Consider the following 57,671-nt stretch of genomic DNA (forward strand, 5'->3'; position numbering starts at 1 on the left):
AGGTACTTTTCTGTCCAATCCACCGTGTAAGTGTGAAAGTCTTGTGTGTAGTCAACGAGTGAACCACCGACTCGCGAGGTCTGCTCACCGTACACATACTGATGGGCGTAAGGTGGATTGGTGCCATAGTGAAATGCACTGCTAGTGAGCGTGGTCTGATTGCCACGATTCTCCATGATGTCGATCTCGCCACCGCTCGGCCAACGAAAGTCATCGACGTCGGGCAGTAGCCAAATCGCGGGCCAGGTGCCTTGCGTACCGGGCAACTTGGCACGAACCTCCCAACGGCCAAATTTCTGAGACTGCTTGGTAATGACCTGCCCCGATCGGTAGGGCAGACCACCGGAGGGAAGATCCTCCGAAGTGATCACAAGATTGCCACCCGACACGGTGACTTGGCTGGGCAAGTAAGCGTGCTGTGAGTTATTGGTAGGCTCGTGGCTGTTGACTACCTCCCAGCGGTTGGTGTCCAACTGATCGAAACTGTCGCTCCACGACAGCTGCCAACCGGGGCGATTTTCCTCCTCCCTGGCCGAAACGCACCACGCCGTTACGGTCATTGTCAGAAAAAGGGGGGCTAAGAACTTGGTAGTTGACTTAAGTGGGTGCACGAATACTCTCAGACTGAATCAGTTGATGCCTTAGCGACGACGCATTTGCGATTGAGATTCCAGATCGAAGTCGAATGTGTTGCTGCCCGGTTCGACTTCGACCCGGAATCCGGATTGACGGGGATCAGCGTACTTTCGGGCGGTAAGTGGCCGTCCAGTAGGAGCCTCACCAGGTTGCTTGGGAGGAATGATCTTGGTGGCAGACACGGTGACGATGTAAGCGCCAGGCTGCACGCCCGACTTTGAGCCAGTGGCTATCTCGTACCTCCCAGCGTCATCCAGCAGGCCGACTGCAGGTGCGCCCGATCCGCCCTCAGGGTAGTAATAGACGGTAGCCCGGACGGCATCGCCACCAACCAACGGCTGACCATCAAGAGTCACACTGCCACTTACAGAAGCAAGCGAGCTTCCACATCCAGAAGCGCCAGCGACTAGAAGAGCTACCCCCAAAACGGAGGCAACTCGTACTAATGCTGAAATTTGCGAATCGATCTTCATGGTTATTACTCGCCGTTACGGTCATTGCGATTGTCATTGAGATTTTCGCTGACGTCGTCGCTCGACTCCTCCTCGCTCTTGTTTTGCTCCCCCGACTCCATCTCCACATCCGATATGTCGTCGGCGTCGCCTTCGGCCACAGTAGCAGCGACACCTTCGTCCGCGGACTCTTCGTCCAGTTCAGCCTCGGGGATAGCCATCTCAATTTTCTGCGGCGGTCCCGCGCTTGAATCAAGTTTCAAATTGTGTTGGGATGTGCCAGACTTCACCGAGACAGTCAAACCAGATTTCAGTGGGTCCGCGTAGATTGCCGGGGTAATAGGGAGCCCCGAGGGTGCCGATCCTTTGGCTCCATCTTGCTGAAGCTGCACCACGCGGACTGCGACTAAATACTCACCGGGCCTAATGCCCGCGGCGCTACCAGTCTTTAGTGAGTAGCGTCCTTCGCCATCGATGAAGCCCGTTGTGGTTGGCCCACCATCCACTGGGCGAAAGACCACTAGGCCCCGCTGGTCGTCGTCCACCTGAAGTGGCTTTTCGTCCAGGAACACCTGGCCTGTGACATTTGACGATAGATCGCTGCAGCCCACGAGCACAAGGCTCGTGGCCGCCAGCACAACATTAGCCAGTTTTGGAGCATGTCTTCGCATTATCAAAAGACTCCTGGAGCTGCTAGTTGTAGACTAGAAGGACTCACTAACCACTTCCCCTCCATTTCGAGTGCAGGAAGTGCGGTAGAGCGTATTGTCTATGGTCTCGGCGATGAAGCGAACGCTGCCATCGACCAAGCAGAAATTCGCTCCCCCAGGATGCTGACTGCGGAAACCTTGTGCGTCCCACCAAGCGAGGGAGAACGAGTCGGGGTCGGGTTGATTGAGTCCAAAATTTAGAGGAATATTGCAGCTGCACCAGTCGCCGTTCGAGTAGAAGGCCGTGGAGTGGCGATTGTAGAGTGGTACGTCCTCACCGATCATGAAAGTATTGCTAGTACCATCGGTGACCTTGGATATCTTGACCGGCTGCTGGAATGACTGACGGAAGAAGATTCCACGGCACCGCGTATCGCGATGACAGTCGCGAGGGTCTGGTTTAAAGGCAGGCCCAGGCTTGTTGTATTGACCACTCGGATACTGTGATTCGTCATTGCTGAAGATTCCACCGTCTTCGCGCCCCAACCAGGTATCTCCGAGAACACCCTTGTAACTTGTGAGCGACACTTCACAACCAACCCACTGGAATTGCTGTCGGGAGTTTTGTGCAACCGACGCGTCCGACGGACATTGCAAAACAGCCAACTGCTCCCTCATCAGTTCGGGCACCGAGATTCCGTTCTTTATCGAAGCCAGACCGAAACCCTCGCGAGGTTGACGGCACACACCGATGGCGAAGTTGCCTTCAAAAGCGCCACCTTCCTTAAACCGATCGTAGAGCGCCTGCTGTTCCAGTTGCGGTAAAGTCTGCAAAATCCAACCAGCGGCAGGCTGTTGCTTTCCTGGAGCTTCTGGCGGATCGACGTACCCCATGCTTACCGGGAAGTGCCCATTGGTATCATGATGGTTTAGGATCGCCAGACCAATGTTCTTGAGCTTATTGGCGCAACTCATCCGTCGAGCTGATTCGCGGGCCGCTTGAACTGCAGGCAGCAACAGACCAACGAGGATCCCAATTATCGCGATCACCACTAGAAGTTCGACAAGCGTGAAGCCCTTGTCGGAACGAGACAAGCGTTGAGACATGAGTAAAGGCCTTTCGTGGGAGGATAAGGGCACAATCTCGATGTGGCCAATGATTTCAGACCGAGCGTACACGTCGCAGGCAGTAAGCAGTTCCAGCCGCAAACACAAGTAGCAATGCCGAGGTCGGCTCAGGCACACCTGCAGTTGCCAGCGAACTGGACAGCGCAGTTGAATCAAGACGTAGCAATGATGCCTCGTCGAAGATCACCGCACCACCTTCACTATTCAGTTGCACGAAGTAGAGGTTCCAGCGAACAAAGGAAGTTCCGGCTGGTGCGATAGCATTCACTTGATACTGAATCCACTGATCTTCGAGCATGCCGAGATTTGGATCACGACCGTCGAAGATCGGGACGTCTTGCGCGTTTTTGTTTACTAGATTGCCAGGATCGGCAAACGCCTCTTGTAATACGTCGCCATTCGCATCGTGAAAAGTCAGTACAAGTTGCGTGTAATTCTCGCTACTGGCTGTATTTCCAAAGTTCTCTTGCCAAAGCTCGTACTGAGCCGCTCCAACGGTCGCCTCACCAGTCGTGTCATTAGGCAGGCTGGTGCTGGCGCCGAAGTTATTCCGCCATACTGTGTAATCCGCGATATTCACCGCTCCATCGGCGTTAAAGTCGCCCGCTGCTGGACGCAGGATCGAGTCATTACTTGGTGAATAAGCCATAACCGAGGCCTCGAACTCCTGCCCAGGCGATGCTGCAGCGTTTTGCCACACCCCCGATGCGTCGGCCGAGCCGTTGAACGGCCCGTACAACTTGAGGGAGGAAAAACCATCGCTGGCCAGCGTATCGAACGGCGTATTGCCGAAACCGATCCAATCACCAGTTCCCTTTGCTGGGTCGACATCACCAGGAATGCCAAACCCAAAATTGTAGATTGGCTCCGTTTCGAAACTTCCATCAACCAGAAGTTCGGTCGCGGTAGTGTTCACCCGATTGACTTCCACATGGTCGACTTGCACCTGGTACTTCGTATTGTCTCCGGCGGAGGTCACCGGCTGGAGTGCAGCATCGAAGGCTTGAGAAAAGTCGCTGTCTGGCGCCCACAGGTTAAAGTGCAGCTTCATCGGGTCGTCGGGAATATTGGACGTTTCGGTTCGAACGAGCGTATTGTCGACGAACCACTGGAGTTGCCCGGGAGCCCACTCGACGCGGTAATCGTGAAACTGGGTGAGATCAAACCCGGTAACAGAGTGGAATTCAAAATCCCCACCCGAACCCGGTCCCGAGAAGGGACCGTCGTTCCAATAATTGCTCGCCGGATTCTGCGTACTGCCGGCTACCTGGTTGCCGAGCAATTCCCAATCGATTTCATCGCGCACTTGGTTGCCGGATCCAGGCGGGTCGTCGCGCTGCACATCGTACAAAAAGAAACCGCCCACGGTTCCACCCGCCGAGGTAGGCTTCAGCCGCATCCGTGCTTCAATGGTGAGCCCACCAGCTCGTGCGAAGTTTCGCTTCGTGAGAATGTCCGTACCAAGAAACTGATTGCCGGGGTCGATGGGACTGAATGTATCAAGGTCAATCTCCAGCACCTTTCCATCCGACGCCAGAGGTTCGGCGACTCCCTGCAGAGGCATGTCGGTGGATGGGTTTCCGCGATACTGGGTACGCCCCACGAAGTTACCTTCGGTATCGAAAGGAAGCCGCCACACAGCGGGATCTACGATGCCACTGCCATCAAAGTCGTCGCGAAGGATAAGCTGACCGCTGGCCGCAACGCTCAGGATGTGCATACCCAAGGCGAAACAACAGCACTTGAGTGTTGATACAAAAGAACAATTCATACTGACAACTCCAACACGCCTGCCTGACAGCAGAACAATGGATCGATTAGCTGAGTGAAATCTGGACGCAGTGACGTGGAATCCAGTCCACGCCACTGCAGTTTTAGAATCGCTACGAGACGCGACGCCGACGCGCCAGGGCGCCGAGGCCCAATGCGCCGCAAGCGGCGAGAATCACCGTCGAGGGCTCTGGCACTCGTGTCGCGAAGAATGCGTCGTCGAATTTGGGGGCGCCACCACCACCGGTCATCCCGCCTCCACCGAACTCACCAGTGATGAGAACCAAGCGGGCAAACGCTGTTCCGTCCGGCGCTGCACCACTAATGGGGCGCAATATCCACTCACCCGCCGGCGTTGTAGAGATGGTATCGCCGTTGGAGATGAAGTCGATCAGTTGGTCATTCGCATCACGCCACTCAATATTCACTGCCGCCACCTGGCCGCCAACCATAGCGTCGACTGGATCATTGAGCACGTAGGCGCCGCCATCCCAGATTTCACCAGGGGAAGCTGGGAACTGCTGAAATACCCCCGATGCCGCTCCAAACACCTTCAGGGACTGATCCCCGGAATTCGGCGTGACCACCGCGCTGTTGACGGTAAAAGCCGCATTGAATTGACTCCACCCTGTCGCCCCTGGGTATTCGACTCCCGGAGCTGTAGATGGCGTCTCAAAGCCTGGATTCACCAACAAGTTAGCGTGAGCAATGCCACACATCGCTATGCACGCCAAGACAAAAGTACCCGTCGCTAGTTGCATCTTCCTCATTGGAACATCTCCCACGAGTTGAAAAGAGTCCGCCAAGCCGCTTTCACGAACAGCTTTAGATAAGTTGCCGCGGCCGGCCGCCAAAACACGCCGCTGTTATTAGTATTAGCAAGAAGTCGCGAAATGACCTGTCATCTTCGTTTGAGGCCGACTCCTGCCCGAGCTGCGTAACAGCCCGTAACTGTTAGAAAACATTTTACACCCATAGACCCTCGGTTGTCAAACACTTTTTTCCTGCTTGCAAAAGAAAGGCCCGAAACGCCATGCGACAGCACACAAAAATCAACAAATTATGTGAATCGCTGAATCTATTGACATGCGAGGTTCGCAGCGTATACTGCCTATGTAACAGTTTCTCGCTGCGATTAATTAACCTTGCTGGAGCCCGTGAAAATGTCTTCCATTCGACAAGTCGCCAAGAAGGCTGGCGTGTCTATTGCAACGGTTTCCCGCGTTATCAACGGGTCCGATAACGTGGCGCCCCATCTGCGGCGAGATGTCCTGGAAGCAGTAGCTGCCTGCAACTACACACCATCCGTTGGTCGCAAGCAGCACCAATCCATAGCACTGATCTACACAGGGCTATTCACAATCGGATCGCCTTACGACTCGGCTTGCGTTGAGGGAATCGTCTCGGCCATGCGTGAGTCTAGCTACGACCTATCCATAATCGACTTGCATCGCGACATTGGTAAGCAGGAGACACTCGCTCAGTTCTTTGCCCGCAAAGGAATTTGCGGTGCCATCTTGCGTTGCACCTTTGAGGAACGCGATTTTGTAGACCAACTATCGCGGGAAGGTTTACCGCTTGTTGTCCTTGGCGACCACTTCGACCACCCAACTCTCACTTTTGCGTATACCGAATCGAAGCAGGCTAGCCGCGAGGCGATCGAACACCTGGTGTCGCTGGGGCACCAGCGAATCGCTTTCGTCGCCTGCGAACGGGAAGACGGCGATCACGCAGATCGACTAGACGCTTACTGTGAAGTACTCAGCGAACATGACTTACTGAGAAACGATCTGATCTATCGCGTGCCTGCATCGCGAGCCGATGGTGGCCCCATTCTGCGCCGCTTAGTCGGGATGTCATCTCGGCCGACCGCGCTGTATGTGGCCGACCCGCTCGTGGCCGCTGGTGCAATCAACGAAGCCCACGCTTTGGGTGTCCGTATTCCAGAAGATCTCTCCGTCATCGGTTTCGACGATACTGACTTGCGAAACCTAATCTACCCTCGCATGTCGGCTGTATGCCAGGATTCCGAGACGCTGGGCCGCACCGCTTTTAAACTCGTAGAGCGGTTAGCCAAGGGAGAAGAACTGACCCAGGTCTCTACTCGCGCATCGGCCTGGCTGGAGATCCACAACACGACTGCACCTCCGCCGCTCGAACTGCAGCGGATCATGCCCTCGGGCAGCCGCTTGCCTGCATAGCTGCCGTAAAGGCAAGCAAGCATCTGGCTCTAACTCGCGTTCCTTCGCGATTATTGAGATGCTCTTGGACTTAGAAAAAGTGGCGGGGGCCGGAACTATCCAGTTCCGTAACTCCGATGACGACCGTGGATGGATAGCGGAAATCGCTAATAGCAAAGTACTTACGCTCAATGCATTCTAAGCATGATCTCGGTGAGATTGCCCCCCTTTCTTGGCTGAATCACGGGATGAGGGCATTGAGTGGTCACCTACCTCCGAGTAGTCGGTTGCGCAGAAGGCAGGCAACAGGCATACTAATTCGATGAATGAACACCCCAAAAGAAGCTCTCAGGCAACACCGCTGCCGCGTCGATTATCAGAAATCACCGTGCGAGACATCGCTTGGATCGTAGCCGGCATGGCCTTGGCTTTCCTTGCGACCTCGCTCTAGCAGCAGCCTTGCACTCCTCATCGCTGGGCCATCAATTGATCGATTCTGCGGTCCAGTGCAACGCTGAATTTCGGACCGAAGAGTCGAAGTCGAGTGCGTGCTTGTCGCAATAGTGGCGTAGGTCCGTCAGGAGATCGGTTAGGACATCTTGCCTGGGTTCGGCCGCGTAGAGACTTCCGGATCGACTTAGCTCGTCCACGTATTCGCTGAGGATATATTCAATAACGTGCGATCGATGCATCGGGCTCATTGAAATTGCTCCCTTAGTGAGTGGCGGGCTTTCGCCCGCCAGTGTGTAGCTATTCGTCGTCGTCTTCGACATCGTCAGTTAGGTTGATGATATGATCGAACGCTTTATTCGCCGCGTATGCTACTTGCAAGAGGTCGTCGCGCGAGAAGCTCTCTGAGTCCTGGAAGTCGCCATCGTCGTCTTTATAGATGCGGGTGATCGTGACGTTAAACCACTCACCGTTCTTGTTGCTGTTTCTCCAAAGCTTGGCAACTACGCCGCGTCCAGCTTTGATGCGAATGGGTTTCTGCTTTTTCTGTTTTGCCATTTTCAGTTCCTCCGTTGGGAAATGTTCTGTTGTTCATTCACAACTGCTGATGGACACGGAACATTTCAGAGGAGGAACGCAGCGAGCTTGCTAGCCCAAGCAATCGACGGCAAGGGCTGCAAGCGAATGACAGCTACCGCTGGCATGAGGTTGCTTCTCGCCGGTCAATAACGGGCTAGCGCGAGCGAATCTATCCACTGGCAAAACGACTTGGCAGTAATCCATTTCGCCACATGTAGGCACAGGCGCAACAGGCGTGCATTGAGCACGACAACGAGAAGCCCCTGAAGGGAATGGTCTCCTCTGAGGAAGGCGGCAGGTTTTGCGCCTGGCATCGAGTGCTACTAGCGATGACAGGGTAGCATTGCGAACCAAAGGAAAACGTTTGCCACAACACTACGAAAGTCGGACTACGACCATGATTGGTCGCGGGCTGAGCCATGACGGGGACTTGCTGACAGGAAAATGAGCCCCGGTTGGCGTGCAGCAAACCAAGGGCTCGGATCGGAGTTTGTCAGACGGAGAGTTACCCTTCGTCTGCCAGCGGCCGATACGTCGGATACATGACCGCTCGATAAAGGTCGCGGTTCGCTCGATGTTGTTGGATGCATTGCTGCATCAGCAACCGACGTTCGGCTTTGGGAAGCTCACGAAAAGTCTTGTATCCGCGCCGAAGTTTGGAAACGACATGACGGATGACCCTGCGATACGATTCACCAACATGGCAATCTCGGTCGATGATCTGCCTGACAATTGGATTCACCTCGATTGGAACGGGATTATTCATGCCGCCAGCTCCTCCGCTTCAGAATCTAGTGAAGCGACACGCGACTTGATGCCAGCGAGAATCTCTGCTGCCGTCTTCTGAATGTATTCCATCGACTTGGCAAAGACTTCAGCGTCGCCATTGTAGAGCTGGATATAATCCGCACAGTGCTCCAAGGTGTTGAGACCAAGTGCTTGGCAGACAACGTGGGCGACCGCTTCGGCTTCCGTTTCGCGGATCGTTTTCGTCGTCTCCTTGCGACGATCGGCGTCGGCATGAAGTCGCTCGTGAGACGCCTCATGCACCAACGTCAGCAATAGCTTCGCCGGTTCCAAGTCGGGATCGATGACGATCGTGCCTTTCTTGGACAATCCATCGGCGCCGCAGGGAATCTCCTCATACACGAGTTCGATCCCCCAATCACGAATCAGCGATTCGACTGCCGGGATGTTCTCGCCCGGATCGCCCGACACTTCGGCGAATTCCGGAAGGTCATCGCCTTCGGTCTGCGAGACATCGAAGACGTGAACGACCTTGAATCCGAAGATCGATTTCTCGCCGTCTTCATTGGCCTTCGCATCTTCGTCTTTCTTCTTGCCGACCATCGGAGCAATAATGCCAATGCCTTTCTCGCCCTTCTTCACGGTGCGGCCAAGTTTCCGCCAAGCGTGGAAACCCTGAATCAACTGGGCCTCCGGAAATTGCAGCGCAATGAGCATACAGTTGTTGAAGCTGTACCGCGGAAAGCGGGCCATCACGTTGAGGTATTGCTGCAAGCGGTCACTCTTACCGGCTGCTAGCGCTTCGTTCAGCTCTCGAACGCCACGTTCCACCAGTTCTTTCACTTCTTCACGTTTCATGGGATTTCTCCTATGGATTGCTGCATCCGGCACGGCAGCAAGGAATCGAAACGAGGGTCTGCCGGCGACCCTCATGAAGTGGGGCACGGCAGGTCAAGGTGGAGTCTTTCGCCCTAGCGAAAGCAGCAGCGCACGCCAACGGCGATCGCGGACCTTGGCCGCCGTGGCACAATTAGTGAAGTCGCCGAGCAAAACTGCTCAGTAAATTACAGGTAGAGAGAAACCCCGCTCAGTTCGCAGAACTTCTTCGTCTCACCGTCAGTCAACGTGCGGACGGAATAGTCATTCCGATGCTGAATGAAGAGGCTAAACGGGCCGGTGCCCTCACCGAAGGCGAACCAGTCGCCATGCATCCAACGGGGCGGAAGTAGTTCCAAATAGCGCCAGTAGGTTGCTTCGTCGATTCGGTAGTAATTCCCAGGCTCGTGCCAAGGTGGATCGTCGTCGGTAAGCTGGCGGGCTTCGCTCGCCACCAAGCTCCGAAGAAAATCCCAGAATGCTGGTTGGTTCTCTGAGGAGATCGCCATCTTGTACCTCGTTCGCTGAAGGACAAAAACCACGAAAAAAACCGATGCACGCCACCGGTTCTCGGTTGACTTTCGCAGGTCAACCGAGAATGCAGCAGCTATTACTTCCCGAAACAGCGAAGGAAGGAGCGATGCCATTCCGATAGCACAATCCCGATAAATAAACAAAGAAATGTAGGCGCTCCTCTAGCCTCATGATGCGATACGAGCAAATGATGGGATGAAAAAACCGCCCGAGGACCGGGCGGCTTGAGTGCGGAGATGCACGCTAGGATTCGTCAGACAGCGGTTCAATGGAGAGTGCCTGCTGCTGAAGTTCCGGCGGCTGCCAGTCGAGTACTTCGGCGAAGCGACTCCAAAGCTGCTTCACTTGAGTCGGCGAGGTCGCCAGCCAAACCGTATCGAGCAGTTCCTCCTTTTCCCGCTGCAAGTGAAGAATTTTCTGACCGAGGGCCGATTGTTCGAGTAACTCACGCTCATGAACAAGGCTGCGACGCCGGACTGCCGAGGCAATCTCACTCGGCTGCGAATAGTGACGTCGACCGTCGTCAGCAGGTTCGCCACTCACAACCGCGAGCATATTCGCCCAGAGTTGCTTGCGCCGTTGGTCAAGACGTTTTTCTTCTTCCCTTATTTTCGCAACTTCGTCTTGCATTCCTTTTAGTCCGAGCGAGGCCCAAGCTTGCTGCTCAGCTTGATTGCGAACACGCTCGAAAAGGCCGGGATCTTCAACGGCCTGCAATTCTTCGATGGTGTGGTCTATTCGGCGAGCGATGCGATCACGCCAATGTTCCTTTTCACGCAATGTAAGTCCCATAGTGGTGTCTCCTTTTTCGGCGACCGGCAATTCGCCGTTATTTCAATCTGAATCAAGAGCCAGCCGGCGGCTCTCAAGACAGAGAGCCACGGCAGGTCAAGGTGGAGTCTTTCGCCCTGGCGAAAGCAGCAGGTCGCCAGCGGCGACCGGACCTTGAACGCTGTGGCAGAATTATTGAGGCCGACGGAGGAAACAATCCTAGTCCGTCTACGATTAGATTGGTCGTCGCCGGGGCAGTGTTTAACGATGGATCGTCCGGCAGCCCATTGAGACAGCCCGCTCGCTCAGCAGGCGAAATGCGAGTTCGGGTTCGGCAGCTTGCAGTACGCGCCGCACATCGGCCAAGTCAGCCGAATCGAGGACTGCCCAGATCGAAGCCGCAGCATCGACGGTGCGCTCAAAGTTCGGCTCGCCTTCGTCTTCCAAGCGAAGCGATTTGAGCCCAAGGCGATTAACGGTGGCGATGACAGATTGAAGCATATTCTGTCGTACCATGATCTGTACATGAGAGTAAAGCGAACGCGATACTAGAAGTGAACTCTACAAACGTCCTACACGCTGTTGGAGAGGCCGCCTCGTCGCATTCTTCGATTGAGCTTGGAAAATCGCAATTCTTTTGCAATAGAACCAACTTCGCTTAGCGGTTTGTTTGGAGCTGTTACAATAGCTTGATATTGTTGCGTATCCGGTGGCGAACTTCTTCCAAAGCGTCGGCTAGTCCAAGTTCGACTTCGTGGTAATTGGCCTTTGATTTCGATGACACCGTGATTCGCATCCCATTTTCGGCAAAGAACGTGAGTTGGACACCGTCCTTTGGATTTCTTTTTGACTTTCCTCGCCTTTGATTGACTTGTTTGACCGTACGGGCGTGCGGCAATTCGCCCGCGACAGCCTTCGCCGCAAGCTCCGATTGGGCTTTCCCGTCAGAAAGTTTGCTAAGCTCGTAGGCCGAAGATTTTGGAAGGGTTCCAGCATCTACCTGCTGCTGAACCTCGGGCGGCAAGTCCAGCAAGGCGAGCGATCTGCTTACTCTGGATGTTGTCACTCGGAGTGCCTCTGCGACCTGTTTGCCATTCCAGCTATTGAGGTCCATCAAGGACTGGTAAGCCTTGGCTTCCTCAAGTGGTTTGAGATCAGTGCGAAGTAGGTTCTCGACAAGCTGCTGCTCTCGCAGTTCTGCTTCCGTCACGTCCCCTTCAACGAAGAAGCAGTCGATGACCGGCAATCCAGCTGCTTTCGTCGCTCTCCAGCGGCGTTCCCCGGTGACGATGATCCATCTGCCCGCTGCTTCTTCCCAACGCACCCGAATTGGATGTAGCTGGCCGTGGGCGCGAATGCTACCAGCGAGCCGTTCGATTTCATCACTCTCAAATTCGGTCCTTGGCTGGGCGGGGTCTGGAATGATGCGATCCACTTCCACTGAACCAAAGGTGCGAAGTGGACGTCGGCCAACATCTTTCGCAGATGAGACTGGGCTCAGTTGCGGTGAACGTTCGCTGCGACGTAGTCCCATAGATTCGTCAACATTGAGGCTTACTTCTTCTAGTGCGTTTCTTGTGCTTGCCATGACTAGGCGACCTTCCGTTTACGTTCATCCAGACTGATTCGGTCAAGAATCTCACGAGCAAGAGAAAGAGTCAATTTTGCAGCCTTCGACTCGGCATCGTGAAACTGAACCGGGCGGCGACGTGTCAAAGCGACTTTGAATGCGGATGCCTCTGTGATCACGGTGTCTAACACCATTTCGCCGTACAACTCGCGTAGCTTTTGTTCGTACATGCGATGAACCAACAAGCGCTGGTCGCAGCGCGTAATCAAGTGCCCCAGGCGTCGAAGGTCTGGATTGAGCTGTCGGGCTTGCTGGACGCATTGGTGGACCGCCCGTAGACCTTGGGTGCCAAAGTCCTCTGGTGGAACGGGAATCACCACGTAGTCAGCGGCAACCATTGAGGTCCAACTACAGCGATAGAGGTTTGGTGGACAGTCGATCAAGACGACATCGTAGTCGTGCTGCTCAGTCAGGAACTCGCGAATTGCGTATTGCAACATGCCGGTCTTTTCCGGTTCTGGGGCGTTGAATGGCGCTAGAGTTTGGTTTGCCGGACAGATGGTAATTCCGTCAAACTGCGTTGGGTGCAATAGCGCGTCCCGCGACTCAAAGAAGCTGCTCTCATCAAACAGCATGGTCATAGTCTCTTTACTGCTGAGAGACTCTACAAACTCGGACCCAAGAAATCCTTGGCTCAGTGATCCCTGAGGGTCCATGTCCAATAGTAAGACATTCATGCCGAGTTCTGCAAAGGCTCCTGCGAGGTGAAAGCAGGTAGAGCTTTTGCCACAGCCGCCCTTCTGATTGATGAGGCAAAACGTCGTTGCCATGTCCCTCCATGAAAATTGCAAGTTGCAATTCCGGGCAAGTGTCCGCAATCTTTAGCGGAATCGTGACATGGTCTCAGGAAGGTCGTCAAGAACTTTTACGATGCGAACGTCACCTCTTGCTATCGACCCACTTGTATAGCGTTTGACCCTCTTTTGGACGCGATTGCAACTTGCAATCCTACGGAAGTCCCTGTCACCGTTGAAGGATTCAACGGCAACTCGCCAAAACGTATCTTCGCCAAACGACTATTCCGAATCTTAGGTGACGGAGCGTACACGCCTAAAGCGAGTTTGCTAGATCACCTTGAGACAGTTGTGCACAAGACTCATCTGATTCTTCTTGCCTGATCGAGCGTACGTCAATAGGTTGAGTCCTGGTTTAAGCAACTTAAAGTGTCAATGAAGAAACGGTCGGCTCTCAAATCAATCTCAACCTCAGTCCGCGTTGGCATGGGTGAATTGTCGTTGGTCGAACACGCCCTCTGCCCTCTCGATTCTCGACAGTCACTCAAAGAGAATCTGCTCCATTTTAATGAGTATTTTTACACGGATCGTAATCGTCATCAGAGAAAAGCGCAGGCAAGGATATCGGCTCCCTTGGGTCTTTCGTCAAAAGATGAATTCTACCTTTGGGGCCTCCTTTCGCTTACTTGTTCGCAACCAAAGCCTGAGTCAGAGCTGTACGCAACACCCCACTATTGCTTGCGTCAGTTGGGTGTCATCGACCAACGGTCAAAGCGAGGTGGTCGGCAGTATCAGCGTTTCATGGAAGCAATGGAGCGGCTAGCGCTGGTGAGCTATCGAAACGATGCGTTTTACGACCCGATTCGCGGTGAGCATCGGAAAGTCGCATTTCGCTTCTTTAGCTATAGCCTTTCCGTCGATCCCAAGTCTTCGCGTGCTTGGCGAATCTCCTGGGACCCAATCTTCTTTGAACTTTGCATGGCTGGTAGTCAGCAATTCCGATTTGACCTGGCAGTCTACCGAGACCTGGATTGCGCCTCTCGACGTTTGTTCCTATTGCTCCAGAAGATGTTCGCAAAGCGTCTTACAGAAGCTCGCTTTGAGTTGCGGCATCTTGCCGTTCATGTCCTGGGCTTCAATGAATCGCTGCCAACGAAGACGCTTCGCAAGAAGCTCCAAACGACGCTTGATCGATTGATCGCCGTGGGCGTTGTCAAACCCGCCACGACTTTCATCACTGGTAAGCGAGGTGGGTCTTATTCGGTCGCTATCGAGCGTGGTGCGTATTTTACTACCAGAGCACAATTCCGGATTGCAGCAGACCTCAGTGCTTCTCCGCTGTATGACCCGCTCAAGGCCGTCGGATTGGATGAAGCGGCGATCCGTCGCTTTGTGAGAGATTTTGAGCCGCGACTGGTGCAAGAATGGGCCGACATCACACTGGCCGCTATGGAACGTAAGGGGAAGAACTTCTTTCGTCGCAGTCCGCAAGCCTATTTTGTTGATAACGTCCAAAAGGCTGCCACGGGGAATCGAACGCCTCCGGATTGGTGGCACGAATTGAGAAGTGTTGAAAATCGCGAGCCGCGTCAAGTCGGCAAGACTTCGCTTACGCCTGTAGGCGAACTTGTTGAGCAATTGTTAAGCTCGATCTCGGATGACTCTTAGTCAAATCCCAAAAGCAGCGTCTTTTGTTTCCAATTATTTTTGTACTCAGTACTTTGGCGCACCGGCGTTTTATTTAGAAATCCAATGATTTTAGGATGTTGTGCGTCTTGAAGCGCCTTCTTGGGTGACGGCAGCGACACGTTGGGAGGTGAATAGAGTGACGCAAGCGACACGTCTAGGGGCCGATATCGGGTGACGCAAGCGACACCTTGGGGACAGCTCACTTTGGTGAGTTATCCACAAGCCACCTTTGACGGCTCAGTCATCTTTTTACGATGTTGCGAGATTGCTCGCAATACTCCGAGAGCAGCCCTCGTATCCGCCAGCGCCTCATGGGCTTCATTGGGATGCAATGGAACACCAAAGTACTCACAAAGCGTTGCTAATCGAAAGTCGTCTGGAGGAACCAAATCGGGATGTTCCTGGAAATGCCAATAAGCTCGCTGGAGCGTGCAGAAGACGCGATAGGAAGCGGGCAAGAAAATACCCAGTCGGTCATACCAAGTAGTCAGGAATGGGCCGTCGAAGCTGCTGTTGTGGGAAGCAAGTTGTGCGACTCGAAAACTGGTCATGTCTCGCCGCAACACTTCGACCGATGCGTGCTTTCGCAGAAACCGCGAGAAGGCCCAGGCCGCCTTCTTCGGTGAGACGGCCGACCGCTTCCATTCAGCTCGGCGATAGTGGATTCGGCGTAATGCATCAGGGCATGCCTCGCTTTCATCAAACTGGATTTTGACCTCGAACACTTCGCACTCGCTGAGCTGTCGATCGACGGCAATCGCCGCGATCTGGATGATTGGCCGCGATGGTTCGAGCCCACCGGTCTCCAGGTCGAATAGGACCAGTTGCGTATCGGTCGTTGCCGTTTCGACTGTTGCTGTCGTGTTGTTTACAGTTTTCATTTTCCGACTAAACGCCTACCACAATTAGGGCATAACCGCAAACCGTGGTATTGAGACTTTTGTGGTCGAGAATCGGACTCTCAGACCACGGCTGTTGTTTTCGTCGAACGCGTTGCTGCGAGTGAGTCGCTAATTCGGCTCACCAGTGGTGACACGCATGACAGACGTTAGCAGGCAATCGCACCCGGTAAACTTCGGCTCACCACCGAAGCTAAGGGCGTTGGGCTAACCTCCAACGACGCGATTGGCCCGTAGAGCTGGATGCATCGAGAGGTGCTTGTCCAGTTCGACGGAGGCTTCGTCGAGTAATCCGGCCTCGACTGCTGACATTTGTACGTCAGCAAACGCGATGGCTGAGTAATCCGACGATTCGATCCGATAGTTCGTTCGGGATGACGGCGTGAAGCGAAGATGGCTTCCTCGGGGTCTTGAACTAGCGGGGGCGATGCGGAAATACCTTGGGACGTTCCCAAGGCCGCTACTTTTCAAAGCAGGTGAGGTATTCTGTGATGAAAGAATTTCTGACATCTATGATGCGTAATCCTGCACAGGGGGTCCGAGGTCACCGACCTCGTTCAACCTGTCCGGCGTGGGGAGTTTCGAGTCTGGCGACAGACCGAACCGCAGAAGACTTTCTGCGGCGATCGTTGGCAAATCCAACGACGGCGAATAGCTCAACCATGAAAGGCCCGCGAGGGCTTGCCGGTGAGTTTTGCGGAAGACGCTGCCGAGCAGCGAACGGCTTTGGCTGGTGGGTAAGGGGGTGCTTCTACGTTCGGCCCCCAGAAATGATGGCAAAATTGCAAGTTGTAATTCGCCATCGAAACTATGACGGTTCTGGCGAACTGGACATACAGCCAAATCCCCTCCCGGTCACACGGGATAGCGACGTGATCTGCAAGACGAAGGAAGTAGCTAACGCAGGAAGCTCTATGGCAGCCGGTGTGGTTACCGGTGCTTGGCTTGGTCAGTCAAGTGCTTCAAACGCCGTAGAGTGGGAGTGTGGCCTGAATAGAAGTCGAGTTCTTAGCAAGCGGGAGCTTGCCAGAGAACTTGAGCGATGGCTGTGCAAGGCAGTGCAGTCTCGTTGGCGTTGTCGGGTGGTGCCGACAACTGGCCTCGACGAAAGGGCTGACGGGCAGTTTTTCTGCTAACGATTTGTGCTGTCAACCGGAGTAATTTTGGTTGACAGTTCTTGGAAGGACGCAAGCGGTCACAGAAGACTTGTGCGGGAGCACTGGCCTTCTGTGGCGATGACTCGACGGCGGTACCCCGAAGTGCGTCTGCACTCTGGGGCTACCGTCGGAAGGTTGTTTGCGTGAAGGGTAGTATGCATTGGCGTGGCACAATACATGAATGTAGTGCCGCGACAGCGTGCGACTCTGCTGTGGCGTTTCTGCCCTCTGTGCGTTGACCTGGATGGTTTTCGCACAGAGCAGGCGCTGCCAGCATTCCGCCAGCGTTTTTCCATAGAGCGGCTTTTTGGAACCTGTGCCGCATCGAAACAGGTTCCACCTTTTTGCTTGCTTGTAACTTTAGGAGCATGGAGGCTTAGGTGAAGTACCGAGCTGTAACCACATCAGTTGAAGGATTCGTGCAACAGATTGCTTGCTGTTACTTGCGCCACGGATACTGGTTTTACGTGATAGGACGTGTTCCTCTCGGCAAGCTGCCCGAGTCCATCGACGACAAACTCATCAAGAAGTATCGCATCGGTGTCAGCGAATCGACGCGGGCACGCCGCAAGAAAGCTGGCCGCGCAAACTTACAATACATCCGCCACGAACGAACGTTCGTTCTCCTGGCTACGAAAGGAGAGCACCGCTTCTTCGAGGAAGAAGCCAACCTCATTCGCGACATTCGCCGTGTGCCGATCCGCTACGCCGGATACTCGATCAGTTACAAGCCCGGTGGTCGGAAGAAGGACGGCAGTAACGACGACAAATGGCACGCCCATGTGGAGATCGACCGGCCGCAATACCTGGACTTACGAGCCTGGTTTTCTGAGCGGGCTTTGCGGGATTCGCCGGACCAACTCACGAAGGCGTTTCACAATCTTCCAATCGCCCCGTACGCTCCCGTACGTCGGCAGTTGCTGATGATGCTTCGTGAGGTCAATCGCGTCAGGAAGGTGGCCGGCCGCAAACAACTGTCCGATGAAATACTGCCTCTACGACGACGGGTTGTCCGGCCGTTCGAGGAATTGGCGCAGCATAGCGTTGCAGCTCCGTTGGACGACGGTCGTGCCGCTAGTGACGGTGGGCATGGCCGTCCGAGTGACCATGATCCGCTGGAGAATCTGAGTCGTGATCCGATTGACCGTGTTCATGACCCGATCCTAAGGCTTCGATGAGCTGCGTCGTTTGTTCTTCGCTGAGCGTTGGCAGAGTCCGGACGAAGCTGACAACCTTCCAAATATCGTCGTCAGTATGTGTCGGACCGAGAGCTGGCATCCCCGTCATGCGAAGGCCGTTCTTGACGATCCAGAACAGCTCAGCGTCGCTGCGATTGTTGAGTGATTTAATCAAATTGGGCGCTGGCGGATTCAAGCCCTTGGCGAACTCCTTGGGTGGAACTCCAGGCGCTCCATGACAGGCGAGACAGGTATCCGCGTAATGATCAATGCCCGCCGCTTCTGCTTGCTGGGTCTGGCGTAGGGGTTTGTCGCTTCCGGGACACGCCAAGCCATGGAACGTCTGACGGCAAACCTGGCGAACGCGACTTCAGCCGCGCTAGGGCCAGCAGTCGCTGCCACGTTGACGACGCCACTTGCGACAACGAGCAGTGGAACAACTATCGAAATGAGAATACCCAGGACTAATCCAGTCCAGAATCGTTTCATGGTGGTGAACCTCCGAGGCTATTATCTGCAACTCGAGTGTAACATGGACTCGCGCACCTCAGCCAAAAGACCGAAAGTATCTTGATCTATCCACCAGTCAACTTTTGACGAAGCTATCGAGACGCCGTACGCACTGCCTCGCGGCAGCGCGTACTAGCGTCGCGGGCAGTAAGGCCTTTCGAGCTACGCCGCCATAGAGGCGCAGGACTCAGCGCACGCTCGGCAAGCTTTGACGCACTTATCCATCCCGCCGACTTTCTCGCAACTGTCGGCACAGGCACGGCAGACTTCTGCACAAGCTTTGCAGTAGAGGGCGTGTTGGTCCGAGTTCCGCGACATGAAATCCACGCAGGCGGCACAGGCTGCAATGCAGTCCAGCATCGCCTTGACGTGATCCTGCCGGGTGTGATCACCGCCTTTTTGTAGGCAGTGTTCCGTAAGCATCTGAGCACACGTCACCTGACACTCGTGGCAGTTCTGGATGCAGGTGTCTTGGGAAGTTGCTGTCTGAGGCATCGTTGTTCTCCTTCAGTTATTCAGTTCTTCTGAGCAAACCGTTCGCTCAGCCCTTGGCTTTTCCCAGCAAACGGCATACCGTATAGGGGTATCGGCGCAAAGCTAGCAGACGACCAGAAGCAGGGCCATGCGACAGATCATAAGGGGATAAAATGAGCAAACTGGACATCAAAGCAATCGATCCCGTCTGCGGTATGACGGTTGATTCTGAATCAGCGCGGTCGTCGAACTACCAAGGCAGCGTCTACTTCTTTTGCAGCGAGTCCTGCCAGCGGAGATTTGAGGACGACCCGGCTGCGGCGCTGGCGAAAGCCGCTCAGCAAGAAGCCGATAAGAGGGAGAGGACACGCGACGATCATAGTTGCTGTTCCCACGGTGGAGATTTACGCGTTAGAAGAGAGGCGGCTGCTGCTTCGTCGGCAGCAGACCCCGATGCGATTTACACCTGTCCGATGCATCCAGAGGTTGAGCAAGTTGGGCCGGGCGATTGCCCCATCTGCGGAATGGACCTTGAGCCGAAGTACGTCAATATGGCGGAACACGGTGACGAAGAGTCGTACCGAGATATGCTACGGCGGTTCTGGGTGGGGGTCGTATTATCGGCGCCGCTCTTGGTGCTGGCGATGGGACCGATGGTCGGCTGGAATCTAGCTGAACAGATGTCGGATCGCGTGTTCGGTTGGCTGCAACTCGCTTTCGCCGCGCCGGTCGTGTTTTGGTGCGGCTGGCCACTCCTGGTTCGTGGAGTGAAATCGTTTCGCACGTTGAATCTCAATATGTTCTCGCTGATCGCCGTGGGAACGCTTGCCGCGTTTCTCTTTAGCCTATTTGTTGTGCTGTTTCCCACGATGATCCCCGAGGCGTTTTTTGAAAATGGAAAGCCGCCGCTTTATTTTGAGGCGGCGGCGGTGATCATCACACTGGTCTTGCTGGGCCAAGTATTGGAGCTACGCGCCCGACAGCAAACCAGCGGCGCGATTCGAGAATTGATGCAGCTTGCTCCCGAGACTGCCCATCGAATCACCGACGACGGCGAAGAAGAAGTCGCGCTGGGCGACGTACATCAAGGTGACCGGTTGCGTGTGCGACCGGGTGAAAAAGTTCCCGTCGATGGAAAAGTTATCAGCGGCAGCAGTAGCGTGGATGAGTCGATGCTCACAGGGGAACCGATTCCAGTCAAGAAAAGCGAAGGGGATGAAATCACTGGCGGCACACTCAATCAAACCGGTGCGTTAGTGATGGAGGCATTGGGTGTTGGCGGAGATACAGTGCTCCATCGCATCGTGCAGATGGTTGCTGAAGCACAGCGAAGTCGGGCACCCATTCAAAAACTGGTTGATGTTGTTTCACGCTATTTTGTTCCGGCGGTCATCGTCTGTTCGATTCTTGCGTTCATCGGCTGGGCAGTGTTCGGGCCGGAGCCTCGTTTGGCTCACGCATTTGTGGCGGCCGTGGCCGTGTTGATCATTGCGTGCCCGTGCGCGTTAGGGCTGGCTACGCCGATGTCGGTGATGGTTGGAGTGGGTCGCGGTGCGAAGGAAGGCGTTCTCATTAAGGACGCAGAAGTCTTGGAAGTGATGGAGAGCGTCGACACCGTAGTCGTGGACAAAACCGGTACACTGACTCAAGGCCGTCCAGAGGTGACAGCGATTGAAACCTTTGGAGACTGGAGTGAAACGGAAGTGGTGAAGTTGGCTGCCGCTGTGGAAGCCCAGAGCGAACATCCCTTGGCTCAGGCAGTGGTTCGGCGAGCTAAAGCCGACGAGGTTTCTGTGCCTGATGCCGCAGAGTTCGACAGCATTACCGGCGGTGGAGTTCGTGCAAGTGTCGATGGTCGCGATGTGCTGATCGGAAAAGCCGACTTGCTCGATCAGCAGTCAATCTCGGGCGTCGAAGCAGGACGCGAGCGGGCAACGCAGCATCAATCAGAAGGAGCCACGGTGATATTCATTGCCATCGACGGCGAGCTTGCCGCCAGCATGGCCATCACCGACCCGATCAAAGAAAGCACGCCAGCGGCACTCAAAACGCTTCATGAACTTGGGCTAAAAGTCGTCATGCTGACGGGCGATGCACAGCCGACCGCAAAGGCCGTGGCAGAAAAACTCGGCATCGACGAATTTCACGCAGGTGTTTCACCCCAGGACAAACACGATTTCGTCAAACGACTCAAGGAGGAAGGCAAGACCGTGGCGATGGCGGGCGACGGAATCAACGATGCACCGGCTCTGGCGGAATCCAATGTGGGGATCGCCATGGGAACCGGCACCGGCGTTGCGATCGAGTCGGCGGGAGTGACGCTTGTCGGTGGCGATCTGCGGGGAGTTGCGGCGGCAAACAATCTCAGCCGCAAAACAATGAGCAATATTCGGCAGAATCTATTTTTCGCATTCATCTACAACGCGCTGGGATTGCCGGTTGCCGCTGGTCTGCTTTATCCATTTTTCGGTGTGTTACTCAGCCCGATGATCGCCGCAGCCGCAATGAGTTTCAGCAGTGTTTCAGTGATTGCCAATGCGCTGCGATTGCGAGCCGCAAGACTGGTTTAGGAAATCTTCACTGGCATGGCTTACGCAACCCGCAGAGTCGCCCAAGAGGAGGCGATTTTGCGAAACAGAAAGAAATCATTTATACCCAGTAAGGGTATCCGACGATGGTAATCGTACGGGATTTCATGGACGAGAGCCGAGAGGTCGCAGAGAGGCATGCAAAAACATCGTTTTCTAGCAGCTACCCTGCTGCTACTGTTCTTCCCTGAGCTATCGGGCGCGCAAGAGCTATTGCAGCCCCCCGTTCGCATCGCAGAGCCGCCGGCGGCATCTGTTGGCAGTCGCTTCACTCAACCGCCAGCACGACCATCCCAGCCGGTGTCACTTGGCGATGCTCCCCTCACTGAGGGAGAGGTTCTCGACCTGGAGACCGTATTATCTCTGACAACGCAGAACAATCCGACGCTTCGGCAGGCGCGTTTGCAGATATCAGCGGAGCTTGCCAAAGCCCAGCAGGCGGGGCTGTACCCGAATCCAACACTAGCCTACGCCGGTGAGCAAATCTTCGTCGATGTGGAAGGCGACACAGATTCGCCGGGTGAATTTCAGGGCGGCATCCTTTCACAACGCTTCATTACCGGCGGAAAGCTGCGACTAAGCCGAGAAAAGTACCTGCGGCGTGCCCACGTCAGCGAGCACTTGGCCGTTGCCCAGCAGTATCGTGTTTGCAATGACGTTCGGATTCACTTCTATCGCACGCTGGCTGCGCAACAGCGACTAGAAATGCATCGCGAGCTGCTCAAGACGGCAGAAGACGCGGCGGTCACCGCCCGTGAACTATACAACGCCGGCCAAGCCAACCGATACGACGTTCGCAAATCGAACGTGATGCTTCAGCGAACGCGGCTTGATGTGCAAAGAGCGGAACATGAATACCGGATGCGTTTTCGGGAACTGACGGCACTCGTCGGACTCGATCTACCGGTAGGCGCGGTGGTTGGAACACTGGCGACGACAGAATCACTCGCGACTTTTGACGCCACTCTGGCACGAATCGTCGCCGAGAGTCCGGAAGTTCTAGCGGCAAGAGCCAAGCTCGCTGCGGACCGAGTCACCATTGAACGTGAAGAAGTCGAGTGGATTCCTGATATCGTGGTTTCGGCAGGTAGCGGCTACAACTTTGACGCAAGAGAGACCGTTGCCGTGGCGGACGTCAGTATCGAGATTCCGCTGTTCGATCGCAACCAAGGCACCGTCGCGCAGGCTCGGGCGGACTACAACCGTCAACGTCGTGAAATTCGCCGAACCGAGCTGACTCTGCGTCAACGTCTGGCGATGGTCTACGAAGAATATGCAATGGCGTTTGAGCATGCGACCGAATATCGCGACTCGATCGTCCCTGAAATGAAGGCCGCCTATCGCGAGTTGCTAGGCAGTTACAAAGAGAACCGCATCGAATGGCCCGATGTTCTACAAGCCCAATCGGATTACGCGGAAGTTCGACTTGCACAAATTAACTTTGAGGAGCAGTTGCGACGTAGCGAGGTTCTCATCCAAGGCTACCTCCTTGATGGCGGACTCAACGCCGCATCAGGTCCGACGCCTGCTGGACACATCGACTCCGTACCGAAACCGCGCTAACAGAGGGCGACATCATGAAAGACGAAAACGAATCGAAGTTGCTGCAATCGGTCGGGCGGCGAGAGTTCATCACCAAAGGCACTGCGGCTGCCGCAACGGGAGTGACTGCCGCGATGCTGGCGTCGGTAGCGTCGGCTCAGGAAGCTCTGAAAATGGAACATGGCCACCAACATTCGCCAAGACCGATTGGCAATCCCGATGCCCAGCCGAGCATTCCCGCCGGAACGAATGTTCGAGAAGAGTACGATGGCTATTCCCGTTTCAAGCCGGGGCGCGGACACGATCCCGATTCGGACTATTACTTGGGTAAATTGGTGCCCGGTTTTCGCAAAGCGGAAGATGGCCCTGCTCCCTTTGAGGCACCGGATTTAGAGAAGCTGCCCTGGAAGATGGTGAATGGCGCTAAGGAATTCCACTTGGTTCCGATGGCCGTCGAGCGCGAGTTCCTGCCCGGTTACAAAATGAATGTCTACGGCTACAACGGCAGCATGCCGGGGCCGACGATAGAGGTCAATCAGGGAGATCGCGTTCGCATTGTGGTCACTAACGAGTTGCCTGAAGACACCTTCGTCCATTGGCATGGATTCGAGTTGCCAGTTCAGTATGACGGCGCCGCGACGCTCAATCAGAATCCGATCAAACCCGGCAAGACGTTTGTCTACGAGTTTGACGTGCATGAAGAAGGCACGTTTTTCTATCACTCGCACGTAGCCATGCAGGAAGCATTCGGACAGGTCGGATGGTTTATCGTCCATCCGCAGAAAGTGTTCGACCCTCCAGTTGACCGCGACTTCGGGCTGATCTTTCAAAACTTCTTCATCGGGCCGACGCAAACGGTCTCCGATAGTTGGTCGATGGATTGGAATTGGCACACGATCAACGGTCGCAGTGGACCTTACACCACACCTCTGGTTTGCAAGCATGGTGAACGCGTCAGAGTGCGGTTGCTTAATTTCGCACCGATGCAACATCACCCCATCCACCTGCACGGGCACACGTTCTGGATCACGGGACACGAGGGGGCGCGAGCGCCTAAGAGTGCTTGGATTCCTCGCAACAACGAATTAGTGGGGGTGGCACAGGCTTCCGATTTTGAGTTTGTTGCGAACAATCCTGGCGACTGGATTTTCCACTGCCACATGGTCCACCACATGATGAACCACATGACCAAGCAGGTGGGGCCGCATATTCGCAACGATTCTTCCGTCGACCGCTACTTGGCAAACCTCGACAGCAGGCCGCCCGTTGAGCCTCCGCAGGGAGAAGGTTTCAACACGCCTGGCTATCCTCAGAAGATGCAGGGAATGTCGATGAGCAAACAGGACATGATGACCTATTGGAATCGTCGTGCGGTCCAAGGCATGCGTGCCAATTACCTGATGGCGGTCAAGGGTTTGATGACCGTCATGCGCGTGCTGCCCGATGACCTCTATCGACTGGTGATGGAGTCCGACGAGAAGATCGAGAAGGGAGCAGTTTTCTCTGAGATCGTCCGGCGGTTTGGCAATCCGGACGACTACGAGCCAGCTCCCAAGCACGGGATGATGTCCATGAAGGGCTGATCCTGTCCCCAATCGAGGAAATACGCTAGAATGTGTAGTTCGCTGTATGCTGCCTGCGCGTCATGGTGGAATGGCGGAACACGATGACGACCGTGTCACTGGTAGGGAAAATGCTTAAGTCCGACGAAAAAAAGAAGGTGCTAAACCGCATCAAGCGGATCAACGGCCAAGTTGAGGCGGTGGGCCGGATGATCGATAACGAGGAATACTGCGTTGACGTGTTGATGCAGATTTCGGCGGCAACGGGGGCATTGGCCAAGGTCGGGCAGATTGTTCTGGAAAACCATCTCAAAACCTGCGTCATGGAAGCGATGAAGAACGACGACGATGCAGACCGCAATCAAAAGCTGGAAGAGTTAATCACACTCTTTCGCAAATATGCCGGTGCGATTGATTGAACGGTATCGGTTCTCTGCTGTGTACGGTCTTCGGATTGCTGCTAACATCGGCCGCCATCTTTGAAACGTGGATGGCGGTGTTGTATCCGCGTGCGGTAACCGGGCCAATTACTGCCGTTACCTATCGCATTTACCATCACATTTCTCAACGTGTCCTTGGTCCGAAAAGTACGCTACTTCTCTTCAGCGGCCCCGCGCTGATTGTGACTCAGGCTATGGTCTGGGCCACGCTTCTACTGATCGGTGTCAGCCTGATCGTATGGCCGCAACTGGGAGTGGGGATTGTCAATTCCAATGCCCCGGCGACGGAAACAAGCCTTTTTGCAGCAGTCTACTACGCAGGATTCTCTGTGACGACTCTCGGTGTCGGCGATCTTGTTCCACAGACGACCTTCGCTCGGTTAGTGACCATCACGGCAGCGGCCATTGGATTCAGCTTCTTCACACTGGTTCTGGCTTACATCATTTCGGTCTACAGCGCACTGGGCAGACGCAATCAGTTTGCATCCGAGATCGACTATCGCACGGGAAGGACCGGAGACACGTTGGCATATTTACAACCTCATCTGGCAAGCGTTGATCGAGCATTGCTCAATCAAGACCTGTGTGACTTGGCATCCAAGTTGGCCGACCTTCTTGAGTCACATCATTTCTATCCGGCCCTGCACTACTTTCGTTTTAGTGAGCCACGATATGCCATGAGCCGGATGCTGCGATTCTGTCTGGAAACGGCGTCTCTGCTGCGGGCGATACATGAACTGCATTCCGAGGAGTCGTCGGTGAATCCGGAACCCATTGAACGACTCTGGCACGCGAGTCTGCAAACCTTGGAAGACGCAAAGAAGCACTTCGTGATTTGCCGGGTCTCGCAGAATGACGTTGACCTGTCGCTTGCTGAACGGCTTGCGAATCAGAGGGCGCTTACTTCCGCGATTTCGTCGCTCTCTCCAGGCGTCCTTGCTGCGGCGTATGCGAACCACTGCCGCAAATGGTCTGATGATTTGGCATCACTGGAGCGATGCACGATGACCGGCAGCCACTGCCCCCAAGACTCTCACTAATCCCCTGCACGGGATGAAGAAACCGGAGACTCGTGCATCAAACGGTGTGGAGCCATGCGCCGTGCGAGCAGGAGAGTCGGTCTTGTGAGAATTGAATTTTGGAAACGCCTTCCGCTGCGGCGGCAACTGATGCTGGCCGTCAATGGCTTGCTACTACTTGTCGTGGTCTTGTTTCTTGTTGTTGGTCATGGGGTGCGGATTCGCGAGGCGAAGCAGGAAAAGCGAATTGCGCTAAGGGAGGAAGCGAAGACAGTTTACGAGTCGATTGATACAATCGCGAATCGCGGCAATGAGGCAATACAGCAGTTGATTGACGATGTCTGTGCCCGCATGAACTCGTCCGAATCGCCGGGGCATCACATCGCGGTCGAGTGGCAAGGCAGTTCAATGCAGGCCAAGTCACACGGTCGAGCTTCTCACGATATGTTTCGTGCCATGCGTGCTGCGGCTGGAGACAGCAATCATCCGCCCACAGACTCGTACTCACTCGTGGCCGCGAAGTTCGCTGGCCCGCACGGCGCCATCTACGTGTCTGAGTCAGAAAGCACGGCGTTGAGAGGCGCTCGGCAAGAGCTACTTCGACAAGTGATCGTAGTGCTGTTCGGTAGCGCGTTGGCCGGATTGATGGTTCACTTGGTACTGCGAGGAGTTATCACCAAACCACTGCGACGCCTTGTCGACACTCTCGGCCGCATTGGTGATGGCGACCTTGAAGCCAAAGCGGAAGAACGTAGTTGCCAAGAACTGACCTACCTGTCAGAACGACTCAACGCGATGACCAAGAAGCTGGCGACTGCGGATCGAGACCGAAGGCTTCACATGAAAAAGGCTCGGGACATCCAACAGCACTTGCGTCCGACCAATGGTGAGATTGAAGGAGTCGAAACCGCCGAGTTGTTTGAGCCGGCCGATGACGTCGGCGGCGACTACTACGACGTTATTCCGCTGGGCGAAGGCCGATGTCTGCTGTGTCTTGCGGATGTCTCAGGCCACGGCGTGCCGGCCGCGATGGCGGCAACCGTGATCAAATCGCTGGTGCTTGAGGCGATTGAATTGACTGACAGCCCGGCGGAGATTCTCACGCGACTCAATCGCCGCTACGCGGCGATCATCATGGCCGGTCATTTCGCCACAATGGTTGTTGTTGTGCTGGACAACACGGCTCAAACACTCACCTGCGCAAATGCCGGGCACGAGCCTCCCTTCATTCAAGAGCCAGGCCAGACAGTGACCCGACTTGAGATCGGCGACCTGATGCTGGGCGTTGACGAGACGCTCTGTTACACCGAGCAATCACGGTCAATTTCCGGCGGGTCGAAGATCGTCCTTGTGTCTGACGGCGTAACGGAATCGTTCGACCCGGACGATAAGCAGTTTGGGACCAAGCGTGTTTCGCAAATCATGGCCGACTCGACGAACGGGGTGGCTCAGCTCGTCGAGGATTTCTCGGAAGCTCTCAAGCGGTTCCGGCGATCACGTCCGCCTTTTGATGACACGACTCTATTAGCCGCAGAGCTGGTCAAAGGCTGATTCATCGAGGTCCGCTTCTTTCGTTGGGGTCGGGAAGTATTCGTCAGGGATTTGCTCGTTGTCGTAAGGTGATCGGATTCTCAGCCGAGCGGAGGGATTCTGAAACATTGTTCCAGCCATGCTCGATAAACGGCCTCAATCAGATCAGATTGCTTATGAGAAAGCCTAGAAATGGCGCTTGACTCCGTACTAAGGTACAGAGTGTAAGCTACAGGCATGAAAGGAACCCTAGCACGATGAGCAGCCTCAGAACTGGTGAACTCGCTAAACAGGCAGGTGTCAACGTCGAGACGCTGCGTTTCTACGAGCGAGAGGGGCTTCTCGCTGAGCCACCCCGACGAGCCTCCGGCTACCGCGAATATCCGGCGGATACCGTGCAGCGGATTCGCTTCATCCAGCGGGCGAAGGAACTCGGTTTTACGCTACGAGAAATCAAAGGGCTGCTGGAGCTTCGCGTTGACCCGGACACCACCTGTGCTGAAGTGAAAGAGCAGGCGGCAGAGAAAGTTGCTGCCGTGCAGCAGAAAATTTCCGACCTGAAGAAAATTGAACGGGCCTTGAACAAGCTGATGAATACATGTCGCGACACTGCCTCCATCGACGAGTGTCCCATTCTCAACCATTTGGAAGAGGAGCTGTGATATGTCGGAGGTGCTTTTGCTCTACGACAGCGATTGCCCGAACGTAACCGATTGTCGCACGAATCTCATCAAAGCATTTGTCGCCTCCGGCACCAAGCCCTCGTGGCGGGAAGTGGACCGCTCAGCGGATGATACACCGCCGCGGCTTCGAGGTTACGGCTCACCAACTGTTCTTGTTGGTGGGTTCGATGTCGCTGGCGAACAACCTGGCGACATCGGCGCAAGCTGCCGTCTTTATCAGACTGTGGATGGTGAAGTTGCCGGAGCGCCTTCCGTTGAGCAAATTGCTGAACGGCTCTCTGAAGGTTTTCAGGACAATGCCCTAGTCGTTGGTCAGGGCAGCCGTGACAGCGATTGGACACGAATGTTGGCCGCGTTGCCAGCAGTTGGAGCCGCCCTGCTTCCAAGCATCACGTGCCCAGCGTGTTGGCCAGGTTACGCCGCCGTACTTTCCTCCATTGGCCTTGGCTTTCTTCCCAGTAATCGCTATTTGCTGCCGCTTACCGCAGCGTTTCTTCTTGTTTACCTGTTTATGCTCGCCTGCGACACATGCAAGCGAGGCCGCTTCGGCGCCCTTATAGTCGGCACGTTGGGTTCCACCGTTTTGCTTGTCGGCCGATTTGTCCTGGAGTCCAGCGCGGTGTTGTATGTGGGAATCGCAGTCTTGATTACAGGTTCGTTGTGGAACGCGTGGCCCATACTAAAGACCAAGTGGTTTGCACGGCATCAGGCTGCGAAAGAATGTCTCGTTTGTCAATCAACTGTCTCGTTCGCTGGGAGTGAGCAAGCACCGGAAGAATCGCTTGACTCCGGACTTGACTACGGGCCGTAGACAGTAATTGTGTGGACCGAAACAAGAAGCTTGAGGAGGTAACTTCATCATGAATGCTAAAAGAAAAATTGAAGTGTTTACTGCTGGCTGCCCTGCTTGTGAAGAAACCATTGCCCTGGTCAATCGGTTAGCATGTCCGTCTTGTGAGGTCGAGATTCTCGACATGCATCAACCGGAGGCGGCAAGCCGAGCAAAAGAATACGGCGTGAGTCGTGTGCCGAGCGTGGTTATCAACGGAAAACTGGCCGATTGTTGCTCGGCGCAAGGCCCAGACGAAAAAGCGCTTCAAGCAGCCGGTCTGGGACAGCCGCAAACGACCGCGTGACTCCGGACCTAGGTACGGAGGGTAGAATGTTTGTCACTTGGGATTCGGCCAACCTAGCCACGCATGTCGCTGGCTGTCGAAACCCACGAAACACGTAGTGGAGGTTGTTGTCATGAAGAAACTAGCCGTAGTACTGTGCCTGGTTGCGATTGCCGTGGGCGGACTGACTACCTATTCGCTCGCGCTTGCAAGCGGCGATGGCAGCACGTGTCCCGGAAAGGTCGTTTGCCCCATCACCGGTGATGAGGTGTGCCAAGACGAGTGCCCACTTAATGATGCGAACCGCGCTGACTGTCCAGGCAAGGTTGAGTGTCCGCTTACCGCCGAGCTGGTATGCAGCGACGAATGTCCGCTTGGCTTGGAGTCCGCAGTGACTAAACCGAGTTGCTGCACCGGGTCGAAGTAGTTACACGAGTCGGGCTCGCAGCTAACGATAGGCCTTCGGGTGCAAACGGCTTTGTTCAACGTTGCTTTTGGGTCACCAGTCGCATCAGCCCCCAAATCCGCAGAACGCGGACCTTCCGAGCGGACACCTCCTTCAGTCCCGCTTCTTCCAATAGCATGCGGCATCGGCGCAGCGAGTATGTTTTATGGAACGCGGGATCTGTCCATCGTAACCATAGGCTGCACAATTTGCAGGTCAGGTAGTCGTCGCACCAATCGACGAGAATGAATGTGCCGTCGGGACGCAATACGCGACAGATTTCCTTGAGCGATTTCTGCGGTGATGAAAAATAGTGAAAGCTGTTCACGCACAATGCATAATCGAAACTCTCATTGGAGAATGGAAGTCGGGATACGTCAGCTTGCGCCCACTTGACGTGGTCCGCAAATGACTTAACTCGAGCTTGTTCCAGCATTCTTGGGCTGAGATCGACGCCGGTGATTCGTAGGTTGGGCCACTTTAGCAGCAAGCGCCCTTCAAGTTCACCCGTTCCGCAGGGAACGTCCAGCAGCGATTCATCGCCGCTCAGCGCTAGCCCCTTCAGTGTCGCGTCGATTGTCGCATCAACATACCGCTGCCACCGTTGGTCATATTCAGAGGCCAACGAGTCATAGGTTTTTTGGACAACTATGGTCTTGGAGTGTTCTGCGTTCATCCAAGAGGCGTTATCTGAAATGGACGTGGCTTGATCAACTGGTAGATCTGCACATGCAAAAACTCATTAATAAAAAGACAAATGAGTCGAGGTGCGGGCACAATGTCTATAGGACAGATACGTCCTATACAGCACCCACAGAGCGTCGATCTCCTCTTTATTTACCGAAACGAACGCTCCCAAAGACCGGGGTCGGCGGGTACTTCGCAATGGAAATCGGACCGATGCGGAACAGCCACGCTCTTCCAAGGTTCTGAAATCCCATGCGATGAAGCGCCTTGAGCGAACTGGTGTTCATCACATCAGTTGTCAGAATAAGCCGCGAAACGCCTCGCGATTGCATCCGCTGGGCGAGCTTGCCCATGATGCTTCCGTACAGTCTGCGACCTCGATAATTTGGAAGGACCAATACGTTGTAGACATATCCGGTATCCGCCGGCAGGTCGATTGGTAAGCCAGTTCGGACATCACCGTTGTGGTTGGACTCCGCAGGAATGCTGCCAATACCTAGCCAAGCAAATCCCGCCAGTTCGTCTTGTTGAAGAACCGCAATTCCAAAAAACTGGCCGGTCGTAAGTTGCTCGGCTTGGCGCTCATCGAAAAATTCCGGATAAGCCGCGCGCATTTCGCGAATGTTCTGGGAAGTAATCTCTACAAACCGGAATTCCTCTTCGAGTTCTGGCGTATGCAGTTGGCTGGTTTTGATGCCAAGGACGCAGCTCATGTCTGCTGTGCCGATTCTCCTTATCGCACGGTACGGCAGGAACCGTATCTGATTTATCAGTTTGCTTGGCAGCATTTTGACCTACCGTCTAGTTTAGTGACAACAGCTATCGGAACCGCTGCTCTGGCTGCGTGAGACTGGCGATGCGGGAGTGTAGGTCGATTCCGATTCGGGCGGACGCCGATATTCACTTGAGTCGCCGGGGGCAGAATCGTATTGAGCTTCTGTGGCGACCTGTTCGTAATAGGCATCCGTGCTATCTGCAATCGCTGATTGCTTCTTTCGCCAAGGCGGCGACGAACAACCGGTCGCACCAACTGTGAAAACTGTGCTGAGAATAATGCTGATGTAGAGTGGTCGAAGTGACATGAGTGACATCCTTGTCGTTAGAAGTGATTGATTGCTGACAGTTGTCATGAAAATAAAAAAGGGCAGGAGCGGCGTGATGCATCATCACGCCCGAAGGCGCGAATCGTCACGACACCGCCCCCGCGAATCGTGCGACGGGCAGACACGTCGTGTGTTTTGCCTACCGTATTATAGGTGCGTTGATTCCTTGCTGAGCGAGCACTTGAAGATACCTCTGAGGGTCCGCTGCGATTTTTTTGGCACAGCCAGGGCAACAGATGTAGATGGCCTTGCCGGCAGCGTTGACTTTATAGGGGCCGCCCATAGCATCTAACGGTTCATCCATCACCGGACATTTCTTCTGGGCAGCAACAAACGGAGCATCGGCCGAGGTGACCTTGAAGACTCCCGGACGGACCTGTTCGCTACCAGCCGGAACGACCGCGGCTGTGTCCTCGGTTTGCAGTGCCGGCGGGTTCACACCTTGCCGAGCCAATACGTCGAGATACTTTTGCGGCTGGGCAACGATCTTCTTCGCACAGCCAGGACAGCAGATATAAATGGCCTTGCCATTGGCATTCACCCGGTAGGGTCCGCCCATCCCGTCGAGCGGCTCATCCATTACCGGACACTTCTTTTGTGCCGCGACATACGGCGCATCAGCAGCCGTCACTTTGAAGACTTTCGGTCGCACTTGCTCGCCCGCAGCTTCAAGATTGCTCTGCTGGGTTTGATCGCCGTAGACCATCGCTAAGTACTTAGCGGGTTCAGCTTGAATTTTCTTGATGCATCCTTTGCAGCAGAGAAAGATGGGCTTGTCACCAATCATGACTTTGATTGGCGTTCCCATGCCGCCAAGTGCTTCATCCATCACGGGACAAACTTTCTGAGCAGCGATCGCGGCCGCGTCAGCAGCAGTTGACGTAGTGATTGTGATTTCAGGTCGCCCGGCGGCGTACTTTGCCGGATCGGACCGGATGGCGTTCACGCATCCGTTGCAACAGGCGAATACCGTCTGTCCGTTAACATCGACCGCCACGGGGTGGCCCATGCTGCCCAGCGGCTTGCCGCTAACCGGGCAAATCTTCTGACGTGCAATCGCAGCAGCCGCGAGCTGCTCGGGACTTGCCGGCACGGTAGCGACTTCACGCAAGGTTAACGGGCGACTTCCGGCGCCCGGCAATCCGACCAGTTGCAAGTCGAGTTCGATTTGTCGTCCGGCGATCTGAGACAGGTTAACCGGAGCGGTGAGCGCCCCTTTTCCGTCAGGCAAGAGGTCGTAGCGATAACGTTTGGCATTACCTTCCACTCGCAACGACGCCGCGCCGCGTCCTCGTTCGACCGCCAGCGGCTGGCCATCGCGAGCAAAGACAAACATCTTGATGCCGCCCTCTGAAACAACTGTCTCCAACTGGAGTTCGCCGATTTGTTTCAGCGTGCCGCCATTGGGACCGCTCTGCGGAGCGGATGCCTGATTGGGCATCGTATGCTGATGACCGTGGGCTTTATGATCCGATTGGGCAATGGCAGCGATAGGGGCAGTGGCAACCAGCATCCAAGCCAGCGCGAACTGCTTGAGTGAGTGATTTCTCATCCTTATTCTCCCAGTAAAGTGCTTGGGGTGAAAATGATCCAAGGGCCTCCGTGACGCTTGGATGCTTTGAAGGAACGATTCCTTCAGCAATAGTTAAGAATATTTCTAGGCAGCATCCATGAGTTCCTCCTTTTGAGTCGTAGGCATATCTTCGGCGCCTTCCCAAAGTGGATCGTGGAAGCCGAAACGCATCTTCGTTTCCAAGTAGGCAGAGTAGAGCGTCGGCACAATGAAAGAAGTAAACGGTTCGGCCAGCATTCCGCCGAAGACGGGAATGGCCATGGCACGCGCTACATCGGCGCCGCGCCCGGTTGCTATCAACACGGGAACGAGTGCAGCGAGCGTCGTGACCGTTGTCATCACGCACGGTCGAATGCGTTTGAGTCCTGCGTCGTAGACAGTGTTGCGAATGTCTTCGACGCTTCGTACCTTCCGACGCTTCAGCAATTGGTGGATGTAGGTCGCCATCACGACGCCGTCGTCAACAGCTAAGCCGAAGAGCGCGATGAACCCTACCCAGACGGCGGTGTTCAGTTCGACCTCCATCCAGGCAACCAACACCATTCCGCCGGCGAAAGCGACCGGAATGCCGGTAAACACTGCCAAGGAGATCGGGAGATTGCGAAACTCGAAATAGATCAAGAGTAGGTTAATGAGGATGACGACGGGAATGATCCACATAAGTCTCGTATTAGCTTCGATTTGATTACGGAAGCTGCCAACTGCCTCCAACGAATACCCTGCTGGAAGCGCCAGTCGATTTGGATCGGATGGCGGTAGCAACTGGGCCTCGCGAAGCTGGTGTTCGATCGCAGTGACAGACTCCAAGTCGCCTTTAGCGCCGCTGGTCATGAAGGAAACATGAGCCACCAGTCGGCCGTTTTCGCTATTGATAGCGCCCGGCCCCCAGGTGGTCTCCAGTGTCGCGAGTTCCTCCAGCGGCACCACCGCGCCGTTGTGCGTCACGACCGGCAAGCGGCTCAGTTGATCGATCCGTTCACGAAGGTCGCGGTTGTAACGAAGACGCACGGGATAGCGTTCGCGGCCTTCAACCGTTTTTATCAGGTTCATGCCGCCGAGCGCGGTTTCGATTATCTGATTGACCATCGCCGCACTCATGCCGTAGCGAGAGGCGGCATCGCGGTTGACGGTGAATTCGATATACGGTTTGCCGAGCACAATGTCGGGATTAACCGTTCCGGCGTTGACCAGCGGTGAGGTCTTCAGAGTAGCTCCCACATCCATTGCGGCATCGGCGAGCGTGTCTAGCTTGTCGCCGTAGACGCGGATGGCCATCGGCGCTTTGATGCCCGATTGCAGCATTACCACTCGTCCTTCAATCGGTTGCAACGCGGACGCGGGGGTCACACCCGGAAGCGTCGCGACTTTGTTGATCTCGTCCCATACATCGCGAGGGGTGACGCCTTCGCGCCACTGGCTCTCGGGCTTAAGCATCACGTAGGTTTCGACCATCGCAGCCGGCGCTGGGTCGAGCGCCGATTCAACGCGACCGATTTTGCCGAGCACATCTTTCACTTCTGGAATCTGCCCAATCAGCACGTCCTGCGTCTGCAAGACCTGCATTGCCTGCGAAAAACTGGCGGCCGGATATAGCGTCGGCATATAAAACCAACTGCCCTCATCCAGAGCGATCCAATCGTCGCTCTGTAGCCCGGTAAACACATGCTTGGCGTCCACATAGCCGGGGAACTGATTGAGGTCTGCTCCAAAAACACGGGCGATCTTCTCCACAGGACGCATGACCGTTGGCATCCCAATCCAGGCGCCGACACCGACAACCAGCAATAACGCAGGAAATGAAAGGGCAAGCACCTTGTGGTTGAGTGCTTGCCGCAAACGAGCCGCGTAGAGCCAGCGAACAAAACGACTGGAGGGGATCTCTTCAATCGGGCGAATTCGTTCCTGCATCAACTGCCATGCGGCAATGAAGCCCACAGCTACCGCCAGTGCGGTTATCGACCAGGTTGGGATGCCGAGATGGTGGGCTAGTCGCATCCCCCACAGGTAATGAGCCGCTAGTCCCAGAAGAGTCGCCAGCCCCAGTCCGGCAGTCAGCGCCGTTCGTTTTCGATACTTGGCGCTGCGGAGCATGAGACGACACATCGCCGGAACGATCGTGACGGCTGTGATCATGGCCGCCGCAATGGCGAAGGTCTTCGTGTAAGCAAGCGGCGAGAAGAGCCGGTAGTCTCGCCCGGTCAGAAAGAATACGGGTAAAAAACTAACGATGGTCGTCGCAACGGCTGTGACAACCGCCGGAGCAACTTCGACTGCCGCTTCATAGACGACATCTGCGCGAATCTTGGAACGCTTAATCTGCTTCCCGCCGTTGGCTGCCTGATCCTTTTCCCAATCCGCAAGATGCTGATAGATATTTTCTGAGACGATGATGCCCATATCGACCATCGTGCCGATGGCGATGGCGATCCCGGCGAGCGACATGATATTTGATTCAACGCCCACAACGTGCATGGCGATAAATGACATCAACACGGCGGCAGGCAGACAGATCGCGACAATGAAGCTGCTGCGGATGTGTAGCAAGAAGAGGAGAATGATGACGGCGGTAATCAGGATTTCGTCACGTAGCGCGTGGGTGAGCGTGGCCATCGTTTCGTCGATGAGACCCGTTCGGTCATATACGCCGTGAATCGTGACTCCCTTCAGCGCCGGTTCGATTTGAGCAATTTTCTCTTTGACACGATCAATCACGTCGCGAGGATTCTCACCGTATCGCATCACCACCACCCCACCGACTGCCTCGACTCCGTTATAGTCAAGTGCTCCCCGGCGGAAGTCCGGGCCAAGCTGAACTTTTGCAACGTCGCGCACCCGAACCGGTACTCCGTTTCGCTGAGTAATCACCGTCTCTTCGATGTCGCGAATGGCTTTAAGTTGGTCACCATCGGTGCCAAGAAATCCTTTGCCACGCACGATGTACTCCATCCCCGTTGTTTCAACGGTCTTGGCTCCCACATCCAAGTTGGAGCCTTTGATGGCCATCGCTAAGGCATCGAGCGGTAGATTGTGGAAGCGAAGTTTGTCCGGATCGACTTCGATTTGATACTGGCGAACATAGCCACCGATCGACGCAACTTCACTCACCCCTTCCACTGCCTGAAGCTCGAACTTGATGACGAAGTCCTGCATGCTTCGTAAGTCCGCTAAGCTCATGCCCTTTTCTGGAGGTTGTAACGTGTAGTAGTAGATTTGCCCAAGTCCGGTAGCGTCAGGACCGAGTTGAGGAACGACTCCATCGGGCAACTGAGACGCTGCCGAGCCAAGTTGCTCGGAGACGCGACTGCGCGCCCAATAGAAGTCAATCTCATCCTTGAAAGTCACTTGCACAAAGCTGTAGCCGAACATGCTCTTGCCACGAACCGATTCGGCGCCGGGAACGGCGAGCAGTGACACACTGAGCGGGTAGGTGACCTGATCTTCGATGTCTTTCGGCGAACGCCCCGGCCACGGCGTGAGTACGATGACCTGGTTTTCACCAACGTTGGGAATGGCGTCGATGGGAACTGACTGGTAGGCGAACCAGCCGCCAACGCTCAACCCAATCGCCAGCAGCAGGACGAGCCACGGCTCTTTTACACAGAAGCGTATGATGATGTTGAGCATGGGGATTCTCCTAGTTCGGCACTTTCGCAACAGAAGGAGCCGAAACAGGCTCGTCGATCGCCATATCTCGCACGATCTCGCCGCAGCGAAGCATCTCATCCCCCCAATACGGATTGGCAAGTTCTCCGCCCGGTTGCATCCAGTCGCCACCGCCTCCTGGGACCATCGGACAGTAGTAGTGCGTCAGTGCTTCTGCCGTCTTGGGTCCACGGGCGACGACAGCGGCACGCAGCATCCCGTGGCTAACGGCCCGATAGGCCTCACGTGCTGTCTCCAGTGAGCCATCCATTCTCAAGGCGGCTCGGCGGGCTTTGGCTAACTCTGTTTGAGCCTCGTCGGGAACTTCAGCGGACATCGCCAAATGTGCAAGCGAATCCAATAGGGTATTGAGTGCGACTGGTGGCGGAGTCATGTCCGCTGCCATCGCACACTGGATTTCAAAATAGGCGTCGTAGGCTCTGTCGAAATGGCGAGCCGCCTCGTCGGCAAGTAGGACGGGTTGGCTCTCAGGCAATTCCAGGGGGCCGGGGGAATAGCTCGGTGCCTTGGTAGGGTCCATCAGTGACGGGTTGCCGGCCAACTGCATTTGCGAGTCAATCAGAAAGTTGCCACCCGTGGCGACGGTCTCACCCGCAGCCAGCCCCTCAATGATCACCGCCTCGGTATCGTTCATCGGCCCGACAGCGACCCGACGAATCTCGAATCTTCCTGGTTCGGTTTCGACATAGATCACACCATTGTCGCCCGTGAGCAATACGGAATCACGGGGCACGGTTACAACCCGCTGTTCGGGCTGTGGTTGTGTGGCGTAGCCAAGCTGGCTAGTCGGCACTAAGTCCCTGCCACAGATTGGGCAGTCTCCCGGCTCGTCACGAATGACTTGGGGATGCATGGGACTGATGTATTTGCCCGATAGCGCCGGGTCGTAGACCAAGTCAATCGGAATCGCAGGCACGGTGATCCGCGCGGTAGCGTAATCGCCAGGCCTCAGCTTGCCATCGAAGTTCATGACTTCAACACGAACTCGTACGGTACGAGTCTGCAAGTTGACCGTGGGATCGATAAACGCCACACGTCCTGTAAACACTTCCCCTGGCATGGATTGAATCTCGGCCTCGACTTGCTGACCGAAGCGGACCGCTGCCGCGTCGTCGGGAAATAGATCAAGCATCAGCCAGACAGAACTCAAGTCGGCGATGCGGTAGAGCTTCTGTCCGGTTTTGACGTAGTCGCCTTCGACCGCCGTCTTTTCAATGACCGTTCCGCTTTGTGGTGACTTAATGCGAATGCGGGATTGCGGCTTGCGACTGTTCCGGAGTGACTCGATCTGTTGTTCGGTCATCCCTAGTTCACTGAGGTTCTGTCGAGACATTTCCTCCAGGTTGCTATCGCCGATTTGGAATCGTTTGGACGCGTTGCCTTCGAGGCTCGTTATGTACTCTGTCTGAGCGGAATAGAGTTGAGGACTGTAGATCAGCGCAAGGTCTTCACCTTGAGTGACCTCGGCGCCGACGTAGTCGGCATACAACTTCTCTAGTCGTCCGTCGATGTAAGCGGAAATCGTAGACAGTCTGCTTTCATCGAAGTCGATCGAGCCAATGGTGCGAATGGTTCGGGTCATTTCGCCCATCCTTGACATGGCGGTCTGGATGCCAACGAGTCGGCGGGCAGACGATTCGATAGTGACCGAAATCCCGTCGCCGCCACCATCACTGGTAGCTTCCACCAGTTCCATCGCACACACTGGACATCGCCCCGGTTCGGTCGATGGCGGGGTACACATCATGGGGCAGATATAGCGTTTATCTTCGCCTCCTGCGGCGGCATGGGCAGCAGTATCGTCGCCAGTGGCGGAAAAGCCGTCGGCAGTCACCCATTCTATGCGCTGCGCGACTCCTATCAGAAACAGCAGCAGTGCTCCGACGGCAACAACCCCAAGCGATTTCACCGCGAAGCGCATGAGCCAGGCCCAACCGCCAAGCTTAGAATCGGCTGCGGCAGTAGGATTGGCTGGTGAGGGGACCTCTGCCCTTACTATCTCGTCGGCTGCCGCGACATCGTGACTGGCCGAAGCGTCAGAGACAGATGTTAAGCGATCAGATACGTCATCCGTCATATCTGCTCTAGTTTCAGAAGTGGTTTCTGCGTCTTCAGCCAGTCCGCGAGAGGGATTGACTGCGCCGTCGTGGCCGTCGGCCGGGTTTGGCGTTTCGTGATGCGTCATGATCTATATCTCATTTTCGTGCGAATGTGGTGCACGAACAGGAGTTGCGGTCGCACGGTTAATTGAGTGCGGCCGAAGGGTTACTGGCAAGGCGACTGCGGACCAGGAGTCATCGCGCAGCATCAAGCTGCATTGGTTGCCGGAAGGTCCGTTTTTTCAAAGCAGGTCAACAAACTCGCGAAGTGCGCGGAGTCAATCTGATTGCCTGCATGATGGAAAGTGAGCACGAATACGCTGGGCGCGCAGTGCTCCTAGAAGTTGGCGTTTACAATCGCCAGACGCAGTAAGAAATCTGCGTGAAATGAGCCGCAACTGGCGCAGGTGCGGCGTCCAGCGTAGACGCGCGCGGATGCTCATCTGCGGTGTAGACGACGCCACACTGAGCGGTGCTCGAAATGAGAACTTCTCTCAGTTCCGTAATTGGAGAGCGTGGCGTAGGGGCATCGAGCGGGTCACGGTTTTTCAGGCAATGGCAAGCAGTTGTTAGACTCTCTTCGGAAATCTCTTGCTTGCTTGCCTGGGCTTCATTGCTGGGCTGCTGGGAATTCTCCGGCACCGGACCTGCTTCAAGGACCATGCCCGCAAATGGGTCGGCATCGGCAACGCTGGGCTCTTTAGCTTGCTGTGACTTGTCGCGCTTACCATGCTCACAGCAGCCTTGATGCTCATCGGAGAGGCTGCCACTACAACAAGGGCACTTCGCCGTCTCAGACTGCACCTTGCAACAACCGCAGCCTTGACAGGTAAATCCAGACGTGCAACCAGCAGAACAGTCTTGCTGGAATGCGAACGTCAGCGTCGGCTGCATCGTTATCGCAACGATGAGTAAAAGATTGACGATGATTCGAGTTGCACGGGCCATGCGAATTATTGGGAAGTTTCCCACTGTACGTTCCGATAGATACCCTCTGGCGGTATATCAACTATATCGGAAAAAAAGCCTGATGGTACAAGCCCAATTTGGCATATTGAACAGGTTACGGACTCATCTCTGCTGGCGGAGCAGCATTCTTAATGCGACATAACAGGAAAAACCAAATGTATTTTCGCAGAAAGATGCGATTCTTACTAGCCACGCTGGCTCTGATTGCAGTCGGTGGATGTGCGACGACGCAGGAATACGGGCGATCGAGCGCCAATCCTAAAAGCATTGCGAACAGCGAAAACCGGGTAAGGGCCGAGGCGCCCACTGAGGATTCAGCCACGGCGAAGAGCCAAGTCCAGCTAGCCAGTCAAACCGAAGACATCAGCCCGTCAGCTCCCTTGCCGGGTGCTCTTCAGGACGAGGAGGAAGAAAGCAGTGGCTCTGGCCAGCAATCGGGAGAGAATCAAACAGCTTCCGAAAGCACAGCAGAACTCGTGCAACCGTTGGAACTGACTTTGGCTCCACCGGTGGCTGAGCGACAGCAGCCCGTTGATTATTTCGTCCAAGTGGCCCTGGGTGGGCATCCGAAAATTCGAGCGGCCCGCAACCGCGTAGCGGCCGCAGCGAATGTCATCCCGCAGGCGCGTGCATTGCCCGATCCGAGTTTCAACAACACCTTCTGGCCGATTCAAAACCAAGCCCTGCAAACGGCCGGTGGTCGCGTGGGGCATCAGTTCCAACTTGGGCAAGGCGTCCCGTGGCCAGAGAAGCTACGAGCAAAAGCCGCGATTGCCAGTCGCGAAGTTCAAATGGCGCAGGCGGAACTCGATCGAATCGAACGCGAGATCACCGAAGCGGTGCGTCTGGCGTATTACGAAGTGTGGTTCGCAACGCGGGCGATCACGATTGTCGAGGAGACTCGCGAATTAGTCGACGACCTGACGCAAGTGGCGGAAGCCCGTTACAAGAGTGGCGGCACTCAACAAGACGTACTGCGAGCGCAACTGGAAGCAGATCGACTGGACGACCAACTGGTAGGATTGCGAAAGCAAAAGGAACAGGCGCAGGCCGATTTGGCAGCGTTAGTGCAGCAGCCGGTCACTCTTATTCCTGAAGCACAACAAGATATTGGGCTAAGGGATGTGCCTGAACGGTTGGAAAACTTACTTGCTCTTGCCGAGCAGTGCAGTCCAGAGCTACGAGCTATCGCATCAGAGATCCAGCGCGACCGTCAGAAGCAACGGCTCGCCTGTCTACAAAAATATCCCGATTTTAACCTTGGTCTGAACTACGCAATCATTGACGATGACACCAATGCGATTAGCCCCGTGGCAAACGGCCACGACAACATCAGTTTCATGGTTGGCGTAACCCTTCCTATATGGCGTGAGAAGATCAACGCCGGCATCCGCGAAGCGGCCAATCGGACCAGTAGTTCGGCGCAACGGCTGGAAGCCGAGCGCGATGTCATCCAAGGCAAACTGCGACGATTGTTGGCACAGGCCGACGCATTGGTCGAGCAGGCGGGTATTTACGAAGACCGGATCATTCCGCGAACCGAGGATACGCTCAAACTCTCGTTCGCCGACTACCGTGGCAAGCGAACCGACTTTTTCGCACTCATCGAGACGTATCGCGAACTGTTGATGTTCGAGACCCAGTTGGCACGCATTGAGGCAACACTTGCTGGGACAGTTGCTCAAATCGAACGTACCGTTGGGTGTCCCTACGGAGGTTGAGTTGACGGTCGGACTCACTCCCAACCGAGCTGCGAAAGTTCTTCGCGAAGTACTTTTCGTGCCCGGTTTAGCCGTGAACCGACGGTGCCCTCGGGTATGCCGATAGACTCGGCGATCTCGCGGTAAGACAGATTCTGCTGTTCTTTCAGAATCAGTATTGCTCGAAGTTCCGGTTCGAGCTGTGTCATCGCCGTTTCCAGTAGCTCGGCTTCCTCGGCTTCGCCGATGGAGTCCGGATCATCCGTCGCGGGCTCGGTGACAAGGGGTGCCGTGGATCGTCGTTTACTGCGGCGAAGATGTTGCAAGGCTTCGTTGCTTGCCAAGCGGTAGAGCCACGTTTCGAGTTTGGATTGGCCGTTGAACTGGTCCAGCTTGCGGAACATCTTGAGAAATACTTGCTGCGTAAGATCGTCAGCGTCCTGCCGCCCGACCATACGGACCATCAATCCATACACGTTGTCAGCGCATTGCTCGTAGAGCTGCTGCATCGCGCAGCGATCTCCCGCGAGACACGCGCTAACCAACTGCTGCGTGGCAGCATTGGCCGACGAATCGCGAATCGACGTGTTTCCGTTTTCGTGACGTGCTTCATTCAAACGCAACGGCTCCGTATACGGAAGTGACGCGGGTGACGCCTTTGCAAGAACGCGTCAGCAGCAGGTGTGCTTTCTCATTTTTTGGTGAAGGAACCGGCATGAACCGCATCGAAAGTTCTGGCAGAATCAATCGACCGTAGCTGCGCTGCTCCCCCGGTCCAGTCCGGTCCGCTGCGACAGTCATATATTGGTCACCAATGTCGTTTTCATCGAAAACCTACGTGCATCATCAGGAATCCACGGAAGTTCCTCAATCCGCCGTGGGACGGGTGGCTGCAAGGGTAACTACGCAGAATCACAAGGGTAACATACCCTGAGAGGGTATTGAAGGGCGGCCCGCCAAACGTTGTTTTGCCGAGCCCGATTCGGTACGCAATAGTCCCGATCAAATAGGAGGATTAGCCATGAAAATACTAAAGAGAACAGCGCTTGCGTCCGGCATTTTGGCCTGGGCACTCTTGATTTCACCAGTCTTGGCTCAGTCAGCAGACCAGCATACGCACGGTGATGAGTCGCCAGCGACCGCAGCATCTGATCTCGGCGCGGAACTCAGGCAACTACAAAGCAAGGTCGCAGAACTGGAGGCCGCACTCGTGACTCAGCACCGCAAAAAGTACGGCGCCGATGGCCCGTCCGGCGGAGGAACGATGAAGTCCATGAAGAAAATGGGCGGCATGGGGATGGAAAAGATGGGCGGCATGAAGGGCATGTCTCAGGATTCGGATAGCCAAATGTCGGGCATGGAAATGGGCATGATGGGCCAAGGCATGAGCGGCATGGGAATGATGTCCATGATGAAAGGTAAGAAGGGAATGATGGGCATGGGGATGATGGGAATGAACCCCGCCATGGCATCCGACTCAATGGTCGGGATGGATATGCCGTCGGCATTGCCCGGATTCCCCGGAGCGTCGCATGTGTATCACATCGGCCAGACCGGGTTCTTTCTCGATCACCCCGAGCACATCACGCTGACCGACGAGCAACAAAAGAAACTCAACACGATCAAGGAATCCTCGTTGCTGGCGACTTCAACGGCCCAGCGCGAAATCGCAGAAGCCGAACAGGAACTGTGGAAGCTGACGGCTGCCGCCGAACCAGACATCAAGAAGATCGAAGCGAAAGCCAAAGAGATTGCTCAGCTCCAAGTCGCTACTCGGATCGCATTCATCCGCTCTGTCGGAGAAGCGGCCAGTGTATTGACGCAAGAGCAACGTCAAGCATTGGTTGGAGAAGGACAAAAGTAGCGCCGAAGCGAAACGGCCAAATAGTTGCTGACACTAACCAACAGAAAGAAGGAGACCTTCATGCAAACGACAACCAAGTACATCGGTGGAATCAGTGTGGTTACGGCAATCGCTCTTGGGATAGCGATCACGTTCACTGGGCTGGCACACGCTCAGGACAAGAACCACGATCCGCACGGCAAGAAGCACGATCATGCCCACGCGATGAAGATGACGAAAATGACGCACATCACAACGCAGGCCGAGGCGGAAGCGCTCAAACCGGGCGATTCGATTGCGATGGTATGCAGCATGTGCAAAATCGTGACCGTACATCCTGTCGGCAATGACAAATCACACGTGAAAATGATGACGGTCGGTAACACGCATACCTGTTCCGCTTGCGAAGGCAAGGTGACGGTCGAAGGCACTGGCAAAGGAAAAGGCAAGCATCAAGAAGTCAAGCATGTTTGCGGCGAGTGCGGCGATGATGCGATGTTTGTGGTTGCCACGAAGGCGGGCGATCACGACAAGCACAGTCAGCACAAGTAGTTTGACTTGAGGAATTCCGTGAAGAATCACGCGGCTCGCGCATCAAAGCTCACGGAGGTGGGCTCGGTGTTCGGGTCGCGTGTTGTTTGCTGAATGTGAATCTGAAAGGCTGCCATGTCGGATCATGACGACATCTTCGAGAATGCACTTCTTCGACTCGACCGAGCGGCCCAGTTTGCAAAGATTGATCTCGAAGCTTTGGATCGTCTGAAACATCCGAAGTCGGTCGTGCATGTCAGCATTCCGGTTCGGATGGACGACGGATCACTGCGAATTTTTGAGGGCTACCGTGTTCGTCACGACGATACTCGCGGCCCGACCAAAGGCGGGATTCGTTTTCATCCGCAGGTACATCTTGGCGAAGTCAAAGCACTGGCATTTTGGATGACGTGCAAGTGTGCCGTGGCGGGCATCCCGTTTGGTGGTGGCAAGGGCGGCGTGATTGTTAACCCGAAAGTGCTTTCCCGCATGGAACTGGAACGACTCAGTCGAGGCTTCGTCCAGCAACTTGCCGATTTCATTGGCCCTGACACGGACATTCCGGCTCCCGACGTTTATACGAACTCCATGATTATGGGCTGGATGATGGACGAGTATTCCACCATCCAGAGGCGACGCACGCCGGATGTCATTACCGGCAAACCGATTCCACTTGGTGGCAGTCTTGGTCGCGATGATGCCACCGGACGCGGAGCTTACTACTGCATCAAAGAACTGGAGCGGATCAACGACTGGACTCCCGAAAACGTGCGAGTTGCCGTTCAGGGATTCGGGAACGCTGGTCAGCACGTGGCACGCCTGCTTCATGCGGATGGCTATAGGTGCGTCGCCATCAGTGACTCCAAAGGCGGAGTCTACCGCGAAGACGGTATGGATATTCCGCGAGCCATCGAACTGAAACGTTCTCAAGCATCCGTATCGAATGTGTACGGCGAACGCAGCGTCTGCGATTGCCCGGAATGCGGTTGCGTGGAATGTCACTGCAATCCTGATGATGCGGGTAGTGGCGCCGTCATCACGAATGAACAACTACTTGAGTTGGACGTGGATGTGTTGATTCCGGCAGCCTTAGAGAACCAAATCACCGGCGAAAATGCTGCGCGAATCACGGCACCCTACATTGTCGAAGTTGCCAACGGACCCACAACGACGGAAGCCGACGACATCCTGAAGGAACTGGGAGCAACGGTCGTTCCCGACATCTTGGCGAATGCTGGCGGCGTCACGGTCAGCTACTTCGAGTGGACTCAGAATCGGGCAGGCTACTACTGGAGTGAAGGCGAAGTTCATGAACGTTTGCAGAAGATTATGGCTCAGGAATTCGGAGCTATTCACGACTTGAGCGTCGAGACAGAAATCGACATGCGAACGGCGGCCTACGCCCATGCTCTTAACCGTATCGGCGAAGCGATGGAATCGCAGGGAACCAGTCGATACTTCAACGCAGCGATGCAAACGACATGAACGAAAAGAATGGAAACACAATCAGCAAAGCGGTGCCCCGTCACACGTGGCCAACAACCTTCACAGCGTTAGTGCTGTTGTTTGTCGTGACGGCTTCGACCGCGATCGCTCAGGTATCGCCCGAAGAGCACGCAGCACATCACCCTGAACAAGCTGATGCGAATGCCGGCGGTTCGGGAACTCGTGGCATGGGAGGTCCGCCGGACGGTGCCGGTCCCAAAAATGGCATGGGTGGCATGATGGGTGGTGGCATGGGCGGCATGATGGATGGCATGATGGAGAAGATGGGTGCCCCCAAGCCCAAAGACCTCTATCCGTCTTTGATGGAACTGCCCGATTTGCCGATAGAACGTCGCGGGGAATTGGAGCAGGAAGCTCACGGACGAATGATTGCCGGAACTCGCTTGCTGGGGGAAGGCTTTGACGAGCTATCACGTTCGGCTGCCGGGGACGATTTTGCTGCAATGCAATCCGCCACTGCGAAGATTCGCGAGGGCTTGAATGACTTTGAAAGCGGTCTCGCGGCTCATCGTGCTCTGCGTGAAGGCAAGGCTCCTCGAAATGTCGCATTGCAGTGGTTCAAACGCGAACTCAACATCGACGATGCCGTGAACACTGCCTCGTCAAACGCATTGCTATGGGGCATGTCGCCGTTTCACACCAGCTTGATGGCTGTTCTGATCCTGTTCGCGGCGGCGATGATCTGGATGTACTTCTTTAAGATGCGACGTGCTGCATCACTGCTGGAAAGACTCTCGACAGCGAACGCGGGTGCTGGCGGGGGCCAAGCTGGGAGTGGGGGAACCGGGAATGGCGAAGCGAACACACAATCGACCGCTCCCAGCACACTTCCCTCGGACTCTGGACCTTCAGCCTTCGACTCTCAACCGGTAAGCGATTGTTGTGCGACTGATGATGGCTGCCCGACCGAAGCCCCCACCGAAGGAGTTGACGCCAGCGGATTGATTCCGGTTGCGAAGAAAAAACTCTGTCGGCTGCGAGTTGCCAAGATCACCGACGAGACCGAAGACGTCAAAACGATTCGGATGGTCGCCTGTCATGGCGGGAGAATACCCTTCAATTATCTACCCGGTCAGTTTTTAACCTTCACGCTCCCCGTGGGAGAGAAACCGATTCGGCGAAGCTACACAATCTCTTCCGCTCCCACGCAGGCCTACTACTGCGAAGTCACCGTGAAGCGAGAAGACAAGGGTGCGGGGTCACGTTATATCTGCGACCAACTGAAAGTCGGCGACACGCTGGAAGTGAAGGCTCCCAGCGGTCGATTCACATTTAGCGGCGAAGAGTCCGACAGCGTGGTGCTGATCGCTGGTGGCGTTGGCATCACGCCGATGATGAGCGTGACGCGGGCGTTAACCGATATGTGTTGGCCGGGCGAAATTCATTTCGTCGTCGCCTGTCGTGATCCGGAACACTTCATCTTCGAGTCAGAAATCAAACGACTCGACGAGCGGTACGACAACTTGCACGTGCATGTAGCGATGAGTCGCATTGAGAAGGACTTGGACGGTTATCGCAAAGGACGACTGAGCAAAGAACTGCTTGCTGAATGGGTGCCTGATATCGCAACCAAACGGGTTCATATCTGTGGTGCTCCGGCAATGATGGAAGCAACCAAGGGGATGCTGGCAAAACTCGAAGTTCCTGCGGACAACGTTCACACAGAAAACTTCGGCTCGACGCAAAAGCCGAAAGCCAAAGTTGCCAAAGGGCAGGAAGCTTACGAGCCGAAAGCGACGGGAGCCAAAGTCACGTTCGCGACTTCCGGCAAGTCAACGGAATTGCTGGCAGACGAAACAATCCTCGAAGCGGCTGAACGTGTTGATGTTGAAATCGACTACTCGTGCCGCGTTGGAACCTGTGGCATTTGTGTTGCGAAGCTGCTCTCCGGCGAAGTCACGATGGACGTCGATGACGGTTTGGAGCCGGAAGACCGTGAAGCCGGGATGGTTCTGTGCTGCCAAGCGAAAGCGAAGCAAGACGTGAGCATTGACGCATGAAGGAACGGGAGAAAATCGTCGTTACCGGTCTGGTCATGTTGATGTTGCTCGCATGGCTTGGCTTTCCGCTGCACCACGCACATCGGTTTGCAGGAAGTTTCTGGGGTGGGGTTTTCGGAATCGCCGGGGCAACCCTGATGCTCGTTCCGCTCGCCTACTTGATCGTCAAGCGCAACAAGAGGCTCAAACAGTCCGTCACCAAATACGTCTCTTTGCGGACACTGTTGGCGTGGCACATTTACGCGGGCGTGCTGGGACCGATTCTGGTCATCATCCACAGTGGTCATAAGTACGAAAGCGTGGTTGGGATTGCTTTGACCGCGATGACGCTGCTGGTTGTCGTCAGTGGTTTTGTAGGCCGCTACCTGATGTCCGGTTTTGCCAAGGAGATTCGCGAAAAGAAAACGATGCTGAACGAGTTACAAACCGCTTATGACGAAGCTCTCCTGACTACACAATCTGATCCGACTGCGGCAAAAAGCCTACGCCCATTCTCTGGATTTTTCAGTCGGCTGATGGCTGGATTCTTCCTTCCGGAACCGAGCACGGAGCCATCCGTTGCCAGAGCGGATTCGATCACGTTGGTGCGTCTTGCTGAATCTATCGCGGATGTCGAATACGCGATTCAGACACACGAAGACTTCAAGGCGTGGTTCGGCAAGTGGCTGAAGTTCCACATCGTGATTTCCTTCGTCTTGTACGCTCTGATGTTCGTGCATGTGTATTACGCCGTCTACTTCGGCTTGCGTTGGTTTGAGTAGCAGGTGATGCAATGACACGATGGACGATCATCATTCTTGTTCTTATCGCCGGAGTTGCGGTGGCCTATGGAGCAGGATGGATTCCGAGTGAGGCGAGGGAAGTCGTTTCTCATTCGATGCACCAAGCAGTCAATCCGGGTCCGCTGTCAGCCGCTCACGCGAATCTTGCGAACAACTGCAACGCTTGCCACACGCCAGTGAAGGGAGTGGACACGGCGAAGTGCGTTCTTTGCCATGCCAACAACGAATCAATCCTGCAAAGACAACCAACCGCATTTCACGCCAGTGTCAACACCTGTAAGCAGTGCCATCTGGAGCATCGCGGCGTCGATGCAAAATTGTCGTTGATGGACCATTCGCTGCTGACGGGCATCGCTATGAAGCAAATGCAGGATGCCGAGCCGGGAACGGAGGAACTCGCAGCCTATCTGCGGCTGAGTGAAAAACTCGATTCGGGCGTTTCGCCGCACTCTCGCATCAGCCTGAATGAGTCAGTCTTGGACTGTGCCTCGTGCCATTCCAATGACGACCGGCATCAGAGCTTGTTCGGTTCCGATTGTGCTCAATGTCACGCGACTGACCGTTGGACGATCCCTGAATACAAACACCCTACGCCGCAATCGACCGATTGTAGCCAATGCCATCAGGCCCCGCCGAGCCACTACATGATGCACTTCAAGATGATCTCGGCTCGCGTTGCCGGAAAGCCACACGCCAGAGTCGATCAATGCGGCCAGTGCCATCAGACAACTTCCTGGAACGACATCAAGCGTGTCGGTTGGTACAAGCATCACTGAGGAGACCGTGAACCATGCCTGAGGCTACCAGCATCGTCGAACACAACGTCATCTTGATTGTTGGCTGGGTGAAGCTGGGGATTGAAGTGTTTGGCGCTACGCTGGTCACAATCGGCGTGGGTGTGGCAATCGTTCACTGGGTTCGCACCGTGAGAAGTGGGAAAGAACAAGACTTCGCTCAGACACGACTGATTCTCGCTCGCTACCTCTCGCTGGCTCTGGAATTTCAACTGGGTGCAGACATTCTCGGGACAGCCGTTTCACCGAGTTGGGATCACATTGGAAAGCTGGCCGCAGTCGCCATCATTCGGACTGGCTTGAACTACTTCCTGATGATGGAAATGAAAGCTCAGGCTCCATTAGACAACCATGCAGCGAAGTTGGAGTCGCGGGAAACAAGTTTGAGTGGGGCCGATCCGTAACGCGGTAGGTTTCGTGTGGTCAAACGTGGTTGTGCATTTTTTTTGCGCTGCGCGGTGAAGAAGGGAGGAGGTTGAACATCTAAACGGAGAAATGAAGGAGATATTCCTATGAAACACTTTTTGCACATGCTGATCGGTTGCGGTCTACCGATGCTGCTAATTTTCGTCTTGCCGTTGTTCGGTGTCAGCGAAGGAATCACGATGACCGTGTTCATCGTCCTGATGCTCGGGTGTCATCTGCTGATGATGCGAGGGCACATGGCCGATCATTCGGCTGACCATACAAGCCACCAAGAGGACCGCCATGAATAAGTTGAGTATGCCCCGATTCGGTTTCGCTGTTGGAATGGCCTTCACGATCGCGTACATCGGTTGCGTTTTCGTGATGCTGACCGTGCCACAAGATGTCGCAATTCGCTTTTTCAACAGTCTGATGCACGGCGTTGATGTGACAACAATCATGCGTTGGGACATGCCTTGGTGGGAAACGGTGCTTGGTGTCATCGAGATTTTCGTACTCGGCTGGCTATTCGGAGCCTTGATTGCCGGGTGCTACAACTGCTGCGGCAAGTCACGGGCCTGACGAAGATCATACGTCGCGCGGGCGGAAACCAACCAGTTCGATCGCCAAACAACCAGCCCGAGATCGTGGCCGTCTTTTTGCTGTTGGCGACGACGTCGTGATACCCTGGCGCGGTATTTGCAAAGTTAAAACAATCTCGAATCGAACACAGCCGACAAATACGGGATCACGGGTTTATGAACGACTCAAAGTCATCAGGAAAGTATGAAGAAAACAGTCTCACGCTAACCGGCTCGGTAGCGATGGGAACTGGCGTGATGATCGGTGCTGGCATTTTCGCGTTGACGGGCCAAGTCGCGGAACAGGCGGGAGGACTATTTCCGCTGGCATTTCTAGCTGCTGCGATCGTTGCCGGATTCAGCGCCTACAGCTACGTGAAGATGGCAGAGCAGTATCCCTCGGCTGGCGGCATCGCGATGTTTCTGATGAAAGCGTACGGTAAAGGAACCGTCACGGCTGGCATGGCCTTGCTGATGTATTTCTCGATGGTCATCAACGAGAGTCTCGTGGCCCGGACGTTCGGAATGTACACGCTGCAACTCTTCGACGCGAAAGAGGATCAGTTCCTTGTCCCTGTGCTAGGTGTTGGACTGCTTGTTGCCGCATTCATCGTGAATATTTTAGGCAACAAGTTCATCGGTACATTTTCTACGGTGACCGCCGTTATCAAGATTGCAGGTATTGTCGTATTCGCGGCTGCCGGATTGTGGGTCTCAGGTCTTACTCTTGAAAGCGTTGGAGTCACCGAACGATCATCGGCGGGTAGTTTTCTGTCGGCGACAGCTTTGGCACTGCTCGCCTACAAGGGCTTCACGACGATAACCAATAGCGGTTCGGAGATCATTGACCCCACGAAGAATATTGGCCGTTCGATCATCATTTCACTCGCAATCTGCTTGCTTGTTTACCTTTTAGTCGGGTTCGCTGTTGCCGGGAACCTTTCGGTCTCAGAGATCATCCAAAGCCGAGATTATGCACTGGCCGAAGCCGCTCGGCCCGCGTTCGGACAGTGGGGAACTTACTTCACGGTCGGTCTTGCAATTGTGGCGACAATCTCGGGGCTGATCGCCAGTACCTTTGCCGTGTCGCGGATGCTGGCGATGCTGAGCGAAATGAAACTCGTTCCGCACAAGCACTTCGGGATGCCCGGCGATATTCAGAAACACACGCTGGTCTACACGGTGGTGTTTGCAATCACGCTGACGATCTTGTTTGACCTGTCGCGAATCGCGTCGCTGGGAGCCATCTTCTACATCGTGATGGACATGGCTGTGCATTGGGGTGTCTTAAAGCACGTTCGAGAAAAGGTCAACGCGAACCGTTGGGTGCCGATCACAGCACTGCTGCTGGATGCCACAATTTTGGGTGCGTTTTTGTGGATGAAAGCCAATAGCGACATGCTGGTGATTTGGGTCGCTCTGGGCGGAATGGCTTTCATATTCGTAGGCGAGCGACTGTTCCTGACGTGGAGTGATGAGGAAGAACACGCGGAACATTCCGATGCGACAGTGTAATCGAGATAGAACAAAATGAATCGAAGCAATGAGAATAAGGGAGGACAAACCAATGGCTAGGCAAGACAGCAATGGAGGGACGCGGCCCGCATCAGGTTGGTTGAATCTGCTTTTCATTCTCTGCCTGCTGATTCCCGTACTTTTTCTGCTGACGATGCCGGGCGGAACGATGATGGGTGGCATCGTCTGGTTCTGGCTGATCATGCTGCTGTGTTTCTGGATGATGGGTAGTATGGTCGCAGCAACGGACGAGGAAGGAGGCTGCCATCGACCTCGTCAGCAATTGCGGATGCTGACTCCTGAAGAACAGCCCAGCATCATTCGTCGCGTGATGGACGTGCGATTGGCCACCGAGAATCAAGGCATCAGCGTCTTTCGCGGGCCGCTGCTAGAACCGGCGGAACAAGCTCTCGATGATTTGCAGCGCGAGTTTGAAGGCCAAAGTGTGCCGTTGATTCAGGAAGATGACGAGCTGGGCAATTCGATTCTCCTGATGCCACGAGTGGTCGAGCAAGAGGTTTTGAAGAAGCCAACTCGTCCGTGGATTCACTGGTTTCTCTTTGGACTCACGTTTCTGACGACAACTTGGGCCGGTGCGGTGCATCAAGGCGTCAACCTGTTGCAACAGCCGGGATCGTTTACCGTGGGTTTGCCGTATTCAATTGGACTGCTGTTGATTCTCGGTGTGCATGAACTTGGCCACTACTTCATGGCCAAACGGCACGAGATCAATGTCACGCCGCCGTTCTTCATACCGGTTCCGTTTGCCTTGGGAACTTTTGGGGCCTTCATTCAGATGAAGTCGCCGACGGAAGATCGCAGATCCCTCTTTGATGTGGCTGTCGCCGGTCCACTTGCCGGTTTGGTCATCGCCATACCGGCTTTGCTCATCGGCTTACAAACTTCACAGGTGCTTTCGCCCGGAACTGAGGGAGCGGAAGTCGGTCATTCCATGATGCACGGAACTTCAGTCGGTTCCTCAATGCTGTTCGCGTTGTTGTCGAAAGCAGTCCTCGGCGAGCAACTCCAGCACGGATACATGCTGCAACTCAGTCCATTGGCGTTTGCCGGTTGGCTCGGTTTGCTAGTCACCGCCCTCAACCTGCTTCCGATCGGGCAACTCGACGGTGGGCACATGGCTCGCGCGATGTTCGGTCGTCGCATCGGAGAAACCATCAGTAGCGTCGCCATGTGGTCGCTGTTCCTCCTGGCGATCTTCGTCTGGCCGGGCTTGATGCTGTGGGCGATCATCGTCTTTTTCATCGCCGGTCGCGGCACACCTCCGCTCAACGACATCACGCCGATTAGCACGGGCCGTCGCTGGCTCGGCTACGCCACGTTCCTGATTCTGGCCATGATCTTAATTCCGTTGCCACATGCATTCTGGCAAGCGGCAGAGATTTACTGTCCTTATCTCTAGCTTCACAACGAAAGGAACATATACTTTTGAACGCTTCTACGAAAACAATTCCGTTGCTCGACATCGGTGGCGAAGGTCGATACGTAACGGCCTTGAACCTAAATCCAAATGCTGTGAAGACTCTCGGCCCCGAGAAGGGCCAGCCAATTCCGAAACGGCTCAATGGTCGCATCGAACACATTCCGCTGCCGGACAATTCGGTGCAGATGGTCGTCGTCGAGCGAACACCGCTGACGAACGAAGCGATTGACGAAATCAACCGCGTCATTGCTGATGGAGGGACATTGGTGTTTCGGCATGTCGTTGCTGATGAGGCGAATCCTCACCAGCGGGTCCGCGAGCGAATCGAAGGGACTGTCGATATGGAAGACATCGAATTGGACGGACAGCAAGTTCAACAGCTCGTGATCCGCCGCTCCGAATAGTGCGGTTCTAAATCGGCTTGCTTCCGGTTTGCTGATATCGGATTCGCCTACATTGCCTACGGAAAAAAGCAGGTCGCTATAGAGTGATATCTACGAAGTCCCTAACTCACGGGAGGCGAACGGCACATGAGGGGCACCTAGAGGATCGCCCAACGCCGTTCCATGGCGTTGAGCGATGTTGCTCTGAATCCATGCTGAGGATGGCGTTCTGCCAAACTAAGGGCAACAGCTACGTTTCACCGTGCAGCAATATGCTCGCTTAACGCAGCAAGACGGGCTCGCCACAGCCGCCGCCTCGTCTTGCATGATGATCGGTGCTTCTGGCGTAGTGGGAGGGCTTGTACCTGGGGCTGGGAGTGCAAATACTGTTGCAGTAATAAGGCCGAAGGCCAAGGCACCAGTAGCAAGTATTTTGGACATCGTTCTACTCCTCTTGCAAAGAACCTCTCGAAAACGTCACAAGAGTCAGGCACAACTGCTGATGCTCCCGCGTTCTCTGTCATTTTGATGCACGTGGCGTACATTTCTTCACTTGAGACTGGCGATTTTGTTTGGCTTGGGCCGGACACTTCGACCACGCAGTCTTTGGGCGTTGCACAGCCAGTTCGGCTGGGGCTCAAGGAGTTCCGGCGCACTTGGACCCGACAGTGTGTGCTCAAGTTGCTGGTAGAAGTAGGCCGTCTGACTGCCATGAGGGATGCGCCCTGCTGAGAGCCGATTCCGATCGGCATATTCGCCGCCGAAGCAACATTGCATTTTTTCGTCTCCTCAACTGAAGAAATCGGTCCGACCTGACATCCAAAGGGGCATGCAGGGGAGACCCGTCAACCGTGGTGGGATCGCGACCCAGCTCTTTGTCCACAGCTCGGGCAGTTAGAACCTTTTCCCAAAGGCTGGTAACTCCGAGCAAATTCCAGAGGAGAACGTGTGCCATGTATTACGAACACAAGCGACTGCTGAGCCTGGCGGTGATTATTCTCACCGCAGTTGTTGCGGCGGGGCCAACTGTCGCCCAGGCTCAAAAGAAGAGCCCTGGAGGCCTTACGGGCGGAGATCGTTTGCGTCCCGGTAGCTCTTACAGCAATCAACGCGCGTCGCGAAGCATTCGTCACGCTCGGGACTACTCGCGGGACATTTATCACTACTCCCGAGTCCCGGGAACAATCCAGCCGAGTGTAGCAAAGGCTGACGCAGAAGATTTGGGACGCACCATCACGACGGCCCAACAGCAACTAGACACGGTCCGTCAAGAAATAGGCAATGACCCTGCTGCGGCGACTCCGCTCAAAACGATCGATCAGCACCTTGCCACTGCTGAAAAGCAGCACAAGATGCTTTACGAGGAATGCTGCAAGGAATCGGTCGATGGCTTGGCTTGCATGAAGCACTGCAATCAGATTCTCCTGGAATTGGATAAAGCTCAAGCCGAGCACGATGCCTTGATACGATCGCTGGAGATTAAGGCGCAGCCAACGCAATGAGCTAGCACGGGAGGCACACATAAGTTTTCAACCCCCGTCATTGCAGCGGCACTGGCTCGAATATAGCGAGCCAGTGCCGATTGTTCCGCGTCAGAGCTATGGTCATGCAACTTTGCATGCCGAACCTCGACGTGGTTGCTCTGTCGGGGGACCACATATTTGAAGTACGAGCCGGTCGCCCAACCGGCACTGCCTGCTTTCGTTGGCTAAGATGCCCTCAGAAGACACAATCACAAACTGTACGGCGAGCTTGGATAGCCAGCACCCTCTGATAAGCAGAAGATGAGATCGCTCTTCCAGTCGCCTACATCATGCGTTCTCGGCAAACCTTGGATCGGCGATGCCGAACTTGAGCTTCCACTCCATCACCGAGCAGTAGAGTACCGGGACAACCAGCATCGTGATAATTGCAATCACCATGCCGCCGAAACTGGGGATGGCCATGGGGACCATAATATCGCTGCCTCGGCCAGTAGACGTCAGCACCGGGATCAACGCGAGAATCGTCGTCGCGGTGGTCATCAGGCACGGTCGAACGCGACGCAATCCAGCGGTAACGGTGGCTTCGCGGGCGTGCTGAGCACTGGTGATGCGGTCTCTGCGGAAACTGTCTTCCAAGTAGGATGCGATCACAACACCGTCATCGGTGGCGATTCCGAATAACGCGAGGAAGCCGACCCAGACCGCGACACTGAGGTTGATCGTGTGAACCTGAAACAGCTCTCGCATGTTGGTGTCGAACAGACTGAAGTTCAGAAACCAGTCGGTGCCGTACAGCCACAGCATGATAAAGCCGCCTGACCACGCGATCATGATGCCGCTGAATACCAGCGACGTGGTGATGACCGATTTGAACTGGAAGTAGAGAATCAGAAAGATGATGCCGAGTGCTAGAGGCAAGACGACCATCAAGGTCTTTTGCGATCGCAGTTGGTTCTCGTAGTTTCCAGCAAAGGAGTAGCTGACGCCAGCAGGCAGCGCGAGTTCACCGCTGTCGATCTTCTCTTGCAAGAATGCCTGAGCGTCTTCCACAACATCGACTTCCGCGTTGCCTGCCTTCATATCGAACAACACGTATCCCAGTAGGAATGTGTCTTCGCTCTTGATGACCTGCGGGCCTCGGACGTAACGAATGTTGGCCAACTGGGCGAGGGGAATTTGCTGCCCCATCGGCGTTGGTACGAGGATGCGTTCCAGCGATTCTGCATCGTCTCGAAGTTCTCGTGCGTAGCGGACACGCACGGGGTAGCGTTCACGGCCCTCGACTGTTGTGGTGATGCGGCGTCCGCCGATTGCGACTTCGATCACGTCCTGAACACTGCGGATATGCAGGCCGTAGCGTTTGATCGCGTCGCGGTCGATGTCGATTTCCAGATACGGTTTTCCGACGATGCGGTCAGCGATCACGGCTGACGCCTGAACTGTAGGGACTTGTTTCAGCAGTCCTTCAATCTGTAAAGCAACGCGTTCGATGGTTTCAAGGTCGGGGCCTTTGATCTTCATGCCCATCGGGGCACGCATACCACTTTGCAGCATCACAATACGTGCGGCAATCGGTTGTAACTTGGGAGCCGACGTGGTGCCGGGAATGTCGGCTGCTTCAGTGATCTTCTGCCAGATATCGTCTGGCGAATTGATTTCGTCACGCCACTGCCGAAACGGACGACCATCGGGGTCTTCGATGAGTTCGCCTTGCTGATCGCGAGCATATTCCTCGGCGTCCTCGTCGTAGCGGAATTTGAGGCGATTGCCGTTCTGATCCGTCTTGTATTCCGACTTATAGGTAATGAAGGTCTCGATCATCGAAATTGGAGCTGGGTCGAGCGGACTGTCGGCTCGACCAATTTTTCCCACGACGGAATCGACTTCGGGAATGGAAATGAGAAACTTGTTTTGCAATTGCAGCACATCCATTGCTTCGCCAATCGAAGCGTGGGGCATCGTCGTCGGCATGTAGAGAAAGGAACCTTCGTCCAAAGGCGGCATGAACTCTTTGCCGATGCCGGGAAGCGTTTCGCTGGCGGCTGTCCACGGTTTCGATTCGCGGATCGTCGATTGCTCAATTCCGACATTCGATACGAGTTTCGGGATGAATGAAGACACGCGGTCAAAACCAAGCCACGCACTACCGCCAAACAAAAGAATTGCGGTTGGAATCGATAGGAACATGACCTTGTGGGCGAGACACCACCGCAAGACTGGCTCGTACAAATAGCGTTGGAAGATCGTAAAGAACCCAAGCAAACCGCCGATGAGCAGTCCAACAAACATAAAATTTCGCGTGAGTCCTTTTTGCGGCCCCAGCGGTAGCCAGTGTTCGGTAAGCACCACGCCAACAACCAATACCGCAATGGCGCTGGCAAGGTAGGGGGCGTAGTGGTTGTATTTGACTGGGATGCGTGGTTCGAGCTGCTTGTAGACGCCAAGCCCGATGACGATTGCTCCTACCCACCACGAGATAAAGAACGTCGCCAACGCTCCGGCAGCGATAAGGGCGAGCATTGAGTAGCGGCGAAGCAAACCCACCTGCATCCGTCCGCCCATGAGGATGTGAGCTGCCGGGGGAATGATCGTGAGTGCGACGATAACCGACGCCGCAAGTGCAAACGTCTTAGTGAACGCGAGT

The 57,671-nt window shown here is 55.1% G+C and carries 52 protein-coding genes (2 of these 52 running past the window's edge); 27 read left to right on the plus strand and 25 right to left on the minus strand.

Features of this window, described 5'->3' with window-relative positions:
- The 6 genes from ACQK2L_RS21775 to ACQK2L_RS21800 all read right to left on the minus strand — a co-directional run.
- On the minus strand, positions 1-560 hold the 5' portion of the coding sequence (locus ACQK2L_RS21775; RefSeq protein ID WP_425399156.1) for a family 16 glycosylhydrolase. 1,006 nt of this gene lie to the left of the window's left edge; only the first 560 of its 1,566 coding nucleotides appear in the window; its start codon is at positions 558-560; its stop codon lies off the left edge, out of view.
- A gap of 81 nt (positions 561-641) precedes the next feature.
- Positions 642-992: a hypothetical protein gene (locus tag ACQK2L_RS21780; protein WP_425399157.1), complete on the minus strand. Its 351-nt coding sequence runs from the start codon at positions 990-992 to the stop codon at positions 642-644.
- A 122-nt stretch (positions 993-1,114) separates the two neighbouring features.
- A complete protein-coding gene (locus tag ACQK2L_RS21785) occupies positions 1,115-1,759 on the minus strand; it encodes a hypothetical protein (RefSeq protein WP_425399158.1) in 645 nt (214 codons plus the stop codon).
- Between the two features lie 33 nt (positions 1,760-1,792).
- A complete protein-coding gene (locus ACQK2L_RS21790) occupies positions 1,793-2,845 on the minus strand; it encodes a DUF1559 domain-containing protein (protein WP_425399159.1) in 1,053 nt (350 codons plus the stop codon).
- Between the two features lie 55 nt (positions 2,846-2,900).
- On the minus strand, positions 2,901-4,637 hold the full coding sequence (locus ACQK2L_RS21795) for a glycoside hydrolase family 16 protein (protein WP_425399160.1): 1,737 nt from the start codon (positions 4,635-4,637) through the stop codon (positions 2,901-2,903).
- Between the two features lie 112 nt (positions 4,638-4,749).
- Positions 4,750-5,406 carry a PEP-CTERM sorting domain-containing protein gene (locus tag ACQK2L_RS21800; protein WP_425399161.1) on the minus strand — a complete coding sequence of 219 codons (657 nt, stop codon included), beginning with the start codon at positions 5,404-5,406 and terminating at the stop codon, positions 4,750-4,752.
- 393 nt (positions 5,407-5,799) lie between these two features.
- On the opposite strand from ACQK2L_RS21800, the gene ACQK2L_RS21805 reads away from it, so the two are divergent.
- Positions 5,800-6,837: a LacI family DNA-binding transcriptional regulator gene (locus tag ACQK2L_RS21805; protein WP_425399162.1), complete on the plus strand. Its 1,038-nt coding sequence runs from the start codon at positions 5,800-5,802 to the stop codon at positions 6,835-6,837.
- Positions 6,838-7,566: 729 nt separating this feature from the next.
- Here ACQK2L_RS21805 and ACQK2L_RS21810 read toward each other — a convergent pair.
- The 8 genes from ACQK2L_RS21810 to ACQK2L_RS21845 all read right to left on the minus strand — a co-directional run bounded on the left by ACQK2L_RS21810 (position 7,567) and on the right by ACQK2L_RS21845 (position 13,173).
- Positions 7,567-7,824: a hypothetical protein gene (locus ACQK2L_RS21810; protein WP_425399163.1), complete on the minus strand. Its 258-nt coding sequence runs from the start codon at positions 7,822-7,824 to the stop codon at positions 7,567-7,569.
- A 526-nt stretch (positions 7,825-8,350) separates the two neighbouring features.
- Complete coding sequence (locus ACQK2L_RS21815) at positions 8,351-8,611, minus strand: hypothetical protein (RefSeq protein WP_425399164.1); 261 nt, start codon at positions 8,609-8,611, stop codon at positions 8,351-8,353.
- Positions 8,608-9,450, minus strand: a complete 843-nt coding sequence (locus tag ACQK2L_RS21820; RefSeq protein ID WP_425399165.1) for an ArdC-like ssDNA-binding domain-containing protein — start codon at positions 9,448-9,450, stop codon at positions 8,608-8,610. The genes ACQK2L_RS21815 and ACQK2L_RS21820 overlap by 4 nt, the downstream gene beginning before the upstream one ends.
- A gap of 206 nt (positions 9,451-9,656) precedes the next feature.
- Positions 9,657-9,977, minus strand: a complete 321-nt coding sequence (locus ACQK2L_RS21825; protein WP_425399166.1) for a DUF1419 domain-containing protein — start codon at positions 9,975-9,977, stop codon at positions 9,657-9,659.
- Between the two features lie 268 nt (positions 9,978-10,245).
- The gene (locus ACQK2L_RS21830; protein WP_425399167.1) at positions 10,246-10,794 is read right to left on the minus strand and encodes a hypothetical protein; all 549 of its coding nucleotides are present in this window, start codon (positions 10,792-10,794) and stop codon (positions 10,246-10,248) included.
- A gap of 240 nt (positions 10,795-11,034) precedes the next feature.
- A complete protein-coding gene (locus ACQK2L_RS21835; protein WP_425399168.1) occupies positions 11,035-11,274 on the minus strand; it encodes a hypothetical protein in 240 nt (79 codons plus the stop codon).
- A 178-nt stretch (positions 11,275-11,452) separates the two neighbouring features.
- Positions 11,453-12,361, minus strand: a complete 909-nt coding sequence (locus ACQK2L_RS21840; RefSeq protein ID WP_425399169.1) for a ParB/RepB/Spo0J family partition protein — start codon at positions 12,359-12,361, stop codon at positions 11,453-11,455.
- A 2-nt stretch (positions 12,362-12,363) separates the two neighbouring features.
- Entirely contained in the window at positions 12,364-13,173 is an 810-nt protein-coding gene (locus ACQK2L_RS21845) for a ParA family protein (protein ID WP_425399170.1), read from the minus strand.
- 393 nt (positions 13,174-13,566) lie between these two features.
- Here ACQK2L_RS21845 and ACQK2L_RS21850 point away from each other — a divergent pair, with 393 nt between their 5' ends.
- Positions 13,567-14,805: a hypothetical protein gene (locus ACQK2L_RS21850; protein ID WP_425399171.1), complete on the plus strand. Its 1,239-nt coding sequence runs from the start codon at positions 13,567-13,569 to the stop codon at positions 14,803-14,805.
- A gap of 233 nt (positions 14,806-15,038) precedes the next feature.
- Here ACQK2L_RS21850 and ACQK2L_RS21855 read toward each other — a convergent pair whose 3' ends face one another.
- A complete protein-coding gene (locus ACQK2L_RS21855; RefSeq protein WP_425399172.1) occupies positions 15,039-15,707 on the minus strand; it encodes a 3'-5' exonuclease in 669 nt (222 codons plus the stop codon).
- Between the two features lie 1,594 nt (positions 15,708-17,301).
- Between ACQK2L_RS21855 and ACQK2L_RS21860 the strand changes: the two genes are divergently transcribed.
- Positions 17,302-18,060 (plus strand): hypothetical protein, encoded by a 759-nt coding sequence (locus ACQK2L_RS21860; RefSeq protein WP_425399173.1) that lies wholly within the window; start codon positions 17,302-17,304, stop codon positions 18,058-18,060.
- Here the strand turns inward: ACQK2L_RS21860 and ACQK2L_RS21865 are convergent.
- Positions 17,957-18,391: a c-type cytochrome gene (locus ACQK2L_RS21865; RefSeq protein WP_425399174.1), complete on the minus strand. Its 435-nt coding sequence runs from the start codon at positions 18,389-18,391 to the stop codon at positions 17,957-17,959. The genes ACQK2L_RS21860 and ACQK2L_RS21865 overlap by 104 nt on opposite strands.
- 826 nt (positions 18,392-19,217) lie before the next feature.
- On the opposite strand from ACQK2L_RS21865, the gene ACQK2L_RS21870 reads away from it, so the two are divergent.
- The 10 genes from ACQK2L_RS21870 (at position 19,218) to ACQK2L_RS21915 (ending at position 29,950) form a co-directional block, all read left to right on the plus strand.
- On the plus strand, positions 19,218-21,614 hold the full coding sequence (locus ACQK2L_RS21870; protein WP_425399175.1) for a heavy metal translocating P-type ATPase: 2,397 nt from the start codon (positions 19,218-19,220) through the stop codon (positions 21,612-21,614).
- Between the two features lie 156 nt (positions 21,615-21,770).
- Positions 21,771-23,195, plus strand: a complete 1,425-nt coding sequence (locus tag ACQK2L_RS21875) for a TolC family protein (protein ID WP_425399176.1) — start codon at positions 21,771-21,773, stop codon at positions 23,193-23,195.
- A 14-nt stretch (positions 23,196-23,209) separates the two neighbouring features.
- A complete protein-coding gene (locus ACQK2L_RS21880) occupies positions 23,210-24,757 on the plus strand; it encodes a copper oxidase (protein WP_425399177.1) in 1,548 nt (515 codons plus the stop codon).
- 83 nt (positions 24,758-24,840) lie between these two features.
- On the plus strand, positions 24,841-25,155 hold the full coding sequence (locus tag ACQK2L_RS21885) for a metal-sensitive transcriptional regulator (RefSeq protein ID WP_425399178.1): 315 nt from the start codon (positions 24,841-24,843) through the stop codon (positions 25,153-25,155).
- Positions 25,152-26,216, plus strand: a complete 1,065-nt coding sequence (locus ACQK2L_RS21890; RefSeq protein ID WP_425399179.1) for a potassium channel family protein — start codon at positions 25,152-25,154, stop codon at positions 26,214-26,216. Before ACQK2L_RS21885 ends, ACQK2L_RS21890 begins: the two co-directional genes overlap by 4 nt.
- Before the next feature lie 84 nt (positions 26,217-26,300).
- On the plus strand, positions 26,301-27,746 hold the full coding sequence (locus ACQK2L_RS21895) for a PP2C family protein-serine/threonine phosphatase (protein WP_425399180.1): 1,446 nt from the start codon (positions 26,301-26,303) through the stop codon (positions 27,744-27,746).
- Positions 27,747-27,982: 236 nt separating this feature from the next.
- Positions 27,983-28,387 carry an Hg(II)-responsive transcriptional regulator gene (gene merR, locus ACQK2L_RS21900; RefSeq protein WP_425399181.1) on the plus strand — a complete coding sequence of 135 codons (405 nt, stop codon included), beginning with the start codon at positions 27,983-27,985 and terminating at the stop codon, positions 28,385-28,387.
- Position 28,388: 1 nt separating this feature from the next.
- Positions 28,389-29,219 (plus strand): MerC family mercury resistance protein, encoded by an 831-nt coding sequence (locus tag ACQK2L_RS21905; protein ID WP_425399182.1) that lies wholly within the window; start codon positions 28,389-28,391, stop codon positions 29,217-29,219.
- A gap of 49 nt (positions 29,220-29,268) precedes the next feature.
- Complete coding sequence (locus tag ACQK2L_RS21910; RefSeq protein ID WP_425399183.1) at positions 29,269-29,544, plus strand: thioredoxin family protein; 276 nt, start codon at positions 29,269-29,271, stop codon at positions 29,542-29,544.
- Positions 29,545-29,656: 112 nt separating this feature from the next.
- Positions 29,657-29,950, plus strand: a complete 294-nt coding sequence (locus ACQK2L_RS21915; protein ID WP_425399184.1) for a hypothetical protein — start codon at positions 29,657-29,659, stop codon at positions 29,948-29,950.
- 55 nt (positions 29,951-30,005) lie between these two features.
- On the opposite strand, the gene ACQK2L_RS21920 is transcribed toward ACQK2L_RS21915, so the two are convergent.
- The 7 genes from ACQK2L_RS21920 to ACQK2L_RS21950 form a co-directional block, all read right to left on the minus strand.
- A complete protein-coding gene (locus ACQK2L_RS21920; protein WP_425399185.1) occupies positions 30,006-30,644 on the minus strand; it encodes a class I SAM-dependent methyltransferase in 639 nt (212 codons plus the stop codon).
- A gap of 157 nt (positions 30,645-30,801) precedes the next feature.
- Positions 30,802-31,443, minus strand: coding sequence for a GNAT family N-acetyltransferase (locus ACQK2L_RS21925; protein WP_425399186.1), 642 nt, complete (start codon positions 31,441-31,443; stop codon positions 30,802-30,804).
- Positions 31,444-31,461: 18 nt separating this feature from the next.
- Positions 31,462-31,737, minus strand: a complete 276-nt coding sequence (locus ACQK2L_RS21930; RefSeq protein WP_425399187.1) for a hypothetical protein — start codon at positions 31,735-31,737, stop codon at positions 31,462-31,464.
- A 160-nt stretch (positions 31,738-31,897) separates the two neighbouring features.
- Complete coding sequence (locus ACQK2L_RS21935) at positions 31,898-33,310, minus strand: hypothetical protein (protein ID WP_425399188.1); 1,413 nt, start codon at positions 33,308-33,310, stop codon at positions 31,898-31,900.
- Between the two features lie 105 nt (positions 33,311-33,415).
- The gene (locus ACQK2L_RS21940) at positions 33,416-36,955 is read right to left on the minus strand and encodes an efflux RND transporter permease subunit (protein WP_425399189.1); all 3,540 of its coding nucleotides are present in this window, start codon (positions 36,953-36,955) and stop codon (positions 33,416-33,418) included.
- Positions 36,956-36,965: 10 nt separating this feature from the next.
- Positions 36,966-38,915 (minus strand): efflux RND transporter periplasmic adaptor subunit, encoded by a 1,950-nt coding sequence (locus ACQK2L_RS21945; protein ID WP_425401116.1) that lies wholly within the window; start codon positions 38,913-38,915, stop codon positions 36,966-36,968.
- 529 nt (positions 38,916-39,444) lie between these two features.
- Positions 39,445-40,041 (minus strand): hypothetical protein, encoded by a 597-nt coding sequence (locus ACQK2L_RS21950; protein ID WP_425399190.1) that lies wholly within the window; start codon positions 40,039-40,041, stop codon positions 39,445-39,447.
- A gap of 176 nt (positions 40,042-40,217) precedes the next feature.
- Between ACQK2L_RS21950 and ACQK2L_RS21955 the strand changes: the two genes are divergently transcribed.
- Positions 40,218-41,783: a TolC family protein gene (locus ACQK2L_RS21955; protein ID WP_425399191.1), complete on the plus strand. Its 1,566-nt coding sequence runs from the start codon at positions 40,218-40,220 to the stop codon at positions 41,781-41,783.
- Positions 41,784-41,797: 14 nt separating this feature from the next.
- On the opposite strand, the gene ACQK2L_RS21960 is transcribed toward ACQK2L_RS21955, so the two are convergent.
- A complete protein-coding gene (locus ACQK2L_RS21960) occupies positions 41,798-42,379 on the minus strand; it encodes an RNA polymerase sigma factor (RefSeq protein ID WP_425399192.1) in 582 nt (193 codons plus the stop codon).
- Positions 42,380-42,783: 404 nt separating this feature from the next.
- On the opposite strand from ACQK2L_RS21960, the gene ACQK2L_RS21965 reads away from it, so the two are divergent.
- From ACQK2L_RS21965 to ACQK2L_RS22025, 13 genes are all read left to right on the plus strand, one after another.
- On the plus strand, positions 42,784-43,626 hold the full coding sequence (locus tag ACQK2L_RS21965) for a Spy/CpxP family protein refolding chaperone (protein ID WP_425399193.1): 843 nt from the start codon (positions 42,784-42,786) through the stop codon (positions 43,624-43,626).
- Positions 43,627-43,686: 60 nt separating this feature from the next.
- Positions 43,687-44,157, plus strand: coding sequence for a hypothetical protein (locus ACQK2L_RS21970; protein ID WP_425399194.1), 471 nt, complete (start codon positions 43,687-43,689; stop codon positions 44,155-44,157).
- A 198-nt stretch (positions 44,158-44,355) separates the two neighbouring features.
- Positions 44,356-45,621, plus strand: coding sequence for a Glu/Leu/Phe/Val family dehydrogenase (locus tag ACQK2L_RS21975; RefSeq protein ID WP_425399195.1), 1,266 nt, complete (start codon positions 44,356-44,358; stop codon positions 45,619-45,621).
- Positions 45,618-47,642, plus strand: a complete 2,025-nt coding sequence (locus ACQK2L_RS21980; protein ID WP_425399196.1) for a 2Fe-2S iron-sulfur cluster-binding protein — start codon at positions 45,618-45,620, stop codon at positions 47,640-47,642. Before ACQK2L_RS21975 ends, ACQK2L_RS21980 begins: the two co-directional genes overlap by 4 nt.
- Positions 47,639-48,403 carry a hypothetical protein gene (locus ACQK2L_RS21985; protein WP_425399197.1) on the plus strand — a complete coding sequence of 255 codons (765 nt, stop codon included), beginning with the start codon at positions 47,639-47,641 and terminating at the stop codon, positions 48,401-48,403. The genes ACQK2L_RS21980 and ACQK2L_RS21985 overlap by 4 nt, the downstream gene beginning before the upstream one ends.
- A gap of 11 nt (positions 48,404-48,414) precedes the next feature.
- Positions 48,415-49,200: a cytochrome c3 family protein gene (locus ACQK2L_RS21990; RefSeq protein WP_425399198.1), complete on the plus strand. Its 786-nt coding sequence runs from the start codon at positions 48,415-48,417 to the stop codon at positions 49,198-49,200.
- Between the two features lie 14 nt (positions 49,201-49,214).
- Complete coding sequence (locus ACQK2L_RS21995; RefSeq protein WP_425399199.1) at positions 49,215-49,622, plus strand: DUF1622 domain-containing protein; 408 nt, start codon at positions 49,215-49,217, stop codon at positions 49,620-49,622.
- Positions 49,623-49,730: 108 nt separating this feature from the next.
- The gene (locus tag ACQK2L_RS22000; RefSeq protein WP_425399200.1) at positions 49,731-49,934 is read left to right on the plus strand and encodes a hypothetical protein; all 204 of its coding nucleotides are present in this window, start codon (positions 49,731-49,733) and stop codon (positions 49,932-49,934) included.
- Positions 49,927-50,205, plus strand: a complete 279-nt coding sequence (locus tag ACQK2L_RS22005; RefSeq protein ID WP_425399201.1) for a DUF5676 family membrane protein — start codon at positions 49,927-49,929, stop codon at positions 50,203-50,205. Before ACQK2L_RS22000 ends, ACQK2L_RS22005 begins: the two co-directional genes overlap by 8 nt.
- A 176-nt stretch (positions 50,206-50,381) precedes the next feature.
- Positions 50,382-51,719, plus strand: coding sequence for an APC family permease (locus ACQK2L_RS22010; protein WP_425399202.1), 1,338 nt, complete (start codon positions 50,382-50,384; stop codon positions 51,717-51,719).
- A 52-nt stretch (positions 51,720-51,771) separates the two neighbouring features.
- Positions 51,772-53,139 carry a site-2 protease family protein gene (locus tag ACQK2L_RS22015; protein ID WP_425399203.1) on the plus strand — a complete coding sequence of 456 codons (1,368 nt, stop codon included), beginning with the start codon at positions 51,772-51,774 and terminating at the stop codon, positions 53,137-53,139.
- Positions 53,140-53,165: 26 nt separating this feature from the next.
- A complete protein-coding gene (locus tag ACQK2L_RS22020) occupies positions 53,166-53,564 on the plus strand; it encodes a methyltransferase domain-containing protein (protein ID WP_425399204.1) in 399 nt (132 codons plus the stop codon).
- A gap of 932 nt (positions 53,565-54,496) precedes the next feature.
- Positions 54,497-55,045 (plus strand): hypothetical protein, encoded by a 549-nt coding sequence (locus ACQK2L_RS22025; protein WP_425399205.1) that lies wholly within the window; start codon positions 54,497-54,499, stop codon positions 55,043-55,045.
- 309 nt (positions 55,046-55,354) lie between these two features.
- Here the strand turns inward: ACQK2L_RS22025 and ACQK2L_RS22030 are convergent, their stop codons facing one another.
- Positions 55,355-57,671, minus strand: partial view of an efflux RND transporter permease subunit gene (locus ACQK2L_RS22030; RefSeq protein WP_425399206.1) — the 3' portion only. It continues 1,676 nt past the right edge of the window; the window shows 2,317 of its 3,993 coding nt (coding positions 1,677-3,993); its start codon lies beyond the right edge, outside the window; the stop codon is at positions 55,355-55,357.

Source organism: Aeoliella sp. (assembly GCF_965227375.1).
Lineage (GTDB): Bacteria > Planctomycetota > Planctomycetia > Pirellulales > Lacipirellulaceae > Aeoliella.

Coding starts and splice junctions, on each gene's coding strand:
- ACQK2L_RS21885 (WP_425399178.1), top strand. CDS start 24,841: ATGACGACCGTGTCACTGGTAGGGAAAATGCTTAAGTCCGACGAAAAA.
- merR (WP_425399181.1), top strand. CDS start 27,983: ATGAGCAGCCTCAGAACTGGTGAACTCGCTAAACAGGCAGGTGTCAAC.
- ACQK2L_RS22010 (WP_425399202.1), top strand. CDS start 50,382: ATGAACGACTCAAAGTCATCAGGAAAGTATGAAGAAAACAGTCTCACG.
- ACQK2L_RS21925 (WP_425399186.1), bottom strand. CDS start 31,443: ATGCTGCCAAGCAAACTGATAAATCAGATACGGTTCCTGCCGTACCGT.
- ACQK2L_RS21985 (WP_425399197.1), top strand. CDS start 47,639: ATGAAGGAACGGGAGAAAATCGTCGTTACCGGTCTGGTCATGTTGATG.
- ACQK2L_RS21920 (WP_425399185.1), bottom strand. CDS start 30,644: ATGAACGCAGAACACTCCAAGACCATAGTTGTCCAAAAAACCTATGAC.
- ACQK2L_RS22015 (WP_425399203.1), top strand. CDS start 51,772: ATGGCTAGGCAAGACAGCAATGGAGGGACGCGGCCCGCATCAGGTTGG.
- ACQK2L_RS21995 (WP_425399199.1), top strand. CDS start 49,215: ATGCCTGAGGCTACCAGCATCGTCGAACACAACGTCATCTTGATTGTT.
- ACQK2L_RS21815 (WP_425399164.1), bottom strand. CDS start 8,611: ATGAATAATCCCGTTCCAATCGAGGTGAATCCAATTGTCAGGCAGATC.
- ACQK2L_RS21810 (WP_425399163.1), bottom strand. CDS start 7,824: ATGGCAAAACAGAAAAAGCAGAAACCCATTCGCATCAAAGCTGGACGC.
- ACQK2L_RS21945 (WP_425401116.1), bottom strand. CDS start 38,915: ATGCGCTTCGCGGTGAAATCGCTTGGGGTTGTTGCCGTCGGAGCACTG.
- ACQK2L_RS21980 (WP_425399196.1), top strand. CDS start 45,618: ATGAACGAAAAGAATGGAAACACAATCAGCAAAGCGGTGCCCCGTCAC.
- ACQK2L_RS21940 (WP_425399189.1), bottom strand. CDS start 36,955: ATGCTCAACATCATCATACGCTTCTGTGTAAAAGAGCCGTGGCTCGTC.
- ACQK2L_RS21825 (WP_425399166.1), bottom strand. CDS start 9,977: ATGGCGATCTCCTCAGAGAACCAACCAGCATTCTGGGATTTTCTTCGG.
- ACQK2L_RS21795 (WP_425399160.1), bottom strand. CDS start 4,637: ATGAATTGTTCTTTTGTATCAACACTCAAGTGCTGTTGTTTCGCCTTG.
- ACQK2L_RS21875 (WP_425399176.1), top strand. CDS start 21,771: ATGCAAAAACATCGTTTTCTAGCAGCTACCCTGCTGCTACTGTTCTTC.
- ACQK2L_RS21845 (WP_425399170.1), bottom strand. CDS start 13,173: ATGGCAACGACGTTTTGCCTCATCAATCAGAAGGGCGGCTGTGGCAAA.
- ACQK2L_RS21840 (WP_425399169.1), bottom strand. CDS start 12,361: ATGGCAAGCACAAGAAACGCACTAGAAGAAGTAAGCCTCAATGTTGAC.
- ACQK2L_RS21990 (WP_425399198.1), top strand. CDS start 48,415: ATGACACGATGGACGATCATCATTCTTGTTCTTATCGCCGGAGTTGCG.
- ACQK2L_RS22025 (WP_425399205.1), top strand. CDS start 54,497: ATGTATTACGAACACAAGCGACTGCTGAGCCTGGCGGTGATTATTCTC.
- ACQK2L_RS21835 (WP_425399168.1), bottom strand. CDS start 11,274: ATGCTTCAATCTGTCATCGCCACCGTTAATCGCCTTGGGCTCAAATCG.
- ACQK2L_RS21870 (WP_425399175.1), top strand. CDS start 19,218: ATGAGCAAACTGGACATCAAAGCAATCGATCCCGTCTGCGGTATGACG.
- ACQK2L_RS21950 (WP_425399190.1), bottom strand. CDS start 40,041: ATGGCCCGTGCAACTCGAATCATCGTCAATCTTTTACTCATCGTTGCG.
- ACQK2L_RS21830 (WP_425399167.1), bottom strand. CDS start 10,794: ATGGGACTTACATTGCGTGAAAAGGAACATTGGCGTGATCGCATCGCT.
- ACQK2L_RS21955 (WP_425399191.1), top strand. CDS start 40,218: ATGTATTTTCGCAGAAAGATGCGATTCTTACTAGCCACGCTGGCTCTG.
- ACQK2L_RS21880 (WP_425399177.1), top strand. CDS start 23,210: ATGAAAGACGAAAACGAATCGAAGTTGCTGCAATCGGTCGGGCGGCGA.
- ACQK2L_RS21805 (WP_425399162.1), top strand. CDS start 5,800: ATGTCTTCCATTCGACAAGTCGCCAAGAAGGCTGGCGTGTCTATTGCA.
- ACQK2L_RS21785 (WP_425399158.1), bottom strand. CDS start 1,759: ATGCGAAGACATGCTCCAAAACTGGCTAATGTTGTGCTGGCGGCCACG.
- ACQK2L_RS21965 (WP_425399193.1), top strand. CDS start 42,784: ATGAAAATACTAAAGAGAACAGCGCTTGCGTCCGGCATTTTGGCCTGG.
- ACQK2L_RS21910 (WP_425399183.1), top strand. CDS start 29,269: ATGAATGCTAAAAGAAAAATTGAAGTGTTTACTGCTGGCTGCCCTGCT.
- ACQK2L_RS21820 (WP_425399165.1), bottom strand. CDS start 9,450: ATGAAACGTGAAGAAGTGAAAGAACTGGTGGAACGTGGCGTTCGAGAG.
- ACQK2L_RS22005 (WP_425399201.1), top strand. CDS start 49,927: ATGAATAAGTTGAGTATGCCCCGATTCGGTTTCGCTGTTGGAATGGCC.
- ACQK2L_RS21935 (WP_425399188.1), bottom strand. CDS start 33,310: ATGAGAAATCACTCACTCAAGCAGTTCGCGCTGGCTTGGATGCTGGTT.
- ACQK2L_RS21855 (WP_425399172.1), bottom strand. CDS start 15,707: ATGAAAACTGTAAACAACACGACAGCAACAGTCGAAACGGCAACGACC.
- ACQK2L_RS21915 (WP_425399184.1), top strand. CDS start 29,657: ATGAAGAAACTAGCCGTAGTACTGTGCCTGGTTGCGATTGCCGTGGGC.
- ACQK2L_RS22000 (WP_425399200.1), top strand. CDS start 49,731: ATGAAACACTTTTTGCACATGCTGATCGGTTGCGGTCTACCGATGCTG.
- ACQK2L_RS21970 (WP_425399194.1), top strand. CDS start 43,687: ATGCAAACGACAACCAAGTACATCGGTGGAATCAGTGTGGTTACGGCA.
- ACQK2L_RS21905 (WP_425399182.1), top strand. CDS start 28,389: ATGTCGGAGGTGCTTTTGCTCTACGACAGCGATTGCCCGAACGTAACC.
- ACQK2L_RS21790 (WP_425399159.1), bottom strand. CDS start 2,845: ATGTCTCAACGCTTGTCTCGTTCCGACAAGGGCTTCACGCTTGTCGAA.
- ACQK2L_RS21800 (WP_425399161.1), bottom strand. CDS start 5,406: ATGAGGAAGATGCAACTAGCGACGGGTACTTTTGTCTTGGCGTGCATA.
- ACQK2L_RS21930 (WP_425399187.1), bottom strand. CDS start 31,737: ATGTCACTTCGACCACTCTACATCAGCATTATTCTCAGCACAGTTTTC.